Genomic DNA, 57,671 nt, shown 5'->3' on the forward strand with positions numbered 1-57,671 from the left:
GTCTCCTCGATGACGTGATGGACGTCCTTCTCCTTTCCGACATCGCATTTGAAGGCCGCCCCACCGATCGGGGTGGCGACGGCTCGCGCGCCATCGGGATCGATATCGGCGACAACAACCTTGGCTGCGCCTGCGCGATGGAAGGCCTCGCACATCGCCTTGCCGATGCCGTTGCCGCCACCGGTGACAACCACGACTTTGCCGGTCACCTGCATGGCCGCTCCTCCCGTTATTATGATTTACGTCAGGACCATCATATCGAGAATAGCCGTATAATGGCAGGCTGCGCCGAGCAAGACGAAGCCGTGCCAGATCGCATTCTGGAAGCGCAGCCGCTGCCAGGCATGGAAGATCACGCCCAGGCTATAGAGCACGCCGCCCGCCACCACGAAGCCCAGCGCCAGCGGCGGCACCGCCTTCACCACCGAATCGTAAATCATGACGCCGCTCCAGCCCAACGCAAGATAGAGTCCCACGGCCAAACGATCGTAGCGCCCCGGGCGTGCCAGCTTCAGCACCACGCCGGCGATCGCGGCGCACCACACCCCACCCAGCAGCGCAAGCGCCAGATAGCTCTCCTTCAGCGCCACGATGAACGGGGTATAGGTGGCGGCGATCAGGAGATAGATCGCGGAATGATCGAAGCGGCGCAGCACCCATTTGGCGCGCGACACCGGCCAGAGATTATAGATCGCCGACAGCGTCAGCATCGCCAGTAGGCCCGCGACGTAGACCGATACCACCGCAATTTCGAACGCGCTGGCATAGACCGCGGTCAGCACGATCAGGGCGGTAGCGGCGATAAGCCCCAGACAGACGCCTGCGATATGCACGACGCCATCGGCGATCAGTTCGGCGCGGTCGTAGTTCCACTGCATGGCATCAGCCGCCGCATGGAAGGATGTCGAGGCGAGTTGTTTCAGTCTGAAGATGGTCATGCGGGTCCGTGGAAGCTGTTGAGGGAGCAATCAGGACAATGGTCTTCCGAGTACTCCACGGCCGTGGCATTTTCGTGCTGACGGTGACAAGCCGATATCCGTAGAAGCCCGTGCCCAGCCGATCACGGACGCTTGATTTTGGCCGGCCAATCGCCACTTTTCCGGTAATCGCCCACCACGCCCCTCCGACATCGAGCCTTCCACGCCCGCATGGCCCCCAGTTTTTCAGATATCGTCGAGGAAGCGCGCCTGTCGGCGCGGGCGCTTCTGGACTACGGCGACAGCTTCTTCAATCCCACCGTGCGGCTCGGCGTCACCGGCCTGTCGCGCGCCGGCAAGACCGTGTTCATCACCGCGCTGATCCACGGCCTGACCCGCGGCGGCAGGTTTCCGATCTTCGAGCCGTATGCCACGGGCCGGATCGCCCGCGCGCGGCTGGCGCCGCAACCGGACGACGCCGTGCCACGCTTCGCCTACGAGAACCACGTCCGCACCCTGATCGAGGAGCGGCGCTGGCCGAGTTCCACCGTCGACATCAGCGAACTGCGCCTCGTCATCGATTACCAGCGGCAGAACGGCGCCGACCGCGCGCTCACCGTCGACATCGTCGACTACCCCGGCGAATGGCTGCTGGATCTGCCGCTGCTCAACAAGAGTTTTGAGCAATGGTCGACCGAGAGTCTTGCGTTGTCGCGCGAGGGCCCGCGCGCAAAGCTGGCCGCGCCCTGGCACGAGCATCTGAAGACGCTTCATCCCGAAGGCAGCGAGGACGAACAGCAGGCTCTCACCGCGGCCAAACTGTTCACCGGTTATTTGCGCGTCTGCCGCGACGAACGGTTTGCGATGAGCCTGCTGCCGCCCGGGCGTTTCCTGATGCCGGGCAATCTGGCTGACACACCGGCGCTGACCTTTGCGCCGCTCGATGTCGCTGCCGACGGCAGCGCGCCCGACGGTTCGCTATGGGCGATGATGCGGCGGCGGTACGAGGCCTACAAGGACGTCGTGGTGCGCCCGTTCTTCCGCGATCATTTTGCCCGGCTCGACCGCCAGATCGTGCTGGTCGATGCGCTCGCCGCCTTCAATGCCGGGCCGGAAGCGCTGCACGACCTCGAAGCCGCGTTGTCGGGCATTCTCGACTGCTTCCGGATCGGCCGCAGCACGATCCTGAGCAGTCTCTTTCGTCCCCGGATCGATCGCATTCTGTTTGCCGCCACCAAGGCCGATCATCTGCACCATCAGAGCCATGACCGGCTGGAAGCCGTGCTGCGGCGAGCGGTTGCCAAGGCGGCCGGCCGCGCCGAATATGCCGGTGCTGCCATCGACGTGGTCGCGCTATCGGCGGTGCGCGCCACGCGCGAGGCGCAGGTCGCGCGCGGCCGGGAGAAGCTGCCGTCCATTATCGGCACGCCCGCGCCCGGCGAGACCGCCAATGGCGAGGCCTTCGATGGCGAGACCGAAGTGGCCACCTTTCCGGGCGACCTGCCCGCGGACCCTGAGGAACTGTTCAATGGCGGCTTTCGCGGCCTTTCCAGCACGGCGTCCGAACAGGCCGATTTCCGCTTCCTGCGCTTCCGGCCGCCGCTGCTGGAACGCACGGCCAACGACGAGCCCGCGCTGCCTCACATCCGCCTCGACCGCGCCCTCCAGTTCCTGATCGGAGACCGACTGCAATGAGCGAGAAAACGCCGCATCGGCGGCCGGCGACGTTCAAGCTCGGCGATCCCGGCGTGGTCGTGATGGGTCCGGATGAAACCGGCCGCCCCGCCCGCGGCACCGTGCACATCACGCCCGAAGCCGATCCCGCCACCCTGCCCGTACCGATCGATGCGCCGCTGGTCCCGGCACGCCGCGGCTTTCGCTGGGGCACGCTGTTCTGGTCCGCCGTCGGTGGCCTGGTGCTGCTGGCCTCAGGCCTCGGCGTCGTCAATCTGATCGAGGACCTGTTCGCGCGCAGCGAAACCCTGGGCTATGTCGCGCTGGCATTCGCCGCCGCCGCAGCGCTGGCGCTGGCGGTTGTCATCGGGCGTGAAGCCTTCGGGCTGGCGCGGCTGGCGGCGATCGAAAAGCTGCATCAGCGCGCAACGGAAGTGCTGCGCAGCGACGACCGCGCCGAGAGCCGCGCCGTCGTCAACGACCTGCTCAAGCTCGCGCATCAGAACCCGCAACTGGCCCGCGCCCGCGCCACGCTGGTGAGCCATGCCGGCGACATCATCGACGGCGCCGACATGATCAAGCTGGCCGAGCGCGAATTGTTGGCGCCGCTGGACGAGGAAGCGCGCAGGCTCGTTTCCACGGCCGCGCAACGCGTCTCGGTGGTCACGGCGGTGTCTCCGCGTGCGCTGATCGACGTGCTGTTCGTGTTCGTCGCCGCGATGCGGCTGATCCGGCAATTGGCGCGGCTCTATGGCGGCAGGCCCGGCACGCTCGGCACGATCAGCCTGCTCCGCCACGTCATCGGCCATCTCGCCATCACCGGCGGCATGGCGGTGGGCGACAGCCTGGTGCAGCAGATGCTCGGCCACGGCATCGCGGCAAAACTCTCGCAGCGGCTCGGCGAAGGCGTGCTGAACGGGCTGCTCACGGCGCGGCTGGGGTTAGCCGCGATCGACGTCACCCGCCCGCTGCCGTTCACCGCGCTGCCGCGGCCTGCGCTGGCCGATCTCGCCAAGGATCTCTTGCGCAAGCGCGACGATGAGGCGTGAGGTTTGATTCCGCTGGGGGCGTTGGGGAGGGTGGGCAAAGGCGCGAAAGCACCGGGCCCACCATCAAGCATTGCGCGCATGATGGTGGGCACGCTTTCGCTTTGCCTACCCTACGGCCTGCGAACTGATTTGCTTTGCGCGCAAGCGCAATCTCGGCACGCAACTGCGACAAAACAACACGACGGGCAAATCAGTGAATACCTGTCCAGCCCTTCGCGCAAAAATATTCTGCTTTCGTTCTCACCCAAATCAGCGGCATAACTCCGCGCGTCTCACGGCAGATGAGGGGCGCTCGCGATCGTCACGAACGTGCGGTGAGATGCGATGGACGCAGATGGCGCGATAGACGTTGCGCGCCGGAAGCGTACGGCGAAGTCGTGTGGTTCGGGCGCCGCGGTGCTGGCGTTAAGTCCTTAAGAAGCGAAGCTTCTGGGGGGCGACGGAGGCAAGAAAGCCGTTCTCCGGGGAGATCACGAAGTAAGCCGTAAAGCCATTGCGCAGGGAAGGCCGGAATGCTCCCGCTGCCCTGTATGCTCGTGTGCACTTTTGTTTGCGCAAATCGCACGCGAGACCGCGGGTGCAGCAAGCACCCGGTCTTCCCTGCGCCCTCTGACAGGAGGGCGGGAAGTTTCAGGCAAAACTCGGGCAGCTCCTGTCGCGAGATCGCGAACGCATATTCCGCTGTCGTCCCCGCGAAGGCGGGGTGACCCAGTATTCCAGAGACGCCAGTGATAGAACCGAAAAGCCGCGGCGTACTGGATCCCCGCCTTCGCGGGGACGACGACCTTTTGAATGGATGGTGCTTTGAATCTGATGCGCAATCGGGGTGCGCTACGACGCTACCGCATCGAACCTCACAATCCCCGCCAGCACGCGCCAGCGGAACAGCGGCGACTCCGGCGGCGGCGACAGTTCCGGCGTCCAGCCCGTCAATTCTTCCAGCGCGTAGGTATCCATCACCACCCCGCGCCAGACGCGCTCGACCCGCGCCAGCGGCTGCCGCTTGGCGGTGGTGAGATCCCACAGCGGCAGGCGATGGTCCGGCTCGCGCGCGACATAGAGGCCGGGATGATCCTTGATCGCCTTCATGCCGGGATCGCCAAATCCCTGAAATCTTCCGCGCTCGTTGATCTGGATGACCGGCACTTCCCCGTTGAAATGCCAGCGCAGCATCGCGTAGGTGCGATAATCCGACGTCGCGATCCAGGTCGCCCCGGTCGCTCGCAACTGCTCGCGCGCGCGCGCCGCGACCTGTTCATAGCCGGCCTCGCCGCCGACGGGATCGGTCTTGCCGATCAGATTCCAGGGCGCCGCCACGTAATAGAAGAACACGCCGACCACGAAGGCGATGCCGGAGATCACAGCGACCCTCGCCCACCAGAATGTCGACTTCACGATCCATTCCGGAAAACCTTCGCGCGGCAGCATCACGAGATTGATTGCGGTTGCGGCAAAGCCGGCGGGCCACAGGAACATCGGCCAGGTGTCGCCGACGCGGAGCGTCAGCGACTTCCAGAGAAAATAAAGGAAGGGCACCAGTACGGCGGTCGACAGCAGGATCGCGACCGGCTCGCGGCTGCGATAGCCGCGCCAGGCGGTCAGCGTCACGCCGGACAGCACCACCGGCAGCAGCACGAAGCCGACCAGGCCGAATTGAAGCCCGATGAATTCACCGACAGTGCGGAACGACAGTTGATGCGTCGCGACCGCGCGCACGAACTGGAAGCGGAACGACGCCCAATCGTGCTGCGCGTTCCAGATCAACACCGGCAGAAACACAATCACCGCAATCAGCACCGCCAGCCATGGCCAGGGGCTGAGCAGCCAGCGCCGCCGCCAGTCCGGCACCAGCACGAACGCCGCGACCGCCGGCAACAGCATGATCGCGGTGAATTTCGACAGCAGCGCGAGCCCTGCGAACAGCCCCGCGGCCAGCCACCAGCGCGGATTGCCGCTCTCATGCAGCCGCACCAGCGACCACAGCATCGCGACCGCACAGGGGATCATCGCGGTGTCGGGCGCGACCTTCGCCATCAGCAGCCCGTAATACAGCGCGGCTTCCGGCAACAGCACCGCGAGGATGACGGCGCGCGCATCATGCGTCACGCGCCGGACGATGTTGGCGAGCAAAAGCTGCGTCACCAGCATCGCGACGATGCCGCCGAACCGCACGCCGAGCCTGGTGTCGCCGAAGATCGCGGTGCCGAACCGGATCAGCCAGGCGATGCCGGGCGGATGATCGAGAAAGGAAAGCGCGCTCTCCTTCGACCAGGTCCAGTAATAGGCCTCGTCGGTACGCAGATCGAGCACACCGGCATAGACCAGCCGCATCACCGTCAGCGCCGCGATCAGCAACGCAACGGCAAGCCAGGGCGCTGCAAGCCATGGCGGCGCGGCGGGACTGGCTTGGCTTTTATGGGGCTGGGTAATCGGCACGGCGCTTTCTCCTCGACTGCCCCTGAGGTGTCAACGTGCCGCGACGGAAAAACTTCATCGTCGTCCCTGCGAACGCAGGGACCCATACCGCGTGATCTATCGATGGCGCGCGGTCGCAGACGCTCTGCCGACTACAGCCGCAGCTCGCTGAAACAACGCCGTCTCGCGCTGTGCCCATTGCGCCGGCCGCGGCGTATGGGTCCCTGCGTCCGCACATCGGCGCTAAAATAGTGTTGCGGGTCGGAATCGTTTGTGATTCCAGCGTGTCATGAGGCACGAATCACTGGTGAATGAGGACTGGGCGAACGTTGTCGCCCGGCTTGGCGGGGTGGAAACGCTTGAAGTTACGGCGCGTAAGACGAGAGCGTTTTTGCGTCCGCGTGAGATCACCAATGCGGTGGATTTGCTGAGATTGATCTTGGCTTACTGTCTGGGCGAGCGCGGATTGCGCTCGACCGTTGCATGGGCGACATCGGTAGGTCTTGTCGATATTTCCAACGTGGCTCTGCTATATCGACTGCGTCAGTGCGGGGACTGGTTCGCAATGCTGGTGGGTCAGGTACTTGCGGCCACTGCCCCGTCAGCGAGCCGGGGACGAATGATCCGCATCATCGATGCCACTTCGGTGCCGAAGAAAGGATCGGAGGCCAGGAAGAAGAACAAGGTGTGGCGCATCCACAGCGCGTTCGATCTGCCGCAGGAACGCTTTGGCCACTTCGAACTGACCGATCAGCGGGCGGGCGAGACGCTCGACCGGATACCGGCGGTGGCTGGAGAGATCCGCCTTGCCGATCGCGCCTATTTGCAACCGGACCGCATGGCGACCCTGCTCGAAGCCGGAGCGGACCTCGTGATCCGGGCCGGCTGGAAGAGCGCGCGCTGGCTCGATGCCGAAGGTGAGGTGTTCGATCTCCTCGCCGCGTTGCGCAAGGCGGCAGTCCGCGGGCTGATCGATCGGCCGATCTGGGTAAAACGCAAGCGCGGCGCACCTCTCGCCTTGCGTCTGGTCGCCATCAAGAAGCCGGTGCAGGCGGCTGCCGACGCGCGACGCAAGGCGCGCCGCGACGCACAGCGAGGCGGTCACCAACTCTCGAAGCAAACGCTCGAGGCCGCCGAATGGGTGATCCTGATCACCTCACTCAAGCCCAAGGACTTCGCAACCGCCGATGTCCTGGCCCTATATCGCCTTCGATGGCGGATCGAACTCGGCTTCAAACGATTGAAGAGTCTGATCGGCCTGAAGGGACCGCCAGGAACCGATGAAGGCTCCGCCAGACCCCACGTTCTGGCTCATCTATTGGCCATTCTGCTGCTCGAGCCGTTCATCGACGAACTCGAGGTCTCTCCCCGCTTGGCCGAAGCCGCCTGACGCCGCCTGGCGCTTGGCGTCTGCTTCAGAATCTCGTCGCCTCGCTGCTTCAGGCGATTATCCCACAGCCCACAATCGCCTGCCTGCGCCGGTCAAAGTCGGCGCTCCAGCGCCATCTTCGCGAACCCCCAAGAAAACGCACGTATCAAACAATGATCCAACTACCTTAGCGCCTATGTGCGTCCGCAGGGACGACCAAGCTGATAGGTTCTCGCACCTCTCCCCACGGTCGTCCCTGCGTTCGCAAGGACGAGGTAGATGGTATTCATCGCTGGAATTAGGCATTAGTATCGCCCAATATTGACCCTATGGATCGCATGGCCGCTCTTTCCCGAGAACAACTGACGGCATCCGTCCGCGGCATCAGCCTCCGGCAGGTCCGCCTCGTCAGCGGCATGGTGCTGTTCGCCTATCTGGTCAGCCATTTTCTCAACCACGCGCTCGGCAATGTCTCGATGGAAGCGCTGGCGGGCGGAGTCTACCTCCACACCTTGTTCTGGCAGTTCCTCCCGGTCGCAATCCTGTTCTACGTCGCGTGCCTGGTGCATACCGCGCTCGGCATCTGGGCGCTCTACGAACGCCGCCAATTCCGCTGGAAGGCGATCGAGCCGCTGCAGCTGGTGCTCGGCCTGAGCGTGCCGATGCTGGTGATCGCCCATATCATCGGCGTGCGGCTCGGCCAGACGCTGTACGGGCATGAGAAGCTCTATCCGCAGGTGCTTTTTCTGCACTGGGTTTCGGCGCCGTACCGGATCTGGCTGATGCTCGCGGTCATGACCATCGCCTGGGTGCACGGCTGCATCGGCCTCTATCTCTGGCTCCGGATGAAGGCGTTCTTCAAACGCGCCGCGCCGTTTCTGCTCGCAGCCGCCGTGCTGATTCCGACGCTGGCCATGCTCGGCTTCTATCAGGGCGGCCGCAACGTCGTCGACAATGACAGCCGCGAATGGCGGGCGGAAAACCTGACGCAGCGCCAGGTCGGGACGCGCGAGCAGCAGGCGGTGCTCGATCGCATCACCGACTACGCCCTGATCTTCTATCTCGGATTGCTCGGCATCGCGCTGCTGGCCAAGGGCGCCCGCGCCGTCAATGAGCGCCGCCGCGGCATGGTCAGCCTGTCCTATGGCAACGGCCGAACGGTCCGCGTGCCCAAGGGCCTCAGCGTGCTGGAAGCGAGCCTGCGCAACAACGTGCCGCATGCCAGCGTATGCGGCGGCCGCGCGCGCTGCTCGACCTGCCGCATCCGCATCATCGGCGACTGCAGCGCGTTGCCCGAGCCCTCGCAGCGCGAAGCGTTCGTGCTCGGCCGGGTCGGCACGTCGGATCCGTCGATCAGGCTCGCCTGCCAGTTGCGGCCGGCCACCGATCTGTCGTTCTTCCAGCTCTTCCTGCCGCACACGGCCGCCGACGGCCACGGCTCGAACCCGACGCGGATCGGACAGGAACGCTATCTCGTCAACATGTTCGTCGATATGCGCGGCTCGACCAAGCTTGCGGAAAAGCGCCTGCCGTTCGACACCGTCTTCATCGTCAACCGCTTCCTCGGCGCGGTGTCGCAGGCGGTGCTGGCGAGCGGCGGCATGCCGAACCAGTTCGTCGGTGACGGCATGCTGGCGCTGTTCGGGCTTTCGACCTCCAGGCAGGAAGCCTGCCGCCAGGCGTTGCGCGCGGCGGCGATGATCGCGGCCAATGTCGACGAGTTGAATAAATTTCTCGAGCATGATCTGCGCGAGCCGATCCGCTTCGGCATCGGCATCAATGGCGGCGAAGTGATCGTCGGCGATATCGGGTACCGCGACCACATGGTGTTCACTGCGCTCGGCGACGCCGTCAATGTTGCGGCGCGGCTGCAGGACATGACCAAGAGCCTTACATGCGAGGTCGTCGTGTCGGACGAAGTTCGCGCAACCGCCGGCCTCGCCGCCGATGCATTGCCGCAGCATGACGTCGAGATCCGCGGACGCAACGAGCCGATGATCGTGCGCACGATTACCGATGCGCGAACGTTGCCGGCGCTGGTTAACGAAGAGCAAAGCGCCGCGGCCTGAAACCCCTGCAGTGATAGCGTTTCGGGCCTGTGTGATGTTTTTCACACCTGAATAATCGTTCAGAAAATTGTCGGCGAGCGCGGCGCAGATTCCTCGAACCCGCATCTCGGGGCGCACGACAGATTGGCGATGGGTAAGACTGAAACTGAAACCCGCGCCAAGACCAAACGTCGACCGCGCACATTTTGGAGAACGACCATGCTTCGCAAAGTGACTCTCGCTCTTGTTGCCGCCGCTTCCCTCAGCGCCATGGCGCTGGCGCCGACCTCCGCTTCGGCGGGTGGCTTCATCTGGCCGAAGTATCCGCACCATCATCATCACCACTGGGGCCATGGCTTCGGCGTCGGTTTCGTCGGTGGCGGCTATGACGGCTGCTACGTGACCCGCCGCGTGCTGACGCCCTATGGCTTTCGCTGGCGGACGGTGAACGTCTGCTACTGATCCAAGTCGCAGACGCATCCGTTCGGAAGCCCCGGTCGCTCGCGCGGCCGGGGTTTTCGGTTCGCGATCGGCCATGCCGGAGGCCCGCCGCCACCGCCCTGCAAGCGGACAAATGACCTCAACGCGCCGCGGGGCGGACCATTTGTCTAATTTGCGAATCACCTCAACCCGGCCGCGTCAAATGAGCGCAAAACCCGCAAAACGGCGGAAATCGGGCGCGAATGGGCGCTTTTTTGCCGAAACTGCCGTTTCGTTTGCGCTACCCAGCCCGCCCCAACCCGCGTATCCTTATAGCTCGGGCATGCCGGTTAGTGCGGGGACCGGCGGCTCGTTTTCGTTTTTTGATTCCGCGGAGACGACGTGAATGGCTAAAGGTACGGTGAAGTGGTTCAATCCAACCAAGGGTTACGGATTCATCCAACCCTCGAGCGGCGGCAAGGACGTGTTCGTTCATATTTCGGCAGTTGAGAAAGCTGGTCTTTCGACACTCAATGAAGGGCAGACCGTCGAATACGAAGAGATCGCCAACCGGGGCAAGACTTCGGCCGAGAACCTCAAGGTTTAGCGCTAACGCGCGATCGGCAACGGCGCGCTCTCGGACTAAAAATCCGGGAGTTGAGCTAAAAAAAATTTCAAAAACTGTGAGCGTTCGGCGGAGCGGGCACCGCTTCTGCACGTGCGATGGCTAAATCGTGCGCGAGAACCGGCCGCTCAATCTTCCGTAACCCATCTCTCGACCGTCATCACGTCGGGTGGCTGCAGATAGCCGCGCGGCCAGAGATCGACGACCCACTCAACCTTGGTGGCGCGATCGACAAGCACCGCGGTGTTGTGCGGCGTCTGCAGCACCAGCGTATTGCCGCGATATTTCGGATCGCCGATCGCGTGATGTTTCAGCAGGCCCCACTCCTGCAGCACCAGCAACAGGCTGGTGGTATTCCGCGTCGTGTCCCAGCAATCGTAATTGTGCTTGTCGTCGAAGTAGCGGAAATCCGCCTTCGCCACGCGCTTGTCGGTGCCGAGGATCGGCCCCATGCGGCGGTCGAACCACACCACCACCTTCTGCACCGCGGCGCGTTCGGCTGCGGCCGACGCGCGCCCTGCCGCCATGATTTGTGTAATCGCGTTGCGGTCGCGTGCCGTGAAATCGAGGATCTCGCGGCGTCGGCAGACGAAGCCGTAGCAGACGGTCATGGCATTGGCGGAGGGTGGGTAGATCGAAACCGAGCTGTAGAGGTAAGCGATCGCAGCGCTGATCTCGGCGGCCTTCGCCGCGGGGGTACCAAACAACACGGCAAGGAGAACGCCAAGCGCGGCGGCGAAGCTGTTCCGCGCGCGGCTTCTCCATATCGGCAGAGCGGCGTCTCTCATGATCCCTGCTGTTCCCAAGCGACGGCGTGCCTGACGATTAGCGCGGCTGTCCTACGCTGCCAACCAGCAAGCCCGCGATCTGCGGGTCAAGCCGCGGAAATTCCGGCCGCTGTGTTTTCCATGCGCCAGTGGGTTCCGGTCGCACGCCATTCCGGCCCTGGCGATCCGGCCATCCCGTTGGAAATTGGGAGGATTTTGAGCCCTGTTCTGTCAATCCCGGGCCCGCTAAGCTGGCTGGAGCCAAGAGAATCCTATGCTGATTCCTCAGTCGCCTCTTCCGCCCTTCAGCGCGCCCTACGCGCCCGACGACCGTGCACTAGCCACCCGCCTGCTTCGGGCCGCCCGGCTGGATGCGGCGCAGGAAGAGCGCGTCGATCGCACGGCGGCCCGGCTGATCGAGGCCATCAGGGCCAATGACGATCCGCTCGGCGGCGTCGAGGACATGCTGCGCGAGTTTGCGCTGTCGACCAAGGAAGGGCTGGCGCTAATGGTGCTGGCGGAAGCGCTGCTGCGGGTGCCGGACGCCCGCACCGCCGACCAGTTCATCGAGGACAAGCTCGCCCAGGGCGACTTCATCCATCACGAAACCAGGTCGAGCGCGTTCCTGGTCAATGCCTCGGCGTGGGCGCTCGGCATGTCGGCCCGCGTGATCCAGCCGGGCGAGACACCGCAGGGGACCATCGGGCGCCTCACCAAGCGGCTGGGCGCGCCTGCGGTGCGGGCGGCGACGCGACAGGCGATGCGGCTGATGGGCAATCATTTCGTGCTCGGCGAGACCATCGAGGCGGCGCTGTCGCGGGCGCAGCCGCATTCCTCGCGCCATCAACGCTACTCCTTCGACATGCTCGGCGAAGGCGCGCGCACCGCCGATGATGCCGCGCGCTATTTCAATTCCTATTCAAGCGCGATCGAGGCGATCGGACGCACAGCCGATGACCGCCCCCTCCCCGACCGGCCCGGTATCTCGGTCAAGCTCTCCGCATTGCATCCGCGCTTCGAGGCTGTGAGCCGCGCGCGGGTGATGAGCGAACTGGTCCCGCGCCTGATCGATCTCGCCCGGCAGGCCAAATCCCATGATCTCAACTTCACTGTTGATGCCGAGGAAGCGGACCGGCTGGAATTGTCGCTCGACGTGATAGCGGCAGCGCTCGGCGATTCATCGCTTGCAGGCTGGGACGGCTTTGGGCTGGCGATCCAGGCCTATCAGAAGCGCGCCTCCGACGTGATCGACTACGTCGATGGCCTCGCACGCAGCCTCGACCGCAAAATGATGGTGCGGCTGGTGAAGGGCGCCTATTGGGACACCGAGATCAAGCGCGCGCAGGAACGCGGGCTCGATGGCTATCCCGTGTTCACCCGCAAGGCGATGACGGATCTGAACTACGTCGCCTGCGCGCAGCAATTGCTGGCGCTGCGGCCGCGGATTTTTCCGCAGTTCGCCACGCATAATGCGCTGACGGTCGCGACCATCCTCGAACTGGCAACGGACCAGAGCGGATTCGAATTCCAGCGCCTGCACGGCATGGGCGAGGCGCTCTATGCGAAGCTCGGCGAAGACCGCCCCGACATCGCCCATCGCACCTACGCGCCTGTCGGCAGCTACCGCGATCTCCTGGCCTATCTGGTGCGGCGATTGCTGGAGAATGGCGCCAACTCATCCTTTGTCGCGCTCGCCGCCGACGAGGCGGTGCCGGTGTCGCAATTGCTGCGGCGTCCGGCCGATATCATCGGTAGTGCCGAAAACGCCGCGCATCCCAAAATCCCGCTGCCCCGCGGTCTCTACGGACCCAAACGAAAAAATTCCCGCGGAATTGAATTCGGTGAGCGAACGGCGCTGGAGCAACTCGTTTCAACTGTCGCCGCCACACCAATACAAGGGCCGGGAAGCGTCGCCGATGCGACAGCGAGCGAAGCCAATGCGGCGATACTGGCTGCGCGCGACGGCTTCAAGCGCTGGACCCGAACGCTTGCCGAGACACGCGCGGCGGCGCTGGAGAAGGCCGCCGAGATGCTGGAGCGGCGCGCGGCGCATTTCATCGCGCTGCTGCAACGTGAAGGCGGCAAGACACTCGATGATTCGATCTCGGAAGTCCGCGAGGCCGTGGATTTCTGCCGCTACTATGCTGCGCAGGGGCGCGAGTTGTTCGGCGAGGGCAAGGCGATGCCGGGCCCGACGGGCGAGAGCAACATGCTCTGCCTGCGCGGCCGTGGCGTCTTCGTCGCGATCTCGCCGTGGAATTTTCCGCTAGCGATCTTCCTGGGCCAGGTCGCGGCGGCCTTGATGGCGGGCAACGCGGTTGTTGCGAAGCCCGCCGAGCAGACGCCGCTGATCGCGGCCGAAGCCATCCGCCTGTTGCATGAAGCCGGCGTGCCGGCACCCGCGCTGCATATCGTGGTGGGTGACGGCCGGATCGGCGGCGCGCTGGTGGCGCATCCCGATATCGCCGGCGTCGTTTTCACCGGCTCGACCGAAGTCGCCCGCACGATCAACCGTACGCTCGCCGCCAAGGATGGACCAATCGTGCCGCTGATCGCCGAGACCGGCGGCATCAATGCGATGATCGTCGATGCCACCGCCCTGCCCGAGCAAGTTGCCGACGATGTCGTGACCTCGGCGTTCCGTTCGGCCGGTCAACGCTGCTCGGCGCTGCGATTGTTGTTCCTGCAGGACGATGTCGCCGACCGCATGATCGAGATGATTGCGGGCGCGGCGCGCGAACTCGTCATCGGCGATCCCTCCGATCCCGCCACCCATATCGGCCCGGTGATCGACACTGAGGCCAAGCAGCGGCTGGACGCGCATATCGAACGCATGAAGCAGGAAGCCCGGATGCACTTCGCGGGCAGCGCACCCCAAGGCAACTACGTCGCGCCGCATATCTTCGAATTGTCCGACGCCGGCCAGCTCACGGAGGAAATATTCGGCCCGGTGCTGCATGTGGTGCGCTACCGCGCCGACCGCTTCGACCAGGTGCTGCAATCGGTCGAGCGTTCGGGCTACGGGCTCACCCTCGGCATCCATTCCCGGATCGACGATACGGTGGAGGACGCGATCGATCGGCTCCAGGTCGGCAACATCTATGTCAACCGCAACATGATCGGCGCGGTCGTCGGCGTGCAGCCGTTCGGCGGCCATGGTTTGTCAGGGACGGGGCCCAAGGCCGGCGGGCCGCATTACCTCGCGCGCTTTGCAACCGAACAGACGGTGACCGTCAACACGGCGGCAGCCGGCGGAAATGCAGCGCTGATGTCCGGCGAGGAGTAGTTGCATCGCCCCTCCAAGATGGGCCAAATGGCGTTTGAACGGGTCGCCCATGCGCGATATCTCGACAAGAGCAACAAACGTCACGGAGCGGCGCTACGATGGATAAGGGTATTTTCGACGGCCTCAAGGTTCTGGACTGCGCGAGTTTCATCGCAGCGCCTGCAGCCGCCACGGTGCTGTCGGATTTCGGCGCCGACGTGATCAAGATCGAGCCGCCCGGCGCCGGCGACCCCTATCGCAATCTGCCGAATTTGCCGGGCTACCCGCATAGCGAGCATAATTTCGCGTGGATGCTGGAAGCCCGCAACAAGAGGAGCCTCGCACTCGATCTCTCGAAGCCCGAGGGCCAGGCGGTGCTGCATCACCTCGCCGCGCTGGCCGACGTCTTCATCACCAACTATCCGCCGCAGGTGCGCCAGCGGCTCGGCATCACCCACGAGCACCTGGCGCCCCACAACGAACGCCTGATCTACGCCTCCTTCACCGGTTATGGCGAAAAGGGCGAGGAAGCCAACAAGCCGGGCTTCGATAGCAACGCCTATTGGGCGCGCTCGGGCCTGATGGACCTGGTGCGCGCGGATGAGCACACGACGCCCGCGCGATCGATCGCCGGCATGGGCGACCACCCCTGCGCGATGGCATTTTACGGCGCGATCGTGACCGCGCTCTACAAGCGCGAGCGCACCGGCAAGGGCTCGCATGTCAGCTCCAACCTGATGGCCAACGGCGTGTGGGCCGCTTCGGTGCTGGCGCAGGCAAAACTGGTCGGCGCGAAATTCGGCGAGCGCCGCCCGCGCGAGCGTGCGCTGAACGCGGTCACCAACCACTATCAGTGCAAGGACGGACGCTGGCTGATCCTCTCCCTGCTCAATGAGGACCGGCAATGGCCGACGCTGGCGCGCTGCCTCGGCCGCGAGGACCTCGTCACCGATCCCAGATTCGAGACAAGGAAGGAGCGCCATGCGCGGTCGCTCGAACTGATCAAGATCTTCGACGAGACGTTTGCAACCAGGGACCTTGCCGAGTGGCGCAAGATCCTCGATGGCAACGGCCTGGTGTTCGGCGTGGTCGGCATCCTTGACGATATTCCGAACGACAAGCAGATGATCGAGAACGAGGTGCTGGTGCCGTTCGAGAATGACACCATGCTGACGATCTCCAGCCCGATCTGGGTGGATGGCAGCAGGAAGGTCCAGCCGCGCAAGCCGCCCGCGATCGGCGAGCACAGCGACGAGATCTTGCGCAACGCGGGCTATGACGAAGCCGCGATCGGCAAGCTGCGCGCCTCCGGCGCGGTGGCGTGAGGTAACGAGCCATGCCCAGCTATCGCCTGCATTACTTCCCGGAGTCGGGAAACAGCTACAAGCTCGCGCTGATGCTGACCCTGTGCGGCCAGACCTTTGAGCCGGTCTGGACCGATTTCGGCGGCGGCGTCACGCGGACGCCGGAATGGCGGCGCGACGTCAACGAGATGGGAGAAATCCCGGTGCTCGAGATCGACGGCGAGCGCCTCACCCAGACCGCGCCGATCCTGCTCATGCTGGCAAAGCAATTCGGCCGGTTCGGCGGTGAGACCGAGCAGGAGCAGTTCGAACTGCTGCGTTGGCTGTTCTGGGACAACCACAAGCTCACCGGCTACATGGCGACCTACCGCTATTTCCGCACGTTCACGCCGTCGCCGGACGAACATGTGCTGAAGCACTTTCGCAGGCGTCTCGATGATTTCCTGTCGATCCTCGAACAGCACATGCAGAAGAATGCATTCGCCATCGGCGAACGGCCGACGGTGGCTGATATCTCGATGATGGCCTATCTGCATTATCCCGCCGACGAGACCGGCTATGATCTGGCAACGAGCCATCCCGCGATCAACGCCTGGCTTAAGCGCATGGCGCAATTGCCGGGCTGGAAATCGGCCTACGATCTGCTGCCCGGCAAGCGCTTGACGCACTACGCCAAGTAGCCGTCGGTCAGGTGCCCGCGCATACGCTAGCGGCTTTTGACGAAGCACATGCCGATGCGCGAGATTTTGCCGGCGGCCTGACAGGTCAGGCCCTCGGCGCAGGTCCAATCGCGAAAACTTCCGTCATTGCTGGCGGCTTGCTTGCCCTGCACATAGCAATGCGCGCCCCAGCCGTCGTAATAGTTGGTGCCGGCGAGTTCGATGCTGCCGCGCAATTGCGGACGGCTGGCGAACCCACGCGAGTAATCCGGCGCCTTGCCGTCACGCAGGCTCGCGAGAATATCGCGGCGGCGGATCTGGTCGCCGAAGAAATGCGGCGACGCCGGCACGACGGTCGTATTCGACGGCTTGTCCGCCATCCAGTCGACGCCGGGGAAGTGAAAGCCACCGATGCCGCGCGTCTGGTGGCAGCCGGAACAGGTCACGTCGTTGAGCCGCCGCTCGAACCCGGCGGGCGAGCGGATGTTCTGCAGCTTCACGCCACCTTCCGCAGCCTTCCTTAGCGCAGCCACGACGTCGGCCTCGCCGAACACCGCGCCCTCGCCTTGCATCAGCCCGAATTCCGGCTCCAGGTCAGATGGATCGACGCCGACCGGCGTTGGCGCAATCGCACCGGTGGCGAGGAATTTTTCCGGGATCAGCACGGTGCCGCGATCGAACGCGACGAGATTGGCGGGGTCGAGCAGCCATGCCCTGAACTCGCGCTTGAGGCCATCGTCCGCCAGAAGGCGCGCACGGTCGATCTGGTTTTCCATCGGCGCTTCCGCGAAGACGCGCGCTTGCCCGTCGTAGCGAAACACCTTCAGCAGATAGTCGGTGCGGAAATCGCGAACCGAGGATTTCGGCGCGTGCGCAATCTGGAGATTGGTCTCGATGCGGTCGATATTTTCATGACCGATCAGGTCGAGCCGGCCATCCCTTCCTGACAGTGTCCCGCCACGCGGCGTGGCGAGCCAGCGGTTGGCGATGTCGGAACAGGTGATCGCGGAGCCTTCGCCTCTCGCTTTCAGCACCAGGTTCAGCGTCATCGGCAGCCGCGAAGCGTCATCGCCGGCCGCCTTGTTCATCCGCGTCAGGCGGTAGATCAGGCGGATCTCGCCGCAGCTTGCTTCCGCAGCGTAAGTGCGGTCCATGCGATTGACGATGCCGGCCAGCACGAACCGCGTCTCTGCCGAATAAAGCAGCGTGCGGTCGAACAATTGGAAATCAAAGCCCTCGCCGACGCCGATCGTCTCCTTTGGCAGGTTCGCTCGGTGCCGCGCGATATAGCGATCGAACTCGCCATCGATGGCCTGCCGGACCGGCGCCATCGACGGCAAGGCGAACAACCCACTGTTGGCGAGCGGGATATCCGCCGACCGCTCCGGCAGCAGCATGCGATCGAGGCGGAATTTTCCGCCATCGAGTTCGCGCAGCGTCGCGGGATCAGTGATGGCGGTGCCGCGCTCCAGCGCCGCATCTTGCGCCGCACGCGCCGGCAAAGCGCCGCACAGCAGGGCAAGTACGATAGCAAGAGTTCCTGGCGCGCGGCTCATGCCCCAACTAACCCCGCGCAATGAGACCTATTCAAGAAAAAAGGCGCTTCACATCGCCGTGAAGCGCCTTCCTGTTCGTATGTCGGCGCGCTAGCGCGCGACGATCAGACCCTTGCTGGTCACGACCACCCAGCGGCCGTCCTGCTTGCGAATGGCATCGACACGGCCGAGTCCGGGAATGGGATCGCCGGCATAGACCTCGTACATGCCGCGACGGCTTTCGATCAGGGCGCTGCCGTTGGCGACGTCCCGCAACACCCAGCCTTCGACGGTCGGCAGCCGGGCGACCTCGGGCTTGGGCGGAGCCGCAGACGCTGGCGGAGCCGCGGGCGGCGCTGCGGCCGCAGCCTGCTGCGGTATCGTCCCTGTGACTTCCTTCGCGGGAGCCGACGCAGCGGCAGCCGTCGTCGTGGACGCCTGGGCGGCGCGCAGCTTGTCGACGGTCTCGCTGAGCTTGGCGAGTTTCGCGGCGGGCTCGGCCTGCGCCTTCTCGACCTTGTCGAGGCGGTCGCTGGCCTTGTTGAGCTGGCCCGTCGTCGTCCTGGAAGTATGCTCCAGGCTTGATTTCAGCGCGACGATCTCGGCATCGATCCGCGCCACCGAGGCTTCGAGCGCGCTGTCCTTTGCTGGCGCCTGAACTGATGCTTGAGCTGATTCCTGGGCCGGTTCTCCGGCCATCAGCTTTCCAATCCCCGCGGTTGCCAGCGCGCCACTCAGCGCACCTGCCACCGTCGCCAGCGCGACCACGGCGGCCATCGCCCCGATTCTTCGTTTGCCGGACGATCCTTCCGCCGGCGCAGCCTTCGCATCGGCTCCGACGCGGTCGCCGGGCGACATGATCGTCACGTTGCCGGGGAAGCGCGGCGCCTCCGGCTTTACGGCGTCGATCTTCGGGGCGTCGATCTTGGGAGGCTCAGCCTTTGACGCCTCGACCTTCGGCGCTTCCATCTTGACGGCATCCACCTTGGGAGCGTCCACCTTGGGGGCGTCCTTGGCCGCATCGGGCTTCGGCGAGGTCTCTTCCTGCTCGGGCGCGAGTTTTGCCGCCTCGACCTCCGCCGCGGCCGTTACCGGCTCGCCCGGCGCAGGCATGTCAGGCGCGGCCGGCCCGGCGCCAAGAGTTCCGGTTTCACCGCTGGCGGGCTGGGGGTGCTGATCGCTCACGTTGGATTCTCCAGAATTGATTGACCATTTGGTAACTTTTAATGCTTGCCAAATCCTTACCGGCGGCGGCCTTACCGAAATTTTAGGAACTCATCGGGCCCGGTTTGGGCCGCAAATGTCGGCTGGCCCGGTCCCGAGCCCCCTAATGCTGCCCTGCGGCATCCTTGCTGGTTCCGTTTGCGCCGGTCTGTTTCCCGATTAACATGGACCGACCAGCCAGAAAGGCAGGTGGGCACCATGACCATCGAGAAATGCATCAACGAGTTTGATGTAGATGACGTCATTTTTGAGGAAGGCTCGACCGGGCGGGAACTGTTCGTGGTGCTCGACGGCAAGGTCGAAATCGCCAAGATGAACGGCCCAAGCAAGACGGTGATCGTCACGCTCGGCAAGGGTGAGTTCTTCGGCGAGATGGCTGTCATCGACGGCTCGTCCCGTTCGGCAACCGCCATTGCGGCCGCGCCAAACACCCGCGTGATGCGGATCAACCACGCCCGCTTCGTCTACCTGGTCAGTCAGCAGCCGGCCTTTGCGCTGATGATCATGGATGCGCTCAGCAAACGCTTGCGGGCCTCCAACACGGTCGCCTTCAGAACTGCGGGCGGTTCATGAGCGAGCGCAAACCGAGCCCTTTCAAGACGCTGCTCGACAGCGACGTCTGTACGCTGATCGAGGCGGCCGAAGACGTCTATCAGATCCGTTTCAAGAACCGCGCGGCGAACGCCTATCTGGTGCGCGGCAGCTCGCGCACCATCATGATCGATGTCGGGCTATCCTCGAACTATCCGCATCTATTGACGTGTCTCAACCACCTCGGCTGTCCACCCGAGAAGATCGACATGGTGGTGCTGAGCCACGAGCATCTCGACCATATCGGCGCGGCCTATCATTTCCACGGCCGCGCCCTCATCGCCGCGCATCGGCTGGCCGCCAACAAGATCATGCTGCGCGACGATTTCTCGATGTTGCGCAAGATGTTCAACGAGCCGAACGTGCCGATCAACATCGACCTCTGGCTGGAGGACGGCAACCTGATCGACCTCGGCAATTTCCGCCTCAGCGTGATGTACACGCCCGGCCATACCTCGGCCTGCATTACCCTGTTCGAGCCGGACAAGGGATTGTTGTTCGCCTCCGATACCCTGATGCCCGGCGGCGTGATGGGCGGCGTGTTCGGCTCCGGCAGCATCGCCGACTACATCCAGTCGCTGGAGCGGCTGAAGGGCCTGAACTCGAAGATCCTGCTGTCGGGCCACGGGCGGCTATCCGACACCCCGCAGGACGATGTGCGGATCGCGATACAGCGCTCGCACGGATTGTTGTCGGACACCGCACAATTGTTCGACGCGCTGGATGCGCGCGCGAATTTCGAGCCGATCATGCAGTCGGTGCGCGACCTCAACAAGCTCGACGACAGCTAGCCCCGCCGGCCCGCACCATATTCCACAACGCCGAATGTGTGATCCGCCCATTTGACAAATGTCGCGGCGGGCTGTTCAACAGTTTCCAACAACACTGCTCAAAAAATATCGGGAGAGACAGCTTCATGAAGTTCTACGACTCGGTCGGGCCTAACCCTCGCATTGTCCGCATGTTCATGGCGGAGAAGGGCATCGAGATGCCGAAGCAGACGGTCGATCTGCGCAAGGGCGAGAACCGCGAGGCCGAGCATTTGAAGCGCAATCCGCACGGCCAGATGCCGACGCTCGAACTCGACAATGGCAGCTATCTCTCCGAAATCACCGCGATCTGCGAGTATCTCGAAGAGAAGCACCCGGCGCCTGCGATGATCGGGACGACGCCGGAAGAGCGCGCCGAATGCCGGATGTGGACGCGCCGCGTCGATCTCAACATCTGCGAGCATTTGGGGAACGGCTTCCGCTTCGGCGAAGGCCTGAAGTTCTTCGAGAAGCGAATTCCCTGCGCGCCTGAAGCCTCGCCTGGCCTCAAGATGATCGCTGCCAACCGCCTGCAATGGCTCAACGCCCAGATGGCCGACGGCCGCGACTATCTCTGCGGCAAACGCTTCACGCTGGCCGACATCCTGCTCTACGGCTGGCTCGATTTCGCCGGCCAGGTCGGCCAGCCGCTCGATACGGCCAACACTAACATCGCGGCCTGGATGGCGCGCGTGGGCGAGCGGCCTTCGGCCAAGGCGTGATCCCGTTAGATGCCGTGTGGTGCTACTTGATCGCGCGGGGTGACGTCACGAGTCGCAAAATATCGAGAAGTTCAGCTGGCCGCTCGATCAAGAAAAAGGCCGGCGGGCGTTACGCCGCCGACCTTGTCTTGCAACTGCCGGCTCGTGGGTCCGGTTCCGTTGCTTTGCATTCCGGTTGGTAGAACTATTTTGATCAGTAGCACCCGGTGCCGGCTGACACCATTGCGCATAGGTATTGCCGAAACGTACCGAGGTAGGCTCACACTATCGAAACGGATGGAGCCGACTATCCATTGGTTTAGGGCGGTGGTGAGCTACATCACAACCGGCGTATCCGGCAATTCGTTCCGCCCTGCCCCCTGCGCCGGAAAGTGCGTCGCCAACTCGCGCGACACCGCCTCGATTCCCTTGATCACGCCGCCTTCAAAATTTCCGGCCCTGAACTGCGTCTCCATCTCGACGCAGATTTTTTCCCAGCCGGCGCGGCCGACCCTGGCGTCTATGCCACGGTCGGCAACGATCTCGAAATCGCGGTCGGCCAGCAGCAGATAGATCAAGACGCCGTTGTTGTGGACGGTGTCCCAGATCCGCAACTGCGAAAAAATATCCAGCGCCCGTTCCCGCGCCGACTGATTGCGAAACAGCGGCGCGCCGTCGAGCGCACCTTCGACCACGAAACGCACCTGTCCGGAATGGGTGGCTTCGCCTGACCTGATCGCCTGCTCGATCCTCGCCAGCGCTTGCGGCGGAAAGATGCGCCGCAGCCGCCAACGGTGTTCGAGGAGATGCCTGCCGATGCGCCTGATGCTCATGCTACCAGCTCCCCGATGCGCCGCCGCCGCCAAAGCTGCCGCCGCCGCCACTGAAGCCGCCGCTCGAACTGCCACTGCTGCTACTGCTGCTCCAATCTCTGCTGCCGCCACTCGACCAGCCGCCACGTGTGCCGCGGCTACCACCGGAGGGTATCAGATCGATGAACGCAGAAATGAGGAAAACGAGCACGCCGATAGCCGCAGCCGCCCCGAGGCTGCCGACGAAGAGCCACGCCAAAACTCCGACGAGACCGCCAGTCGCGGCCGAACCGGTCAGCCGGCCAAGCGACGCCCTTAGCGCGCCGCCGACAATGAACACGAAGGCGAGGACGAAGGGATTGAACGGGTCGATAGTGTTGAACAGGCCGGGACTTTGCCAATGGGGCGGCTCCGGCTCGGGCAGCTTCTCGCCCTCGGCGACCCGGACCATCCGTTCGACGCCCGCGGAGACGCCGCCGGTGAAATCGCCGGCCTTGAACTTCGGCGTGATGTCTTCATCGATGATACGCTTGGTGGTAGCGTCGGTCAGCGCGCCTTCGAGGCCATAGCCAACCTCGATCCGCAGGCGGCGATCGTTCTTGGCGATGACGAGCAACGCGCCGTCGTCGACCTTCTTGCGGCCGATCTTCCAGGCTTCTGCGACCCGGAGCGAGAATTGCTCGATCGCCTCGCCGTCCGTCGTCGGCACGATCAACACCGCGATCTGGCTGCCCTTTCGCGTCTCGAGATTCTTCAGCGTCTCGGTCAGCGACGCGATGTCATTGCTACCCAGTGTGCCGGTCTGATCGACCACCCGGCCGCTCAACGGCGGCACCGCAACGAGCGCCAGCGCCGAACAGGCCCAGCACAACAGTAGCGCAAGAAGGGGGGCTCTTGCAGCGTTCATCGCGGTCTCTTTTCAGCCGCTACTTTGCGGGCGCCGGCGTCGGGTTGAAATCCACCTTCGGCGCCGTCGAGATCGCCTTCTCGTTGTCGACCGTGAAGTTCGGCTTCTCCTTGTAGCCGAAGGCCATCGCCGTCAGATTGTTCGGGAAGGTGCGGATGCCGACATTATAGTCCTGCACCGCCTTGATGTAGCGGTTGCGCGCCACCGTGATACGGTTTTCGGTCCCTTCGAGCTGCGCCATCAAATCGCGAAACAGTGCGTCCGATTTGAGCTGCGGATAGTTTTCGGTGACGACCAACAGCCGCGACAGCGCGCTCGACAATTCGCCCTGGGCGGCCTGGAATTTCTGGAACGCCGCGGGATCATTGAGCACTTCCGGCGTGGCCTGGATGCTGCCGACCTTGGCGCGCGCATTGGTGACCCCGAGCAGCACGTCCTTTTCCTGCTGCGCAAAACCTTTCACCGAATTGACGAGGTTGGGCACCAGGTCGGCGCGGCGCTGATACTGGTTGACCACTTCCGACCAGCCCGACTTGACCTGCTCGTCATTGGTCTGGATCGCGTTGTAGCCGCAACTGGTCAGGCTCAGTGTCGCCAGCGCCGCCAGCACGGTCCATAATCTGCGCATCGTACTCTCCCAAAAGAAATCAAACGCCAACCTATCAGATTGGTTGCGTCAGGTATGCAGGCGTGAGCCTCCCTCAGGTCCATTTCGCAGCCGATGGGCCCTTGCCTATCGTTCGCTTAGATAACAACATGGCGCGATAAAATTAGAGGGAGAGCCCATGACCACGTTCGAGACCATCGTCGTGGAGCGGCCGGAGCCGCGCATCGCGCGGATCGTGATGAACCGGCCCGAGGCGCGCAACGCGCAGAACCTGCAGATGACCTACGACCTCAACGCCGCGTTCGACCAGGCGGTGCAGGACGATGCGGTCAAGGTCATCATTCTCGCAGGCCACGGCCCGCATTTTTCGGCAGGCCATGACCTGCGTCCCGGGGCCAAGAACAACGCTGGCGTTGATTTTCCGCCGGTCGGAAATTGGGGCGGGTTCACCGAGCCCAACGCCCACGGCCGCTTCGCGCGCGAACAGGAAATCTATCTGCAGATCACGCGACGCTGGCGCAACCTTGCCAAGCCGACGATCGCCGAAGTGCACGGCAAGTGCATCGCCGGCGGCCTGATGCTGGCCTGGGCCTGCGACCTGATTGTCGCGAGCCAAGATGCCGAGTTCTGCGATCCCGTGGTGACCATGGGCGTCTGCGGCGTCGAATGGTTCGTGCATCCTTGGGAGCTCGGTCCGCGCAAGGCCAAGGAATTGCTGTTCACCGCCGACGTCTGGAGCGCGGAGGAAGCGCACCGGCTTGGCATGGTCAATCACGTGGTGCCGCGTGGCGAACTTTCCTCCTTCGTCATGAAGCTTGCCGAACGGATCGCGGCGAAGCCGTCGTTCGCGCTGAAGCTGACAAAGGAAGCCGTCAATCGCTCGGTCGACGTGATGGGACAGCCGGCGGCGATCGAGCAGGCGTTCGCGCTGCATCAGCTCTGCCACGCGCATAATCTGCAGGAGTTCGGAATGATCGTGGATCCCGCGGGCCTGCATCCTTCCGTCAGAAAATCGGCACAAGCAAAATAGAACAAGCAAAGAAGATCAGATGGACCTTACCCCAAGTGACGAGCAGCGGTTGCTGCGCGAAAGTGCCGATCGCTTCGTCAGCGAGACCTGTACCGCCGATCACCGCCGCAAGGTCGCCAGCGATCCGCTCGGCTTCAGCGCCGACATCTGGAAGCAGTTCGCCGATCTCGGCTGGCTGGCGCTGCCGATTTCGGAGACCCATGGCGGGCTCGGCGGCGGCGCCATCGAGATCGGCATCCTGATGGAAGCGTTCGGGCGCGGCTTGGTCTCCGAGCCGTATCTTTCCACCGTCGTGATCGGCGCGTCGCTGATTTCAGATTGCGGCACTGAAGCGCAGAAGCAGGCGCTGCTGCCAAAAATCGCCGACGGTTCGCTCTATCTGGCGTTCGCGCATTCGGAACGTCAGGCGCGCTTCGATCTCGCCGACGTCAAGACCACGGCGAAGAAGACGCCGGACGGCTGGCGTCTCGACGGACGCAAGACTGCCGTGCTCGACGGCAGCGCCGCCGGGCAGATCATCGTCTCGGCCCGCGTCGATGACGGCAATGGCAAGCCGGGCAGGCTTTGCCTGTTCCTGGTGCCGCAAGCCACGCGCGGCCTCACCTTGCGCGACTTCCCGCGGCTTGGCGGCGGCCGGGCCAGCAACCTCGAACTCAGGGATGTGCATCTCTCCGCCGACGCGCTGCTCGGCGATGGCCGCGACGCGTTGCCCGCGATCGAAGCCGCGGTTGACCGCGCTATGGCCGCGCTTGGGGCTGAGGCCGTCGGCATCATGCAGACCCTGCTCGACCAGACGCTGGAATACAGCAAGATACGAAAACAGTTCGGACGGCCGCTGTCCGCCAACCAGGTGATCCGGCATCGCCTCGCCGACATGGCGATGCAATGCGACGAGGCGCGTTCGATGGCGTTGCGCGCCGCGCTGATGGCCGACGCCGAACCGGTCGCACGTAGTCGCGCGGCCTCGGGCGCGAAAGCCAAGATCGGCAAATGCGCGCGCATTGTCGCCGAACAGTCCGTTCAGCTTCATGGCGCCATGGGCGTCACCGAGGAGCTCGACATCGGGGCTTACTTCAAACGGCTGCTTGCCTTCGACACGCTGTTCGGCGGCAGCGCCCATCACTATCGCCGTCACGCCGCATTGGGTGGCCGTGCCGTCCAGGCCTGAAAAGGAAGCGCACCATGGATCTTGCTTTCAACGCCGAAGAGCGCGCCTTCGAGAAGGAAGTTCGCGACTTCATCGCGGCAAACCTGACGCCGGAAATGAAACGCGCCACCGCGCTGACGCCATCGGTGTTCTCGGATCCAGATATCGGCATGGCCTGGCAGCGCGCGCTGCACAGGAAGGGCTGGGGCGCGCCGGGCTGGCCGGTTGACCATGGCGGGCCGGACTGGACCCCGGCACAGCGCTGGATTTTCGAGTCCGAATGCGCGCGCGCCGGCGTGCCGAATGTGAACGTGATGGGTGTCAAAATGGTCGGACCCGTCATCATCGGCTTCGGCTCGCCCGAGCAGAAGAACTTTTATCTGCCGCGGATTCTTTCCGGCGAGGACTACTGGTGCCAGGGCTATTCCGAACCCGGCTCCGGCTCCGACCTCTCCTCCCTGAAAACCCGCGCGGTGCGCGACGGCGACGACTACATCATCAACGGCACCAAGATCTGGACCACGCATGCGCATCACGCCAACCGGATGTTCGCGCTGGTGCGCACCAACGAGACCGAGCGGCAGCAGGACGGCATCTCCTTTATCCTGATCGAAATGAAGAGCCCGGGCATCACGACGCGGCCGATCCTCACCATTGGCGGCGACCACGAGGTCAACCAGGTGTTCTTCGACGACGTGCGCGTGCCCGTCGCCAATCGCGTCGGCGAGGAGGGCAAGGGCTGGACCTACGGCAAATATCTGCTCGAATTCGAGCGCGGCGCGGGCATCGCTTCGGCCAAACTGCGCGACGCGCTGAAGACGGTTTCCGACCTCGCCGAATCCGACGCCACCGGCCGCGCCATCGACGATCCCGATATCGCGGTGCGCATGTCCGAGATCGAGGTCGATATCGATACGCTTGAAATGACCGAACTGCGCGTGCTGTCTGCGCTGCAGACCGGGCAGAATCCCGGCGCGGTGTCGTCGCTATTAAAACTGCGCGTCAGCGAAATCCGCCAGGCGGTGACGCGGCTCGGCGTCGAGGTGATCGGCAATGACGGTCTCTATGTCGAGCCGGTGCGGCCGCTCTACCGGCTGAACGAGGCGCCGGGAATCCCGGAGGAGATGCTCCCCGTCGTGCCGGAATATCTCAACGGCCGGGCGTATACGATCTTCGGTGGCTCGTCGGAGATCCAGCGCGATATCGTCGCGAAGATGGTGTTGGGGTTGTAACCGCCTGCGATGGCCTCGCGATTTTCACCGTCATGGCCGGGCTTGTCCCGGCCATCCACGTCTTCCTCGCCGCAAGACCGCCAAGACGTGGATGCCCGGGACAAGCCCGGGCATGACGAGCTTCCTGTTGCTGCGTCTACCTACGCCCCTGCCGCCTTCGTATCCCTTATCGCCTGCCAGATCTTCGCCGGCGTCAGCGGGGTGTTGAGCTGCTTGATGCCGAGTTCGCTCAAGGCATCCATCACGCCATTGGCGACACAGGGCGGGCCGCCGATGGCGCCGGATTCGCCGCAGCCCTTGGCGCCGAGCGGATTGGTGCGGCAAGGTGCGGAATCATCCAGCGTCACGACGATCGGCGGAACGTCGTCGGCGCGCGGCACGCAGTAATCCTGATAGCTCGCGGTCAGTAGCTGGCCTTCCTCGCTGTAGGCGACGCCCTCATAGAGCGCCTGCCCGATGCCTTGCGCGACGCCGCCATGCACCTGGCCGGTCACCAGCATGGGGTTCACGGCGATGCCGACGTCGTCGACCGTAGTGTAGCGTACCACCTTGCTCACGCCGGTTTCCGGATCGATCTCGACCTCGCAGATATGCGTGCCGTTCGGCCAGCTCGGCCCGTCGACCTCGCCTTCACTGTCGACCGAGAGCCGCGCGCCGTCTTCGTTCTTCGCGATCTCGAACAGGCTGATGCGCTTGTCGGTGCCGACCACACTGAGCCAGCCGTCGCGATACTCGATATCCTCGACGGAAGTCTCCAGCACGTTCGAGGCCTTCTCGCGCGCCTTCTGGATCATGTCATTGCTCGAGACCGCGACCGCCGTGCCGCCGACGAACAGCGAGCGCGAGCCGACACTGCCGAAGCCGGTGGCCAGATCGGTGTCGCCCTGCACGACGTCGATCTTGTCCATGCCAATGCCGAGCGTATCGGATACCATTTGCGTGTATGTGGTCTGCAACCCCTGCCCCATCGCCATGGTGCCGGAATGCAGGATGATGCGGCCTTCTGCAGTGGCATGCAGGCTGACCTTTTCGGTGTGCGCGCGCCCGCCGGTCCATTCGATATAGCTGGTGAGGCCGCGGCCGTAGAGCAGGCCCTTCTTCTTCGCCGCTTTCTTGCGCGCGGCGAAGCCATCCCAGTCCGAAAGCTCGGAGGCGCGCGACAGCATGTGCGCGAAGGCGCCGGAATCGTACACCTGGCCGACCGCATTGGTGTAGGGCAGTTGCGCGGGCTTGATGTAGTTCACCTTGCGGATGGCGCGCGAGTCGATGCCGATCTGCCGCGCGGCGGCATCCATCAGCCGCTCGACGATGAACACAGCCTCGGGCCGACCGGCGCCGCGATAGGCGCCGACCGGCGCGGTGTTGGTCATCACCGACTTCACTTCGAAATGCACGAGCGGCAGATCGTAGACGCCGGTCTGCACGAACGGGCCAAGCACCAGTGGAATGATGTTCGCCGTCCCTGACGAGTACGCTCCGGTGCCGCCGATCGAGCGCACGCGATAGGCGAGCACGCGGCCCTTGGCATCGAGTGCGAATTCGCCGGTCGAAGTGAGATCGCGGCCATGGGTGCCGCCGACGAATTCGTCGGTGCGGTCGCCGCGCCAGCGGATCTTCCTGTTCAGTTTGGTCGCGGCGTAAGCGACGATGCCGTCTTCGGGATAGAGGCTCGTCTTCTGGCCAAAGCCGCCGCCGATATCGCCGACCAGCACGCGTACGCTGTCCTTCGGCCGCTTCAGAATGGATTCCGCGAGCAGGTCGCGGGTCGAGCCGGGGGTTTGCGACTGCACGTGCAGGATCAACCGGCCGGTCTTCTTCTCGATCTCGGCGATCGTCGAGCGCGGCTCCATCGCCGACGGCACCAACCGCTGGCTGACCAAGTCGAGCGAAACTTTATGCGCCGCGTTTGCAAAGGCTTCCTCGACCTTGGCCGCATCGCCATAGTTCATGGCAGCAACAACGTTGTCGGGTGCCTCGGGCCACACCACCGGTGCGCCCGGCTTGATCGCTTCGAGCGGATCGACCACCGAGGGCAGCACCTCGTAATCGACCGCGATCGCTTCGGCCGCGGTCTGCGCCAGCACCCGCGATGTCGCGACCACGGCGGCTACGGCCTCGCCGGCATACCGCACGATTTCATGAGCCAGCAGCCGCCGCGGCGGCACCGTCATCGGCTTGCCGTCGGGCCGCTTGAAGATCGCGAGCGTGGGGATAGTGCCGATGTCGTCCTTGATCAGGTCGGCACCAGTATAGACGGCCTCGACGCCCGGCATTTCGGCGGCTGCGGCGGTGTCAATCGAGACGATCCTGGCGTGGGCATGGGGCGAGCGCAGCACATGAAGCCACAGCGCGCCTTCCTCGGGCTTGTCGTCGATGAACTGCCCCTTCCCGGTGAGCAGTCTCTGGTCTTCCAAACGCTTGACCGGCTGGCCCGCACCGAAACGCATATTGCCGGGAAGAATGTTCATCAGTTTGTCCTTCGAGCTTCCTGTCGGATTGGGCGGGGTTTTAGCGGTTTTTCCGCCTGAGACAACTCATTCAATTCACTGCAATAAATGCGCCAAGGCCCGCGGCGGGCTACCGCCACGCTCGGGCATGATCCTGCCGTTAAAAAGGGAGGATCAGCTGCGGCCGATGTCCACGATGTCAATGTTGATATCGCGCGTCTGCGAACCGCGTTTCAGGCTAATGCGGATGCTCTTGCCGGCGCCAACCTGCTCGATCTGGTCGGTCAGGTCGGAAAGCCGGTGCACCGGCTTCCCCTCGGCCTGGACAATGACGTCGCCGAGTGCGCCCGAGCCGAAATCGACGCCGCGAATGCCGGCACGCTCGGCAGGGCTTCCGGGCGCGGTGCGCACGATGATCACCCCTTCGATGCCGAGCCTGGTTGAAACGGCCTCGCTGGCGGCGACAATGCCGATCCCGGGCGTCGGCACGCGACCGTTCTTGATGAGTTCGGGGACCACGCGATTGACGATGTCGACGGGGATCGCAAAGCCGATGCCGGCGCTGGAGCCCGAAGGCGAGATGATGGCCGTGTTGACGCCGATCAACCGTCCCGCCGAATCCAGAAGCGGCCCACCCGAATTGCCGGGATTGATCGCGGTGTCGGTCTGGATCACGTTGGCGATTTCGCGGCCGCTGCTGGTCGGCAGCCGGCGCTTGAGCGCGCTGATGATGCCGCTGGTCAACGACTGGTCGAGCCCGAACGGATTACCGATCGCGAACGCCGATTGACCGACCTTGAGTTCGGTCGAACTGCCCAGCGCCACCGGCGGCGGCAACTGACGGGCATTCTTGATCCGCAACACCGCAAGGTCATAGTTGGGCGCGACGCCAATGACTTCGGCCTTCGCCACCTCCCCTGACGCGAAGCGAACCGCAACCTCGCTGCCGTTCTGTACAACGTGATTGTTGGTGACCACGTGGCCGGCATTGTCCCAGACGAAGCCGGTGCCGGAAGCCGCCCCAGCCGCGGCTTCTCCACCTTCGTCTTCGGCCAGAGGATTGCCGGCGGCAGATCGCGCCGCCACCTGCACCACCGACGGCGACACCCGCTCGAACAGTTCGATATTGGCACGCTCGGCCTCGGACAGTGGCCCGCGCTGGTCGACGGTCCGCGCGACCGTGTTGGTCCACGGGCTGTAGCGGATATTGGAGACGGTAAGCGCCACCAGGACGCCTGCGACAATGGCGGCGAAAAGCACGAAACGACGGTTCATCGATCACTCATCCGGCAATGCCGCTCGCTCGCGAGGGCGAGCGGGAGGCAGGCCCTTCGGCCCGTTGGGGTGTCCCGCGTGACCAAACGCCCCGGCTGGCCAAAAGTTTCTGGTCTTTCAGAGACTTGTTGGCGCACTAAAGTTGCAATCATGCACGATCCAGGGAGCGCGATTTGTCGCGCAAGCAGCCCCGCCATTGAAACCAAACCTCCCTGTTCCCATTGTCAGGGTATGCGCCCGGAGTTCAACCATGAACAACAAGACGCGTTTCAACGTGGGCTACGCGATCGCTGCAATCCTTGCCGTCTTCGTGATCCAGTACTTCGTCTCCACGGCCAGCCAGATTGCCATCATCCCCTACAGCGAATACCAGCAATTGCTGAAGCAGGGGAAGGTTGCGACCGTCGGCATATCAGACCGTACGCTGCAGGGCACGTTGAAGGAGCCGCTGGCCGGCGGACAGAAGCAGTTCGTCACCACGCGCGTCGATCAGGAGACCGCGCAAGAACTCGAGAAATACAACGTCCGCTTCACCGGCCAGATCGAGAGCACCTTCCTGCGCGACTTGCTGTCGTGGACAATGCCGGTGCTCTTGTTCTTCGGCCTGTGGTGGTACATCGCCAAACGCACCGCAGAAGGCGGCGGCTTAGGCGGCGGCCTGATGGCGATCGGCAAGAGTAAAGCCAAGATCTATGTTGAGTCCGATACCGGCGTGAACTTTTCCGATGTCGCCGGCGTCGACGAAGCCAAGGACGAGTTGCGCGAGGTCGTCGACTTCCTGAAAAACCCGACCGACTACGGGCGGCTCGGAGGACGCATGCCCAAGGGGGTGTTGCTGGTCGGTCCGCCCGGCACCGGTAAGACGCTGCTGGCGAAGGCCGTCGCCGGCGAAGCCAAGGTGCCGTTCTTCTCGATTTCAGGTTCGGAGTTTGTTGAAATGTTCGTTGGCGTCGGCGCGGCGCGGGTGCGCGACCTGTTTCAGCAAGCGCACCAGAAGGCGCCGGCGATCATCTTTATCGACGAGCTCGATGCGCTGGGCCGCGCCCGCGGCATCGGGCCTTTTGCCGGCGGGCATGACGAAAAGGAGCAGACGCTCAATCAGCTCCTGGTCGAACTCGACGGCTTCGACTCGCGGTCGGGGCTCGTCATTCTGGCCGCGACCAACCGGCCGGAAATCCTCGATCCTGCACTGCTGCGTGCCGGCCGTTTCGATCGTCAGGTGCTGGTCGACCGCCCCGACAAGAAAGGCCGCGTTGAAATCCTCAAGGTGCATATGAAAAAAGTGCAGCTTGATCCGGGCGTCGATGCCGAGGCGGTTGCGGCGTTAACGCCGGGCTTCACGGGCGCGGATCTCGCCAACCTCGTCAACGAAGCTGCCCTGCTTGCGACACGTCGCGGCGCCAGCGCCGTCGCGATGACCGACTTCAACAATGCCGTCGAGCGCATGGTCGCGGGGCTGGAGAAGCGAAATCGGCTTCTCAATCCGAAGGAGCGCGAGATCGTCGCCTATCACGAGATGGGCCACGCGCTGATCGCGCTGTCGCTGCCCGGCGTCGACCCCGTGCACAAGGTGTCGATCATTCCCCGGGGCGTCGGCGCACTCGGCTACACCATCCAGCGCCCGATCGAAGACCGCTTCCTGATGACCCGGGAGGAGCTGGAGAACAAGATGGCGGTGCTGCTCGGCGGGCGCGCGGCGGAATTGATCGTGTTCAATCATCTGTCCACCGGCGCCGCCGATGACCTCCGCCGTGTCACCGACATCGCCCGCAGCATGGTGACGCGCTACGGCATGTCGGAGAAACTGGGCGGCGTCGCCTATGAACGTGATCCCGGCAATTTCCTCGCAGGCGCCGACCGGCCCTACCCCGTGCGCGAGCGCGAATATGCCGACGAGACCGCCGCTTCCGTCGACGAAGAGGTCCGCGCCATCATCGATCGGGTGTTCGAGCGCGCGCAAGGCATCCTGAAAGCGCGACGCGCGATCCTGGATCGGGCGGCGAAAAAGCTGTTGGAAAAGGAGACCCTGGAGCAGAGCGATCTCGAGGCGTTGATCCGCGAAACGCCGAAAGAGGCGCTCCGGGCCGTTTAGGGCTTATGCGAGATCGCGTAGCGCCGCCTCGACGACCTTGCGCTGCTCGGCCGTCAGCGCCGCTTGCGGCGGGACCGGGTCGCCGACCGCATAGCCCTGAATGTCGAGCCCTGCCTTGATGCAGGCGGCCAGGTTAAAACGCGCAAAGGCTTCATTGATGCGCCACAGCTTGCGTTGCAGCGCCATTGCGTCATCCCAGCGCGCCGCCCTGCAGAGATTGTAGAGCTCGACGCTTTGCCGCGGGATGATGCAGGCCGGGCCGGCCATCCATCCCAATCCGCCGATCAGCATCACCGCCGCCGGGATGTGGGCGGACGCGGAGAAAACTTTGATGCTGTCGCCGCAGCGATTCATGATCGACAGCAGCCGGCCGGTGTTGGTCGAGGCATCCTTGATGTAGCCGATGCGCGGATGGGTCGCGAGCCGCGCGATCACATCGAGCGTGAGATCGGAGCGCTGGAATTGCGGGTTGGTGTAGATCACGACGGGAATGTCGACGGCGTCGGCAATGGCGCGGAAGTAAGACTCGACCTGCGCGTCGGCGACCGGGAAATACGCCTCCATGATCGCGAGAATGCCGTCGGCGCCGAGCTTTTGGTGCGCCTTTGCCTGCGCCACCGCGTCCGCTGTCGACGTCGAGGCGACGCCGGCGATCACGGGCACGCGCCCCTTTGCGGCTTCGATCGTGGCTTGCACAACGGCCGCGCGCTGCGCCTGGTCGAGATAAGCGAACTCGCCGGTCGATCCGAGCGGCGTCAGCCCATGCACGCCCGCTTTGATGAGGTCGTCGCAGAGCCGGCGCAGCACCTCCGTGCGGATCTGACCTGATGCATCGATTGGCGAGGCCAGATAGGGAAAGACGCCGTGGAAATCAGCCATGGAAGGAAAATACCTCGAGCGGGATAGTCTTGACCACCCATGGCTATCCGGAATGCCGATGCAAGGCAACGCTTCGCAGGAATCGTGCGAACGGCTTAATCATTTGCGCTCCCTGATCCAGGCCTCGACCGCCGGCAGCGCGCGGGCTTTGAGGTCGGCAGAGATCGCAATCACTTCCTGCGCCCGGCCCGCCATCACGCGGCCGCCTGAAGTCGCCTGAACCGGCGCGAACGCGGCGAGTTCGGCGGCATGGCCCTCGTCGCTGAAATTCGTCATGAAGTTGGCGATAAACTGATCGCGGAATTGCGGCCCCTGCTTTGCGAACAAGGCATCGTAGTTCTTCTGCAGAAAATCCCAGGCCAGATCAGGCTGCTCCCCGGAGGAAGCGACCGAACCGATCAGGCCGGTGACGATCGTTCCCGGCACTTCGTCGCTCAGCGTCAGCGCCAGCGTGGCATGCGCCAGCGCCGGATCGCGCGCGGCGGCCGCTGCATAGTAATAGCGCAATCGCTCATTGGTGACGGTGCTCTTGCGCGCCAGCGTCAGCAGCGTGTCGTAGGTCGCTCGGTCGGCCGCGATACCGACGACATGGGTAACGGAATCGCGCAACGCCCCCGGCAGCGATTGCGGGTCGCGGAGGAATCCGGCGAACCGCCGCCTCGCCTCCGCAATGATCTCTTCGTCGCCGAGTTCGCCGAGTGTCCAGATCAAGCTGCCGCGCAGCAAGGTATTGTCGTCGTCACCGGAGCCGTCACCGTCCCAGCCGAGCCGGTCGAACACTGGACGCAATTTGGCGCTGATATAGCGCTGCAGCGCCGGACGCTCGGGCCGATCGCGCGACAGACGGTTGAGCGCGGAGAAGACCGTGATGATCTGATCCCATATCGGGCGGCGCTCATCGACGGCGACATTCTCGACCAAGGCGAGATAGGATGACGGATTGGCGCGGCCAGCCTGCACCATCGCCCAGCCGTCGGCGAGGAAATTGACGCGGTCTGCCGGCGACATCCGCGGCAGCGCCTTCGCCAGCGCGGCCATGCTCGCCGGCCCGTACTCGACCCGGTAATAACCGATGTCGCCGAGATTGACCTTGTTCGCCTCTCCACACGAGCCGGCCGGGATTTCGGTCGAGCCCTGCAGCAGCAAGACATCGGCCGATCGCGCCGTGCCCACCGGCCCGACCGCAACCGGTATTTGCCAGTTGCGCGGCGGCAAGGCAGCCGTCCGCGCCGGCGCGACCACGAAGCGGCTCTGTCGCAGCGTCAGCCGCTGCGCATCGCCGTGGCAGGCGGTTTCGGCAGATATCAGCGGCACACCGTCCTGTTCGGTAAAGGACGCCGCGATTTCGGTCACCGGCTTGTGGCCCGCGCGTTCCAGCGCCCGCCAGAGATCGGACGTGGTGGTGTTGCCATAGGCATGCGCAGCCATGTAGGCGCGTATGCCGTCGCGGAACTCCGCTTCGCCGAGATAATTTTCCAGCATGCGGATCAGCGCCTGCCCCTTGTTGTAGGTAATGGCGTCGAACGCGACCATGGCCTCGCTCTCGTTGGCGATCGGCTGCTGGATCGGGTGCGATGTGCGCCGGGCGTCTAGCGCCATGGCGAACTGCTTTTGGCCGTAACCGTTCAGCCAGCTTTGCCATTGCGGGAAAAATTGCTCCGCGGCTTTCGTCGCCATCCAGGTCGCAAAACCCTCGTTGAGCCAGAGATTGTCCCACCACGCCATGGTGACGAGATCGCCGAACCATTGATGCGCCATCTCATGCGCGATAATCGAAAAGATGCCGCGCCGCGCGCTGTCCGGATTGGTTGCGGGATCGAACAGCAGCCGGCTCTCGAAGAAGGTAATGCCGCCCCAGTTCTCCATCGCGCCCCCGAAGCCGCCGGGCACCGCGATCAGGTCGAGCTTGGGCAGCGGATATTTCACGCCGAAATAGTCGTTGAACCAGGCGAGCAGTTTTGCCGCGCTATCGAGCGCGAATTGCCCTTTCGCGGCCTTGCCCGTGGTGGCGACGACGCCGATCGTCACGCCCTCCGCCTCCGCCGTGATGCGCTCCAGTTCGCCCACCGTCAGCACGAACAGGTAGGTCGACATTTTCGGCGTCGGCGCGAAGGCGACGTTCTTCAGGTTCGGCTCAAGCGGCTCTTCGCGCACGACCGGCATGTTGCCGACCGCGAGGAAATGGCGCGGCACCGTCACGGTGAGAGCGAAACTCGCCTTGAAGGCCGGCTCGTCCCAGCACGGAAATATCCGCCGCGCGTCCGCCGGCTCGAGTTTGCTCGTCAACAGCCGCTTCACGCCGCCGTCGGTCGGATAATCGACAAAGAAGAAACCGCGGTCGAACTTGTTGATCCGCGCCGTAAACTCGATGCGCAGCCGATGCGCGCCCACTGCGAGCGGCTGTGCGAACGTGAAGGTCGCCGTCTCGGGAGCGGCATCGAGCGCGATTTCCGCGCGCTCTGCGCCGTCGTCGGCGGTAACGGAAGCGAACGTCGTGTTGACGGCATTGAGCGTCAGCCGCGCCGTCGGTTCGCGCACCTCGATGTCGATCACTTCGACGCCAGGAAGCGCGAGGCTCTCGGCGTCAGGTCTCAGCTCGATTGAGTAGCTGATCGGAACGACTGTCTTCGGCAACTTGCCCGACGTCGCGTCGAAAGAGAAAACCGGCTCGGCGCGCACGGCGCCTGAAACAACAAACATCAGCGCGAGCATTGCGCCGACATATCGCGCCAAGGGTGCCGTCTCTTTAAGCTTCACGCCAAGCTCCTATGTCAGCCGGCACAACGAGGTGCCGGACCATATAGCTGCATCCCTTGCCGGGAAACAGCCGGGAGACGCGGCGTTTCGCAACATCCGTTTGCCGCACATTGGCCAAAAGATGTCCACAGTTGTTCACAGGTTCTAACAATTTAACTCACGATAATTTCACGACTTTCTTCGCAGTCTCGCTGCCCCCGACCAAGCGCGAGAGTAATTTTTATGGCTCTGCAGAACGTCGCTGACGCATCCTCTTTCCGAACTTCCGAGCTCGATACGCGCGACTCTGCTCAAGCGGCAGCAACTCCCGGCTTTCGTCACTTCCTCGGCACGCCGGCTCCATCGCAGCGCTTCCGCGCCTTCGGTGTCGATCCGCTCGCTTCGCCTTCACACCATGCAGAACTCCGCGGACTGATGCATCGCCTGTCGCGGCGAATGGATGCTGCAATCAAATGGCCGCCGCACCAGGTTCGATCGGCGGAATACTGGGAAAATCCCTTCATCCCGTCGGGCTATACCTATCTGCTGCAGTTCGTTGCGCACGACCTCGTGCATTCGGCGATTCCGCTTTCGGTCGCGGGCGGTCTCGGCGGAGGGACCACAAACGCGCGCCGCACGCCGCTTCGGCTGGACACGCTGTATGGCAGCGGTCCTGTCGGATCGCCGCACATCTTCGCGCTCGATGCGCCGAATGATGACCGCCGCACCAAGCTGCGGCTTGGGCGAATGCGCTGGAAAGAGAACGAGCCCGCGACCGGGTGCCCGTTCCGCGACATCGCGCGGACCCCGGCCGAGAACGTGACGGGGATCGACCGCAGCATTGCAGGTGTCCGCGTTGCGCTCACCGAGGCGCTGGTCGCCGATCCGCGCAATGACGATCACGCCGTCATGTCGCAGCTCACCGCGCTGTTCGCGCTGCTGCACAACGGGCTCATCGATATCATTCGTCGCCATGAAGGCAACGCGGGGCCAAACGGTCAGTTCGGTGCTGCCTACAAGCGCTTCCTGTGTGCCCGCGGCGCACTGACGGCCATCTATCACAATATCATCCGCAACGACCTGATGCCGCGGGTGATCCATCCAGCGATCTACGCTGTATATAATGGACAGAGCCCCGACTTCATCGATCGCCCCCATTTCGCGGAAGGCCTTCCAACCGGCGACTGGGAAATTCCGCTCGAGTTCTCGCACGGCGCATTCCGCTTCGGCCATGCTATGGTGCGACCCGAATACCAGATCAATGACCTGTCCCTCCACGACCTCAACAACGCGCTCGAAAAGAGCTCCGTAAACGACCCCGCGAATATGCCGCTCGACGAGACGTGGATGGTGCAGTGGTCGCGTTTTTTCGAGATCAACGGGTCGACGCCGAATTTCAGCCGCCGCATCGGACCACATCTCAGCGATGGGCTGGGCAATGATCAGATCTTTCCGGCGTTCGACGAAACGGAACGGGTCGGCCTGCTCTATCGCGACCTGCTCGGCGCAGGGCTGGCCGGCATGTGGTCGGTTGATGCGCTGATTGCGGAGATCGGCAATCGCAGACCGCAGTTCATTGCAATGTCGCGCCTGCTGACCGACCGCGCCTACCGTGTGAATCAGCTTCGCGAATGGCTGGCGGCCGCGCCTGCCTATGGCGCGTTGACGACCCAGGACATTGAAACCCTTTCGAACGAGCCGCCGCTGCCCTTCTTCATCCTGTTCGAGGCGATGCGCCAACCACAGGCTCCGGGCCTGCATCTCGGCCCGCTCGGCTCAATCATCGTCTCTGAAGTCATTCTCGGCGCGCTCGCCGGCGACCCGCGTTGCATGGACGGCGGCTCGCTTGCCGGCCAATTGGCGGCAACTTCCCGCGAATTTTACCCGGCAGACGTACTTCAGGACATTCCCGATATCTCAAGTATGGCGCAGCTAGTGGAATTCACCACGGAAATTGCCGAGCTGCAGCAAGCCGTGCCTGCATTTTTGTGAAGCGGAATCCTCCGCTTCACGCAACCCGGAGAGTGAAGCTATGGCAATCGAAAGAATGCAAGTGACCAACCATGAGCGGTGGGGCAACCTGGTGAAGACCTGGTCCACCGGCAAGAACTATCTCGACGACGACAACGAATATCCCATCCCGACCACCGTCGACGAATTCAAGGAGCAACTTGCCAAGGCGCAGGTGTTCATGACGGTTCCGGAACGCTTCAAGAAGGTAAAGTTCGTCGAGCAGGAAATGGACACGATCGTGGTGCGTCTACCGCCCGCCGTGATGATCGCAGATTCCGAAGAAAGTCTCAAAAAGCCCGGCGCGACCTATCCGCTTCCGCCGTTCTACAAGCGCCTGTTCAACGGCCTGGATCCGGTAATTCCGGAGAGCGACAAGTTCCGCGTGCATGCCGAACGTGTCGGCGACTACACCATCAGCTACTGTGCTTGATGATCTAGCTCCGCGTTAGGTAAGTGATGCCATCGACAGGAAGCCCTCCGCCACGCAAACTTTGGCGCAGGGCTTCCCACCGCTCCTTCACGCTGATTGGATGCGCTTGCATGACCCAGCGCGCCGCCGCCTCGTCCGTCGGCGTGGACGATCCAACCCAGAATGAACGCAGACCGTTCACAAAGCGCTGGATTTCCTGCTGCGCCTGCACACGCTCCCCAAGCTGGAACAGCGCAGCCGCGCGCCATGCCGGCAGGACCTTGTTGATGCCCTGCGCGCGATCGCACGCCTCGATGGTGCCTTCATAGTCTCCGCAAAAGAACCGCACACTGCCGTGATACGCCCATTCGAGATAGGAGGGCGCAGGTGAGAGTGCGAGAGACCTTTCGGCGCGAACGCGGGCATCCTCGATCGATCCGCATATTGCCGAGTAGTGAGCGCTGGACAGCAGCGTCCAGGGGTCATTGTCGTTAAGCTCACATGCCAACTCCATGTGCGGCGCTGCTTCTGTCTCGCGAAGCGCCATCACATAGGACCAGCCGCAGCAAAGATGCGCCCTGGAATCGACGGGGTCCAGTTGAACGGCGGTCTTCGCCAGTTCGAGGGTGGCCTTGGCCTTGTCGAGATCACGAAAGATCCCGGGATGCACCAGATGCTCGATGTTGTTCATCTGCACGAGGCTGCTGTAGCAGGGCGAGAAACCCGGATTGTCGCGGATCGCATCGCGGAAGATGGCGACCGCCCGCCGCCAGCTTTCCGGATCGAATTTCGACATGAGATTCTGTCCGCGCAGCCAGCGGTCGTGCAGTTCGAGCGATACGTCAGGCTCGCCCGCCAGCCGCATCAGCCGCTCGGTCGACAATTGAACGTTGAGCGAGGTCGCGATCCGGCGGATGATGCGCTGCTGGGTTTCGAACCAGTTGCCGAGGCCGAGCCGGAAGCTTTCGCTCCAGACGTAAATCCCGGAGGTATCGTCCCGCAGCACCATCACGATATTGATTTCGGCGCCCGCCTGGTAGGCGGTGGTTTCGATGCAGTATTGCGACGCCGTGCCCGAGGCGGGAAGCACGACGGCCGCGGGCGGACGATCGACCACGCTCCATTCACGGAAGCGGACGAGACAGGCGGCGAGATGTTGGGAGAACCCCTGCACCAGATGGCTGTGATCCTCGTCGACGCCATGCATCGCAAAGGGCCGCAGCACCAGGCGCGTCCTGGCCGATGCATTGACCGATGGCGAGATCGGGGCCACCGGCTGGAGCGCGGTCCCCCTGACCACCCTGACGGCGAATTCGTCATTCGCCGCCGAGGCGGCACGGTCCGCCGGCGTGCGCTCCAGTATACCGAGCTTGATGTTCGCGACGAGCTCTTCCGTGGCCGACGACGGCTCCATCGCATAGTCGCGGTCCAGGAGATCCCACAGCGCCTTGTAAATGCGCAGCGCGCCGGCGACATCGCCCTCTTCCGCATGCGCCCGCATCAGATAGCGGCAGGCATATTCATGGGTCGGATCGAGATTGACGATCGCGGCCGCGATCCTCTTTTTGGCGTCGGCGGGAACGTGCGCGGAGGTCAAGCCTTCGTCGAGATTTCGCATCAGCCGTTCATGGATGGTCTGCCGCTTGGCCAGCACCCAGACCCGGAACGACGGGTCGAGATCGTCCATTCCTTCGAGCAGCCGCCCGTCAAGCTGTGGCGTATCGAGCAGCAGCGGGTGGACGCGCCCGCCTTCGGCGAGTTGGATCACGCTTTCGATGTCGACTTCGATTCGTCCGACATCGATGCCGATCATCAGCCGCTCCGCGACGAAGCCGTCATATCCGGCCTCCTCGAGCATCGACCGCAGTTCGCGAACGACCTGGCGCAGCGAGGCGCGCGCCTTTTCCTCGTCTGAACGACTCCAGAGCAGGCCAACGAGCCGCTCGCGACTTTCTTGCTTCGCCTCCAACAGCGCAAGGTAACCAAGGACCGCGCCGGCCTTGCGCGTTCGAAGTTCGATTGCCCGGCCGTTGAACCGCACGCCGAGCCGTCCGACCAACGACACCGAAAGGCGCGGAGCGCTTTCGGGCGCCGCCGCGGCCTGGTCTGCTGTCATGACGTTTGTGCTGGCCGGCATGCAAGGTTTCCGGAACCGGTTGGTTAATTCCAGCCAGTCTATATCAAAGGGACACCCCCGGTATAGGTTGTGCCCCCTCCGGTTCGCGTGATCGCTTCCCTTAGCCTGGCCGTGACGATTTCGGATGGCTCGAGTTGCAGGCCTGGGGCAATCACGCGGACCACCGGAACGGCGAAGCGCTGGCGCGTGAGATCAAGGCAAAATGTCTCGATTCCCAGTTTCTCCAAACGCTGTACGATTAGTCCAAATATGACGCTCGCTTCAGTTGCGCGAAGAGGCAGATGGGCCGCGTAGTCTGCGACCGGCTGCAACAGTCTGCACTGATCGGCATCGATCGCCGCGCGCTGCAGATGGATGCGGTCCTGGGCGTTGAGCGCGTCATCGCCGCGCTCGCTGCGTTTGGTTGCGACGACGGCGTCAGCCAGTTCGAGCTGACACATTTCGAGTGTAGCCGAGCGAACCGCGGCCTCAAGCGCCGGCCGCGCGGCGAGGCCGAAGGCAAAACCGGAACCGTCCGCCCGGCACGAGACGGCCGCGACGCAGGGCACGCCGATATCCGTCGTGATATCGAGCAGCCATGTCCGGCGCCGCACCGACGCGCCATGCCGGAGCTGCCGCAACAAGCCTTCCACCACGATGCCGGCTTCATGCTGCGGCGGAATCGATCGGGCCAGTTGACCGCCCCGCCACCACAGGCCGGCCGCATCGCGCTCGATCAATTCCAGCAAGCCGTGCAGTGCTGCGGCATCCCGAGACGGACCTGCGGCCGATCCGATGCTCAAGGGGAATGGCGGCGCGAAGTCGCGCTGCGGCGGCGGACGCCGCAGGCAGATGTCGGCCGGAAGCCACACTTCGCCGCCGTCGGTCAGCCGCGTTGTACGACACCAGGAAAGCACCCGCTCTGGTTGCATACGGCGTTCCGAAACGGCAGCGACCAGCGCCAGCGCGTTCGGACCGAGTTTTCCGGCCCAGTCGTCGAGGCCGGGTTTGAGCAACAGGTCGGTCCCGGCCTGCAATTGAGACAGATACTCGATTCCTTCGCCGACGCAGCCCTGAAATGCATCCCGCAACGTCAGACCGACGCCGGAAACGCCGACCATCGGGCTTCCGTCATGCAAGGCATCGGCAAGCGCTGGATCAAATTGCGCGCCAAAGCTGAACAGGCCGGGCGCATCGGGTGAGGCCAGCTCGAACACCCGCGCAAATCGGGAAGCCGCGATGAGCAAATGGGCACGATTTGCGGTCTCCGGATCAATTTGGTTGCTGGATTCCGAGGCATATTCCAGCGCCTGCAGGATACGTCTGGCATCGTGATCGCCGGCGGCGTCCACTTCGTTGCCGAGAAGCAACGATGCCGCGCGTGCAAACAATTCCTGTATCGAATTTTCGGTACCGCTCACGGTGACCTCACGAATCGACGCGCAGACTCCGGACGAGTGGCCAGCCCCGCCCTCGCCCTGGAGGAACTTATGCTCGCGAAAGCCTTAGTCATAGCCATGGCAGCCGATATTGCCCGTTCGGACTATGCCAAGCCGACCTTGATTCGTAGCCGCAGCCGCGAGTGGCTGATCGCCTGCCGCTGGGGAGCGGAGGGCGAATATCTCTCGATCGCGACGGCCGGCCCGATCACCGAGCCTCTCGCACTGGTTGCACCGCAGGTGATCGCGCCGATCCACAGCCTGGTCGGCGTACTGGTTTCCGAATCGGAATCGCAATCCACCAGCACATTCCTGTTGGTGCGGCAGTTGCCTGGTGCGATCGAGCTCGCCGGTACATTTTTTCCGGCCGATGGCTACGTGCTGCTGCAGGACCACGGCGATATCGATCTCGTCTGCAAGGCGCGCTACTCGCACAGTTGCGGCTGGCTCGACGGCAAGGAGATCCGCAAGGACATTCCCGATCCGGCACCCTATTCGGCCGAGGCAATGTCCTGGCATATCGAAGCGACGCGCCGTGACTGGATCGGCGAGTTCATTCCCGGCAGCAGACCACCGGAGCGGCTTGCGATTCGCGCGACCGGCTGACGCCTCCAACCGGGTTTTCGGGGCGGCACGAGATGCCGCTCGTCTTCCTGCGGAAGCTATCCTCGCGAGGGAAACTTCCGCCGCTCACCAAGATCGACAGTATTCAGACGCGCAACCGTGGCCTTGGCCCCCGAAGTTCGATCGGCGATGCTTTCAACCAGCTTGGCGATGCAAGACTGGACGCGCGGCCTGCGCGTTCGCGCATAGGCCTTGAGAACGGGCAAGGCGCCCGGCTCGCCGAGCAAGCGAACCGGTGAATTCAAGCCGGGAGGTCCAGCCCGGGAAGACTCGAAAAACTCACCAACCGAAACGTCCAGCACGGAAGCGATTCGCGACAACCGGCTGGCGCCAGCCCGGCTGGCGCCCCGCTCGTATTTCTGCACCTGTTGAAAGGTAACGCCGATCCGTTCCGCGAGCGTGGTTTGGCTCATGCCGCGGTTGACCCGCAACATGCGAATCCTGGCGCCCACCATCGCATCGAGCGGGCCAGACTTCCTTGTCACCATGGGCAGGCTCCCAATTGTTCAAGCTGGGACCCTAGCACAACCTCAATGACTTGCGGCTGCTAATTTGCGATCACAGGAAGTACTTTTACGCGCTGCTCGACATCGACGTGGTCAATCGTCAACCGGCCTTTCGGGTCGATCGCCGCCTTCATGGCCGGCGGGCAACCGGTTTCGAGGAACTGCTGCAGGACGGCACGGCTCTCGTCCGAGAGCGCAAACAGCCCGCGCATCAATTCAAAGAATCCCGGCTCTTCCGCCACATAGAGCAGTTCACGCAGTTCCGCGCCGGTATAATGCCCCAATGCCGTCAAAAGCCATTCGGTTTGGTCATTCGGATCGCTCTCAGGCACGCGATTCAGATAGTAGACGACCGATTCCGCACTCATTTCATCTCATCCCCCGGTACCTCGTGATAGCTTACAGGCCCCCCGTTCCCGGACGGCTTTCTGGCAGCTAGCTCCCGATCCTAACACTGCGTGGAGCTTCGTGATTTCAGCGTGATCGCAAGCGCGGCGCCCAAATTCGATTCCGCAGTTCCCGTCTGGTCAGGAGTGTGCCGAACTGATGCAACTGGGCGCAGCCTGGCGCAACATTTCTTCTATCGCGCGACGAGCAGTCTGGGATTTCCCGTTGCACCAAACGCCTCACCGCGAAATTAGAAGGCCTTCGCGATGGCGCGCTGGGCGTCCTGCTGAATCGTCTTCAGATGGTTCTGGTCCCGGAAACTCTCGGCGTAGATCTTGTAGACGTCTTCGGTGCCCGACGGCCGCGCGGCGAACCATCCCGCTTCGGATTCGACCTTGATGCCGCCGAAGGATTGATTGTTACCCGGCGCCCGGGTCCGGATCGCGCTGACCGGTTCACCGGCAAGCTGGCGCATATCGAGCTGCTCCGGCCCGAGCGCCTTCAGCGCGCTCTTTTGTTTCGGCGTCGCCGGCACATCGATTCGCTCGTAATACGGCACGCCGAGTTCGGCCGTGAGGGTGGCAAACAACTGGCTTGGGTCGCGGCCGGTGCGCCCGAGGATTTCGGCGGCGAGCAGTCCCATCACCATGCCGTCCTTGTCGGTCGTCCAGACCGAGCCGTCGCGCTTGAGGAACGATGCGCCGGCGCTTTCCTCGCCGGCGAATCCGAACCCACCGCTGCCGAGGCCTTCGACGAACCATTTGAAGCCGACCGGGGTTTCGACCAGCTTGCGCTTCAACTTCTTTGCGACACGGTCGATGATCGAGCTGGAGACGATGGTCTTGCCGATCGCCGCTTCCCTGCCCCATTGCGGCCGATGCTCGAACAGATAGGCGATCGCGGCGGCGAGAAAATGGTTCGGGTTCATCAGGCCGCCCGTGCGCGTCACGATACCGTGCCGGTCGGCGTCGGTGTCGTTGGCAAAGGCGACGTCAAACCTGTCGCGCATCGCAATCAGGCTCGCCATCGCGTACGGCGAGGAACAATCCATGCGGATTTTTCCATCCCAGTCCGCCGTCATGAACCGGAACGTCGGATCGACGGTGTCGTTCACAACTGTCGCATTGATTCCGTAATGCTCGATCAGCGGCTGCCAGTAATGAACGGCGGCGCCGCCCAGCGGATCGATCCCGATCTTCACGCCCGATGATTTGATCAGCGCCATGTCCACGGCGTTGCCGAGATCGGCGACGTAAGGACCGACATAGTCGTGCAGATGCGTCGAGGGCGCCTTGCGGGCGCGATCATACGGCATCCGCGCAACGCCCTTCATGCCGGCTTCCATGTAGGCGTTGGCGGCCTTTTCGACCTTTCCCGTTACATCGGTATCGGCGGGGCCGCCGTGCGGCGGGTTATATTTGTAGCCGCCATCCTCCGGCGGATTGTGCGAGGGTGAGATGACAACGCCATCGGCGAGTCCGCTCGTTCGGCCTTTATTGTAGCTCAGGATCGCGTGCGAGATCACGGGCGTCGGCGTGTAGCCGCCGCGCGCGTCGATCATGATGTCGACGCCGTTGGCGGCAAACACTTCCACCGCACTCACCAGCGCCGGCTCGGCGAGCGCATGGGTATCGATGCCGACGAACAGCGGGCCGGTCAGCCCGGTTTCGCGGCGGTGGTCGCAGATCGCCTGCGTCGTCGCCAGGATATGGTTTTCGTTGAACGAATTCTTCAGCGAGGTCCCGCGATGGCCCGAGGTTCCGAAGGCAACGCGCTGGGTCGGATCGGAGGGATCCGGTTTCGACGCAAAATAGGCCGTTACCAACTGCGGCACGTTGACAAGGGAGGCGGAATCGACCGGTTTGCCGGCAGCGGGATTGGGGGCAGTCACATGACCTCACGGAATAGGTGGTTTCACCTGATTATACGTAGAAGCGATGGCATGGGCAAAATTGGGCATAACGCCTCCGAACCAAGCCGATGCGTCACCTCTAGTAAACGCCGCGTTGCCGAGGCGGTTTCCTGTCGCCCTGCGCGAAATACGGATTGTTCAGGCACTGCGCCGAGCGGCCCGATGCGGACGCTGCGCACTGCGCCAGCGAAGTAAAGCTGCAGTCGATATAGCCGCCGCCGGTGGCGTAGGTTTGCAGGCAAACCGGGTAGCTTGGATCGTAGGCCTGGGCGCGCGCGGGCGCGGCGACCAGCATCGTTCCGGTCGTCAGAATCGTGCAAGCCCATACGCGCATTGGGGGCTCCTTCGGGACTGGTGGACAAGCCAATGGAGCTTGATTACTTCCAACCCCGGAAGAGAGCCTAGTGCGGTCCGCCGGAGGGAAGCGCTCAGCGGCCTGCGACCAGATCGGCGCATTCCGGCCGCCGCCTGGCCGCGTTGCTCTCACCTGCTTGCACACGCGCCTCCTGGGGGTTTCGCCGGGCTGGTCTGCGATAGATCGCACTTGGCCGACGAGATAGTTTAGGCTTAAAGTATTCACGAAAGCTGCCGCCGCGGCAAGGGCTGCGCGCGGGTTCCGGCCGCCCTTGGTGGTAGCCGCAGCCCACGAACAGGAGCGACGTCCGCAATGAGCCTCGACACGCCCTATCGATCGCCATCCGATGCCTTCGCGGCCACGGCCGCGAGGCGGCCGGACGCGCCATTCCTGCTGGCGCCTGCAAGCGCAGGACTGCCCTACGCGTCGGAAGGATTCAAGATCGAATACGGCGCGTTCAAGACCGAGGTCGATCGGCTTCGCGCCGAATACGCCACCGCCGGTTATGGACGCAGCGCGCGGGTTGCGTTGTTGCTTGAAAATCGCCCGGTCTTCTTCCTGCACTGGCTCGCGCTTAATGCGCTCGGGGTTTCGATCGTTCCGATCAACCCGGACGTCCGGCCCGACGAACTGTCCTTCCAGCTTGAGCTGTCGCAGGCCGATCTGCTGGTGGCGACGCCGGATCATATGCAGGTGACGAAGGGGGCGGCGCTCGGACGCGCCCGCTTGATCGACACCGACAGCCCGATTCCGCTGTGTCAGATGGACGTCGTCGCGCAGGATGCCGAGTACAATGACGAGTGCGCGCTGCTGTTCACTTCTGGCAGCACCGGCAAGCCCAAGGGCTGCATGCTCTCGAACCGCTATTTTCTGCAGGTCGCCGACTGGTATCTCGCGCAGGGTGGCGTGGCCGCGCTCCAAGGGGACCGCGAGATCAACCTGACGCCGCTGCCGATGTTTCACATGAACGCGCTCGGCTGCAGCACCGTCGGCATGATGGTGCTCGGCGGCGCCGTGGTACCGCTCGACCGCTTTCACGCCAACCGCTGGTGGCAGTGCGTGGCCGATAGCGGCGCAACCGTCGTGCATTGTCTCGGCGTCATCCCCGCCATTCTGCTCCAACTGCCCGTGACCAAGGTCGAGCGGCAACATCGCGTGCGTTTCGCCTTTGCGCCCGGCGTCGATGTCCGCCACCGCGCAACCTTTGAGGAGCGCTACCGCATCCCGATTGTCGAGGCCTGGGCCATGACCGAAACCGGCGGCGCGGCGGCCACCACCACCGCATGCGAGCCGGCGGGCTTTGGCGCGCGCTGCGTCGGCCGGCCATCTGATGGCATGGAGTATCGCCTCGTTGACGATCACGGCGCCGACGTCGCGCTTGGAAAACCCGGCGAATTACTGGTCCGCGCCAAGGGCGATGATATCAGAGCCGGTTTCTTCAGCGGCTATTTGAAGGACGAGGAAGCTACCGAAGCTGCCTGGCAGGACGGCTGGTTTCACACCGGAGACCTCGTCTTCGCCGACGAAGACGGGCTGATGTATTTCTTCGATCGCAAGAAGACCATCGTGCGGCGCAGTGGCGAAAACATCGGCGTGCTCGAGGTCGAAAGCGCGCTTTACATGGACGCACGCATCGGCGGCTGCGCGGTGACGCCCGTTCCCGACGACATCCGCGGCGAGGAGGTCTTTGCGTTCATCGTGCCGAACGAGAAGATCGACAACACCGATGCGCTCGCGGCCTCGATCGTCAAGACCTGCGCCGAACGGCTCGCCTATCACAAGGTGCCCGGCTACGTCGCCCTCGTCGACGAACTTCCCTTGTCCTCAACGCGCAAGCTTGCCCGGGGCGAGATCAAGACGCTTGCGGCTGCCTCCGTCCGCGCCAACCAAGCGATCGACATGCGTGCGCTCAAGGCCAAGCTGCGCCACGCCTGAGCAACGGGCTGCTGCCGTTATGGCAGCAGCTTGTATTTCCCGTTTTCGATCTGGACCAGGATCCGCGCGCGGCCGTCGACGCCGTGGCGGTCGGCCGGCGTGTAAGTGTAGATGCCGTGCGCGCCGACGACATCCTTGGTCGTGAACAGCGCTTCGCGTAGCGCGTTGCGGAATGCAGGCGTGCCGGGCGCCGCGCCTGATGCCTTTGCGCGTTTGGCGGCATCCATGAACACCAGCCAGCCATCGAAGGCATAGGGCGAGAACGCATCGGCCGGCGCCTCGCCATTGGCCTTCTCGTAAGCCGCACGGAATGCGAGAGCGACCTTGCGGATCGGATTGCTCTCGGGAAGCTGTTCGCCCGCCGTCACCGGCCCGGTCGGGCAGATGATGCCCTCGGCCGATTTGCCGGCGAGCCGCAGAAAATCCGCGCTGATCATGCCGTGATTGCCGTAGAGCGGGCCCTTGTAGCCGCGCTCGGCCAGCGCAATCACGGGCAGCGCGCCGGGCGTTCCGGTGCCGCCCAGCATGATCGCATCGGGCCGCAAAGAAACCGCACGCAGCACCTGCGCGGTGACCGAGTTGTCGGAGCGCGCATAGCGTTCGTTCGCGATCACCTTGATCTCGGCCTTCTCGGCGCTCTGCAGTAGCGAATTGTACATCAGGTCACCGAAGGCGTCGGAGAAGCCGACGAAAGCCACCGTCTTCACGTTCCGGCTCTTCATGTGATCGACGATGCCTTGAACGAGCAGCGGCGTCGGCTGTGGCGTTTGCACCACCCATGGCCCGCCCTCTCCGGCCGGCACCGGCGCGATCGGCGAGACCGCCACCATCGGCACCTTCATTTCGATCGCAGCCGTAGCCATCGCCAGCGTCTGCGGCGCGCCTGACGTGCCGATCAGGAAATCAACCTTTTCCTGCTCGACCAGCTTGCGCGCGTTGCGCGTCGACGCGGCCGGATCCGAGCCGTCGTCGAGCTGGATGACACGGACTTTCTCGCCATCGATTTCTCCGACATACGCCTGGCCCGCAGCCAATCCCTTGGCGTTCGGCACGCCGATCGAGGACACCGGCCCGCTCAGGCCGGTGACGAAACCAACGATGATTTCGGCGCGCATCGGCGCGACCGCGCCGAGCAGGAGCGCGGCGCCGATCAACAGAGTCTTCTTGTTTTTCATGATGTCACTCGATGTGGAAGAAGAGGCTCAACCCTGCCCGGGTACCAGCGCAAGCACGCGCAGCGGACTGCCGGAGCCGTTCTGGATCTTGAGCGGCGCAGCCACGATCACCGCGCCGGTCGGCGGAAGCTGATCGAGATTGCACAGGCATTGCAGGCCGTAACGTCCGCCACCGTGCAGGAAATGGTGCGCCGGATAGGGCGGGTCGAGATGACCGGCCTGGCCGGCATCCGTCCCGATCGTCTCGGTGCCGAGGCCGATGATGCCGCGCTCCTCGACGAGCCAGCGCATCACGGCGGCATCCGGCCCGGGCGTGTGCGCGCCGTCGTCCTTCAAATTGGCGTAGTCGCGCCAGCCTTTCTTCGACCAGTCGGTGCGCAGCAATACCCAATGCCGTTCCGGGATCCGCCCGTGGCTTTTTTCCCAGGCCTCAATGACCGGTATCGTCAAAAAGAAATCCGCATCCTTTGCGGCTTGCGCCGAGCAATCGATCACACAGGCCGGCGCGATCATGTCGCGCACCGGCAGCGTATCGACCGAATTGTTCGGCAGGTCCTTGCCGGTGAACCAGTGGATCGGCGCGTCGAAATGCGTGCCGGTGTGCTCGCCGAAGGTCAGGTTGTTCCAGTACCAGGCAGGACCGCTCGCGTCATAGCGCGAAATCTGCTGGATGCGCACGGGCGCGGCTTGGCCGAATTCCGGCGGCAGAACGATGACGGGGAAGTCCGGGCTGAGCGTAAACGTCAGATCGACGACGCGCACCGCGCCGGACGCGACCGCGCCGGCAAATTGCATGAGACCATGGCTGTCCATTGCGCTTCTCCCGTTTCTAGCAAACCCGCCTACGCCCCTAGCTCACGCTCGACCGCCTTGGGATTGGCCGCAAGGCGCTGGCGAATGTCCTCGGCGACATCGCCCACGAACACATCTTCCAGTCCGCGCTTGAGCGCCGATATGATCGCGCTCGCAACTGCGCGCGGCGCGACCTTCGGCGGCGGCACGGTCTGGAACCACTCGATATCGAGCGGGCCGGTGAACACGTTCACCACCTTGACGCCGCCGGGCCGAAGCTCCGCGCGCAGGCAGTGCGACAGCGAGAGACAGGCCGCCTGCGACGCGGAATACGCGCCGAACACCGGCCAATTCTCCAGCGCATAGACCGAGAGGATATTGACCCAGGCGGCGGCGCTGTTGACGCCATCGGAGCCCCGCATCCGGATCGCCGGCCCGAACGCCTGCGCCAGATGCACGAAACCGAGATAGCTCTGGTCGATCTCGTCGCGCACGACGCTGGTGCCTTGCCGATCGAGCAGCCCGCCGGCACGGACATGTTCGGAGGTGTTGACGAGGATATCGACCTTGCCGCCGATATCGGCCGCGAGATCCGCGACCGACTTCTCGTCGCCGATGTCGAGCGGCACGATCTCGACGCCCTCCAGCGCCCGCAACGTATCCTCGCCGCGGAACGGCTTCCATGGTTCGGCGACGCCGACGAACACGATCGATGCGCCGGCCGCCTTCAGTGCGGCCACCACTTCCTGACCGACGATGCTCCGCCCGTTCGTTACCAGAACGCGCCGGAATTTCGGATCGGCGGTCATCTCACGCCACTGCCTGTCGTCCGTCATGTTGAGGGTCTCACGTTCGGGGTGCGCGAAGGCCACGGCCTGCCCGCTCTTGTCCAGTTGAAACGACATCACGACCGGACCGCCCTCTTCGCAATCGGCATGCAGGTGCGTCACCAGTTTCGGCCCGCATTCCATCGCGACCAGCCCGACGCGCCATGGCGCGCGCTCGCGGAAGTGCACGTCGGCCGGGACGTGCAGCGTGGTTTCGCTCAAGAGCGTTCCGCGCCGCGGCGCATCCGTGAAGACGAGATCGGCGGAAAGGCACGCAGGGCACGCATCGCGCGCCGGATAGCAGAACGTCCCGCAACCGCCGCAGCGCTGCAGCATGAAACGGCCTTCGGCGGCGGCCCGCGTAAAACCGTGCGAGGCGCGGCTGCGCGCGCGTGGCGGCGACGTCGGCAGCCGCGTCCGCTTTAGCGGATTCTTCCGGCGCGGCTTTGCGATCGGTTCGATCATGCGCCTGGTCCTGCGAGGATCGCCGCGCCCGAGGCGAGGCCGCGATCATAGTTGATCATTCCAAAGCCCGACGCCAACCCGATCCGCGCATCCCTAACCTGCGTCGGACCGGCCTGCCCGAGCACCTGGCGCATCGCCTCGACTACCCCGAGATAGGCGCCGCCCGCACCGGCCTGCCCGACCGAGAGCTGCCCGCCAGAGGTGTTGTGCGGGAAGCTGCCGTCGATCGTGAGATCATGCTGCCGCACGAAGTCCGGCCCCTCGCCCTTCCGGCAGAAGCCGAGATCCTCGAACTGCATCATCGAGATGACAGGGTAATCGTCATAGGTCTGGACGAAGTCGAGATCATCCGGCTTGACGCCGGCCATCGCGTAGAGCTCATCGATATCCATCGCCCAGCCGCCCCGCACCTGAACGGGGTCGTCGCCGAACGCATTGTGGCGCTCGATCGTAGACAGAATTTTGGCGGCGGGCAGCTTCAGCGAAGCCGCGGTCTCCTCTCCCATCACGAAGAAAGCCTCTGCGCCGGCGCACGGCATCACGCAGTCGAACAGATGGATCGGATCGGCGATCGGCCGGGCCGACATGTACTGCTCGATGGTCAGCGGCGCTTTCATCAGGGCATGGGGATTGCGCAACGCGTTGCTGCGCTGGGCGACGGCGATCTTGCCGAAATCCTCACGCCGCGCGCCAAACGTGCGCATGTAATTGCGCGCGATCAGCGCAAAGCTCGCATTGGCGCCACCGGCGCCATAGGGATAGACGGCATCCTGGTTGAATCGCGAAAAGTTTTCGAGCGTATAGCGGAAGGAGTCGACGTGGTTGGTATCGCCCGCCACGCAGGCCACGATGCGGGCGTCGCCCGCCTGCACCGCCCGCGCGGCTTTGCGCAGCGCCGCAATCGCGCTCGCGCCCCCGAGCGGAATGGTGTCGATCCATCGCACGCACAGGCCGAAATGCTGGGTGAGGCTGATCCCGCTATCGAGCCCCGCCGTAAAACTCGAAACACAGAACCCGTCGATATCGCGCGGCGTGATCCCGGCGCCATCGACCAGCGACTTCAGCGCGCGGCCGATCCACCACTGTGCGCTCTCGATCGAGTAACGCACATAAGGAATCGTCACCGGAACCGCCATCACGACCCGATCATAAGGTGTTCGGATGGAGCTCTGCATCGGACTGCGGATTCCTGCGAGCGGTTCAGAGCACGGACAACTTGACGTCGATATTGCCGCGCGTTGCGTTGGAATAAGGGCAGCGCTCATGGGCGCCGGCAACGACTTCTTCGGCGACGGATTTCTCCAGCCCGGGCAGCAGCACCTTGAGCTCGACGGTGAGCGCGTAGCCGACCGCGACCGGCCCCATGCCGACCTTGGCGGTGACGGTCGGTTCAGCCGACGGTGTGATCTTGCGGGTGCGCGCGACGAGTTTTACCGCGCCGAGGAAGCACGCCGCATAACCGGCGGCAAAAAGCTGCTCGGGATTGGTTCCCGGTCCGCCCGGCCCGCCCAGTGATTTCGGCAACGACAGCGCCACCGACAGAAGGCCGTCCTCGCTCGCGGCCTTGCCGTCGCGCCCGCCGGTCGCCGTCACTTCGGCTTCATACAGAATTTTGTCTGGCAGCAGCATGTCTTGTCCTCAAGAGCTCTTTGGTTTCTCTTGCGTGCGCGCCACGGTGGCACGGAAATCCTGGCGAGCGCGGTCCTTGGCCAGCGCGAAGCTCGGGCCCCGGCTCGGCTCGGTGCCGTTGAGGTGCCGCAGCTGCACCCACATCTCGGCGCTCTTCAGCGCCACTGCCGCACAGTTGACCACGGGCGCATGACCGATCTTGAAGCCATGCTCGCTCGCAATGAGGAGGCCCGGCAACACGCCGGCCGGAATGATGACGTCGGCGCCGCGATCGACGAGCGGCTGCGCGCAGGCCGCGAAGTCGGCCAGCATGCGCGCCTTTGCCGCCGCGTCGCCCGCGAACGCGGCGCTGAAATCCTCCGGACGGCAACCCATCCCGGTGACATGCGCCACGCGGCCGGACAACCCGTAGCGATCGGCCTGCTCGTAATGCCAGACCTCGAAGGCGGCATCGAGCGTGACAAGACCGAGGCGGCGCCCAAGCTGCGAGGCCGCGAGCAGCGTGGCCTCACCCGTCCCGACCACCGGGATCGTGAGCGCCGAGCGCAGTTCGTACAATCCCGGATCCTGGAAGTGGCCCATGACGTAGGCGTCGAAGCCGTTCTCCTGCGCCGTGAGCCCGTTGTCGACCGCCTGGATCGCGCAACGAAATTCGCTCAGGCGGCCGAAGTCGCGATCGGCAGGCGTGATGCCCTCGACATGGACACTGGTGCCGGGCGCCGCGATCTCGTTCAGATAGGCCGCAAGCCGCGCCATGTAGGGCGCGCTGGTAGCCTGGTCGACGAAGCTCTGCCAGAAGATGCGCACAGCATTATCCTGTTTCACAGTTGTAGAGTGACGCCATCTCATCGACCGAAATATTTCAATCACAAAATAATTTTGGCGTCAATTGAACCGCGCGCCGGCGCGCGCTGCGCACGACAGGATCGGTTTGCCGAAAGGACAGGCAGATAGCGCCTTACCCTTTTGCACAAGCGAATTCAGCGCTCGCGGCCGCATGCGCCGCCGCAAACTTTTTCCGCGGAGCGCGAATCTGGCGTATTGACCTGCGGCCGAGAGATACTTTAGGCTTTAAACAATTGACAGGGAGTGAGCGCCGTGCAGACGCACGTCGCCTTGATAGTTGCGTTGATAAAGGCACTTCAATCGTGGCTGAGATCATCAACCTCGGGACGACGCGTACTATGGGCGGGTTCGCATTCGCCGCGGCAGGTCCCGCCGTTTCAGATCTTGGCTGTCTGAGTTTTGGCCATCTGAATCTTGGCGGTCTGGGCGTCAACGAAATCGCGGACGAGGCCGGCGAAAGCCTCCGGCATCTGATCGGGAAGCGGCACCATGCCTCCTGAGAGCTCGCGCAAGATGCTGCCCTCGATAGCTCCAGCGACCTTCGGAGCCACCGGATGAACGTGCGGATCGCCTGTCGGAGCAATGATCAGCGTGGGGCAGTGGATCTGCCCGATACGGTCTTCCATCCGATAGCGGTTCACCACCCGATGCCCCTCCGCCGCCATCTCGCCGGCACGCAGCGCGTCGATCATGAAGCGCTGCAGCAGATCGATATCATCAGCAGGATAGAACGGCTGCCGGCGCGCCCAGAGCTCGGCGAGATGGGCGCCATCGCTACGTGCTTCCACATCGTCGATAACGCGCATGCCCTGATGTTTGGCGCGGCGCGCCGCATCGACGAAGGGACAGGCCGACAGCACCAGCACGCTCACGCGCGCAGGCGCCGAAGCGGCCATTTCGACTGCGATCACCGCGCCGGTGTGATGACCGACGATCGCGGCGCGCGGTTCTTCCAGCGCATCGAGCAGCGCGAACGCGCCCTCGGCCCACAGTTCAATCGAAGGATCGCCGGCAGGGGAATCGGAATCGCCGAAACCAGGCGTATCCATCGCGATCGCGCGGAAATCGCGGCCAAGCGGCGGCAGCACATCGCGGTATTCGTCCCACGAGCGTGGCGTCTGATGCAGCAGGAGAACGGGAAAACCGGTTCCCGCCATGGCGACGTGGATGCGGCCAAGAGGCGTCGTGACGAAGCGGCGCTCGACGTTGGAACCGGTTCTGGTGACGCCCATTTCATAACTCCATGCGGACGCGGGGATCACGCCTGCGCCGGGTTTCGACGACAACTGCGGCATCGATCGTGCTGGTCCGACCTCGATCCATGCTGACATCTCGCTCAGGTCGCGGCTGATTTCAACCAAGGGGAATGCAATGCGCAAGATGTTGAGTTTGACTGCACTCATCGGCGGCCTCGTCGCGGCCTCGACCGCACAGGCGGACATCACGATCGGATTCGTGACGTCGCTCAGTGGACCCGGCGCCTCGATCGGCATCCCGTACGGCCGCGGCATCCAGGCCGCCATGGAATACAAGAGCGAGGTCAACGGCGAGAAGATCAAGCTGATCCAGCTCGACGACGGCTCCGACCCCTCCGCCGCGACCCGCAACGCGCGCAAGCTCATTGAAGAAGAGAAGGTCGATCTTCTGATTGGCACCGCGACCACCCCGTCGACCATCGCAATGATGGGGGTCGCGACAGAGTTGAAGGTGCCGATGATCGCCGTCTCCCCTCTGTCCGGCCAGCCAAATCCGGCCGATCAATGGGCCATCTCCGTTCCGCAACCCGCCTCGCTGCTGGTCAAGGTCGTCGCCGACCGCATGAAGCGCGATGCCATGAAGAACATCGGCTATATCGGCTTTTCCGACGCCTGGGGCGACCTCGTCTACAGCGGCGCCAAGGCGGCCGAAGCCGACGACGGCATCAAGGTGCTGACCAACGAGCGTTACGCGCGCGTCGATACGTCGGTCACCGGCCAGATCCTTAAAGTTCTTGCGGTGCGCCCGGATGCCGTGCTGATCGGCGGATCGGGCACGCAAGGCGCGCTGCCGCTGCTTGCGCTTGGCGAGCGCGGCTTCAAGGGCAAGACCTACGGCACCGTCGCGTTGGTCAATCCCGATTTCGTGCGCGTCGGCGGCAAGGCTGCGGATGGCATCCAGGTCTCCGCCGGCCCGGTCATCGTGGCCGAGCAGCTTCCCGACAGCCATTTCGCCAAGAAGCTCGCGCTCGAATTCCGCGCCGCCTTCCTGAAGGCCAACAACGTCCCGACCACGGACGGGTTCTCGGCCTACTCCTTCGACGGCTGGAGGATCTTCACCTCTGCTGCCGAGCGTGCACTGAAGACCGCGAAACCCGGCACCGTCGAATTCCGCAAGGCTCTGCGCGACGAGATCCTCAACACCAGGGAGCTCTCGGGCGTGCACGCGGTCTACAACTTCAAGCCCGGCGCCTACTACGGCGTGGACGAGCGCGCGCTGGTGATCGTCCGCCTGTTCAACGGCGCCTGGACCTACCAGCCCTGAGCGATACTGACTGATAACAGGGAAGGACGGCCGACGGCATGACGGCAGACATCGCAGCGATCCTTGCGATCGACGGAATAGCCACCGGGGCGGTCTACGCCCTGGTGGCGATCGGGACCGTGCTGATCTTCACCGTAACGCGGGTGATCTTCATTCCGTTCGGCGACATCGCCGCCTTCACAGCGCTGACGCTGGCGGCGCTCGATGCCAAGCAGCTTCCCGGAACGATCGGGCTGGTTGTCGTGCTGGCGTGCATGGCCTGCGCGATGGAAGTCGTCTCGCTGGCGCTCGCCGGCGAGTTTCGCGCGGTGCCGAAAGCCGTCCTCGGCTATCTCGTGTTGCCCATGATCGTCGTCGGGATCGTCTGGCTGACGATGCGCTTCAATCCGCCGATGCCGGTCCGGATCGTGCTGGCGCTGCTCTTGATCATGCCGATCTCGCCGCTGCTGGACCGGATCGTGTTCCGCCCGATCGCGGACGCCTCGGTTCTCCTGCTGCTGACGGTCTCGGTCGCGCTTCACTTCGCGCTGGTCGGACTTGGCCTGCTGTTCTTCGGCCCCGAAGGCGTCAGGACCGAGCCGCTGACGTCGATGGCGATCGAGATCGCCGGTGTTCACGTTTCCGGCCAGACCGTGCTGATCCTGGCGGCGGCGCTGGTGTTCAGCGGCCTGCTGTTTCTGTTCTTCGACTTCACGCTGGTCGGCAAGGCGCTGCGCGCGACCGCACTCAACCGAACCGGCGCCCGGCTGATGGGCATCCGCCCGGCACGCGCCGGAACCATCGCCTACCTGCTGGGGTCGCTGATGGCCGGCGTCTCCGGCATCCTGATCGCGCCGGTCAACACCATCTTCTACGATTCCGGATTCCTGCTCGGCCTGAAAGCCTTTGTCGGCGCCATCATCGGCGGCATGGCCAGCTATCCAGGCGCCGCGCTCGGCGCGTTCGGCGTCGGCATTATCGAGAGCTTCGCCTCGTTCCAGAGCAGCACCTTGAAGGACGTCATCGTCTTCTCGCTGCTGATCCCCGTCCTGCTCTGGCGCTCGCTCGCCTCGCAGCATTCCGAAGAGGAAGTCGAGGAATGACACTGCAGCAGATCCGTCTCATCATCGCCGCGGCGATCGCCTGCCTGGTGGCGGCACCCTTCGTGCTCAATCCGTTCAGCATCACCTTGCTGAACTACATCGG

49 protein-coding genes (2 of these 49 running past the window's edge) are annotated in these 57,671 nt (G+C 63.9%); 23 read left to right on the plus strand and 26 right to left on the minus strand.

Features of this window, described 5'->3' with window-relative positions:
• On the minus strand, positions 1–215 hold the 5' portion of the coding sequence (locus tag V1293_RS17035) for an SDR family oxidoreductase (protein WP_334511047.1). 580 nt of this gene lie to the left of the window's left edge; only the first 215 of its 795 coding nucleotides appear in the window; the start codon lies at positions 213–215; its stop codon lies beyond the left edge, outside the window.
• A 24-nt stretch (positions 216–239) separates the two neighbouring features.
• Positions 240–938 carry a PAQR family membrane homeostasis protein TrhA gene (gene trhA / locus V1293_RS17040; protein WP_334511048.1) on the minus strand — a complete coding sequence of 233 codons (699 nt, stop codon included), beginning with the start codon at positions 936–938 and terminating at the stop codon, positions 240–242.
• Between the two features lie 210 nt (positions 939–1,148).
• Here trhA and V1293_RS17045 point away from each other — a divergent pair, with 210 nt between their 5' ends.
• Together V1293_RS17045 and V1293_RS17050 are read left to right on the plus strand one after the other, a co-directional pair.
• The gene (locus V1293_RS17045; RefSeq protein ID WP_334511049.1) at positions 1,149–2,612 is read left to right on the plus strand and encodes a YcjX family protein; all 1,464 of its coding nucleotides are present in this window, start codon (positions 1,149–1,151) and stop codon (positions 2,610–2,612) included.
• Positions 2,609–3,640 carry a YcjF family protein gene (locus tag V1293_RS17050; RefSeq protein WP_334511050.1) on the plus strand — a complete coding sequence of 344 codons (1,032 nt, stop codon included), beginning with the start codon at positions 2,609–2,611 and terminating at the stop codon, positions 3,638–3,640. The genes V1293_RS17045 and V1293_RS17050 overlap by 4 nt, the downstream gene beginning before the upstream one ends.
• An 831-nt stretch (positions 3,641–4,471) precedes the next feature.
• Here V1293_RS17050 and V1293_RS17055 read toward each other — a convergent pair.
• A complete protein-coding gene (locus V1293_RS17055; RefSeq protein ID WP_334516761.1) occupies positions 4,472–5,971 on the minus strand; it encodes a glycosyltransferase family 39 protein in 1,500 nt (499 codons plus the stop codon).
• Between the two features lie 523 nt (positions 5,972–6,494).
• On the opposite strand from V1293_RS17055, the gene V1293_RS17060 reads away from it, so the two are divergent.
• The 4 genes from V1293_RS17060 (at position 6,495) to V1293_RS17075 (ending at position 10,499) form a co-directional block, all read left to right on the plus strand.
• Complete coding sequence (locus V1293_RS17060) at positions 6,495–7,445, plus strand: transposase (RefSeq protein ID WP_334507587.1); 951 nt, start codon at positions 6,495–6,497, stop codon at positions 7,443–7,445.
• 317 nt (positions 7,446–7,762) lie between these two features.
• On the plus strand, positions 7,763–9,493 hold the full coding sequence (locus V1293_RS17065) for an adenylate/guanylate cyclase domain-containing protein (protein WP_334511051.1): 1,731 nt from the start codon (positions 7,763–7,765) through the stop codon (positions 9,491–9,493).
• 198 nt (positions 9,494–9,691) lie between these two features.
• Positions 9,692–9,934: a hypothetical protein gene (locus tag V1293_RS17070; RefSeq protein WP_334511052.1), complete on the plus strand. Its 243-nt coding sequence runs from the start codon at positions 9,692–9,694 to the stop codon at positions 9,932–9,934.
• Between the two features lie 364 nt (positions 9,935–10,298).
• Complete coding sequence (locus V1293_RS17075; RefSeq protein ID WP_028351035.1) at positions 10,299–10,499, plus strand: cold-shock protein; 201 nt, start codon at positions 10,299–10,301, stop codon at positions 10,497–10,499.
• A gap of 146 nt (positions 10,500–10,645) precedes the next feature.
• Here the strand turns inward: V1293_RS17075 and V1293_RS17080 are convergent, their stop codons facing one another.
• A complete protein-coding gene (locus V1293_RS17080) occupies positions 10,646–11,305 on the minus strand; it encodes a hypothetical protein (protein WP_334511053.1) in 660 nt (219 codons plus the stop codon).
• A gap of 259 nt (positions 11,306–11,564) precedes the next feature.
• On the opposite strand from V1293_RS17080, the gene putA reads away from it, so the two are divergent.
• From putA to V1293_RS17095, 3 genes are all read left to right on the plus strand, one after another.
• The gene (gene putA, locus V1293_RS17085) at positions 11,565–14,570 is read left to right on the plus strand and encodes a bifunctional proline dehydrogenase/L-glutamate gamma-semialdehyde dehydrogenase PutA (RefSeq protein WP_334516762.1); all 3,006 of its coding nucleotides are present in this window, start codon (positions 11,565–11,567) and stop codon (positions 14,568–14,570) included.
• 98 nt (positions 14,571–14,668) lie between these two features.
• Positions 14,669–15,874, plus strand: coding sequence for a CaiB/BaiF CoA transferase family protein (locus tag V1293_RS17090; protein ID WP_334511054.1), 1,206 nt, complete (start codon positions 14,669–14,671; stop codon positions 15,872–15,874).
• 11 nt (positions 15,875–15,885) lie between these two features.
• Positions 15,886–16,533, plus strand: a complete 648-nt coding sequence (locus V1293_RS17095) for a glutathione S-transferase family protein (RefSeq protein ID WP_334511055.1) — start codon at positions 15,886–15,888, stop codon at positions 16,531–16,533.
• 26 nt (positions 16,534–16,559) lie between these two features.
• Here V1293_RS17095 and V1293_RS17100 read toward each other — a convergent pair whose 3' ends face one another.
• Together V1293_RS17100 and V1293_RS17105 are read right to left on the minus strand one after the other, a co-directional pair.
• On the minus strand, positions 16,560–18,068 hold the full coding sequence (locus V1293_RS17100; protein ID WP_334511056.1) for a hypothetical protein: 1,509 nt from the start codon (positions 18,066–18,068) through the stop codon (positions 16,560–16,562).
• Between the two features lie 90 nt (positions 18,069–18,158).
• The gene (locus V1293_RS17105) at positions 18,159–19,232 is read right to left on the minus strand and encodes a hypothetical protein (protein WP_334511057.1); all 1,074 of its coding nucleotides are present in this window, start codon (positions 19,230–19,232) and stop codon (positions 18,159–18,161) included.
• 237 nt (positions 19,233–19,469) lie between these two features.
• Between V1293_RS17105 and V1293_RS17110 the strand changes: the two genes are divergently transcribed.
• The 3 genes from V1293_RS17110 (at position 19,470) to V1293_RS17120 (ending at position 21,393) form a co-directional block, all read left to right on the plus strand.
• Positions 19,470–19,844, plus strand: a complete 375-nt coding sequence (locus V1293_RS17110; RefSeq protein ID WP_334511058.1) for a Crp/Fnr family transcriptional regulator — start codon at positions 19,470–19,472, stop codon at positions 19,842–19,844.
• Entirely contained in the window at positions 19,841–20,653 is an 813-nt protein-coding gene (locus V1293_RS17115; protein WP_334511059.1) for an MBL fold metallo-hydrolase, read from the plus strand. Before V1293_RS17110 ends, V1293_RS17115 begins: the two co-directional genes overlap by 4 nt.
• A gap of 125 nt (positions 20,654–20,778) precedes the next feature.
• Positions 20,779–21,393: a glutathione S-transferase family protein gene (locus V1293_RS17120; protein WP_334511060.1), complete on the plus strand. Its 615-nt coding sequence runs from the start codon at positions 20,779–20,781 to the stop codon at positions 21,391–21,393.
• Between the two features lie 314 nt (positions 21,394–21,707).
• On the opposite strand, the gene V1293_RS17125 is transcribed toward V1293_RS17120, so the two are convergent.
• Genes V1293_RS17125 through V1293_RS17135 form a run of 3 tightly spaced genes read right to left on the minus strand, consistent with a single transcriptional unit; the run spans position 21,708 to position 23,719 of the window.
• Positions 21,708–22,205 carry a TPM domain-containing protein gene (locus V1293_RS17125; RefSeq protein WP_334511061.1) on the minus strand — a complete coding sequence of 166 codons (498 nt, stop codon included), beginning with the start codon at positions 22,203–22,205 and terminating at the stop codon, positions 21,708–21,710.
• Position 22,206: 1 nt separating this feature from the next.
• Positions 22,207–23,091: a TPM domain-containing protein gene (locus tag V1293_RS17130; RefSeq protein WP_334511062.1), complete on the minus strand. Its 885-nt coding sequence runs from the start codon at positions 23,089–23,091 to the stop codon at positions 22,207–22,209.
• A gap of 19 nt (positions 23,092–23,110) precedes the next feature.
• On the minus strand, positions 23,111–23,719 hold the full coding sequence (locus tag V1293_RS17135; protein WP_334511063.1) for a LemA family protein: 609 nt from the start codon (positions 23,717–23,719) through the stop codon (positions 23,111–23,113).
• 157 nt (positions 23,720–23,876) lie between these two features.
• On the opposite strand from V1293_RS17135, the gene V1293_RS17140 reads away from it, so the two are divergent.
• From V1293_RS17140 to V1293_RS17150, 3 genes are read left to right on the plus strand one after another with little or no spacing between them, the layout of a single operon-like run.
• Complete coding sequence (locus tag V1293_RS17140; protein WP_334511064.1) at positions 23,877–24,728, plus strand: enoyl-CoA hydratase; 852 nt, start codon at positions 23,877–23,879, stop codon at positions 24,726–24,728.
• Between the two features lie 19 nt (positions 24,729–24,747).
• The gene (locus V1293_RS17145; protein ID WP_334511065.1) at positions 24,748–25,896 is read left to right on the plus strand and encodes an acyl-CoA dehydrogenase family protein; all 1,149 of its coding nucleotides are present in this window, start codon (positions 24,748–24,750) and stop codon (positions 25,894–25,896) included.
• A 14-nt stretch (positions 25,897–25,910) separates the two neighbouring features.
• The gene (locus V1293_RS17150; protein WP_334511066.1) at positions 25,911–27,107 is read left to right on the plus strand and encodes an acyl-CoA dehydrogenase family protein; all 1,197 of its coding nucleotides are present in this window, start codon (positions 25,911–25,913) and stop codon (positions 27,105–27,107) included.
• Positions 27,108–27,247: 140 nt separating this feature from the next.
• On the opposite strand, the gene V1293_RS17155 is transcribed toward V1293_RS17150, so the two are convergent.
• Positions 27,248–29,575, minus strand: coding sequence for a xanthine dehydrogenase family protein molybdopterin-binding subunit (locus V1293_RS17155; RefSeq protein WP_334511067.1), 2,328 nt, complete (start codon positions 29,573–29,575; stop codon positions 27,248–27,250).
• A 153-nt stretch (positions 29,576–29,728) separates the two neighbouring features.
• Complete coding sequence (locus V1293_RS17160) at positions 29,729–30,829, minus strand: S1C family serine protease (protein WP_334511068.1); 1,101 nt, start codon at positions 30,827–30,829, stop codon at positions 29,729–29,731.
• Between the two features lie 250 nt (positions 30,830–31,079).
• Between V1293_RS17160 and ftsH the strand changes: the two genes are divergently transcribed.
• A complete protein-coding gene (gene ftsH, locus V1293_RS17165) occupies positions 31,080–32,921 on the plus strand; it encodes an ATP-dependent zinc metalloprotease FtsH (RefSeq protein WP_334511069.1) in 1,842 nt (613 codons plus the stop codon).
• A 3-nt stretch (positions 32,922–32,924) separates the two neighbouring features.
• Here ftsH and V1293_RS17170 read toward each other — a convergent pair whose 3' ends face one another.
• Together V1293_RS17170 and V1293_RS17175 are read right to left on the minus strand one after the other, a co-directional pair.
• Complete coding sequence (locus tag V1293_RS17170) at positions 32,925–33,800, minus strand: dihydrodipicolinate synthase family protein (RefSeq protein ID WP_334511070.1); 876 nt, start codon at positions 33,798–33,800, stop codon at positions 32,925–32,927.
• A 99-nt stretch (positions 33,801–33,899) separates the two neighbouring features.
• A complete protein-coding gene (locus tag V1293_RS17175; protein WP_334511071.1) occupies positions 33,900–36,557 on the minus strand; it encodes a M1 family metallopeptidase in 2,658 nt (885 codons plus the stop codon).
• Between the two features lie 798 nt (positions 36,558–37,355).
• On the opposite strand from V1293_RS17175, the gene V1293_RS17180 reads away from it, so the two are divergent.
• Positions 37,356–38,528, plus strand: a complete 1,173-nt coding sequence (locus V1293_RS17180) for a peroxidase family protein (protein WP_334511072.1) — start codon at positions 37,356–37,358, stop codon at positions 38,526–38,528.
• Between the two features lie 40 nt (positions 38,529–38,568).
• A complete protein-coding gene (locus tag V1293_RS17185; protein ID WP_057855314.1) occupies positions 38,569–38,979 on the plus strand; it encodes a hypothetical protein in 411 nt (136 codons plus the stop codon).
• Positions 38,980–38,983: 4 nt separating this feature from the next.
• Here V1293_RS17185 and V1293_RS17190 read toward each other — a convergent pair whose 3' ends face one another.
• Together V1293_RS17190 and V1293_RS17195 are read right to left on the minus strand one after the other, a co-directional pair.
• Entirely contained in the window at positions 38,984–41,095 is a 2,112-nt protein-coding gene (locus V1293_RS17190; protein ID WP_334511073.1) for a BTAD domain-containing putative transcriptional regulator, read from the minus strand.
• Positions 41,096–41,133: 38 nt separating this feature from the next.
• The gene (locus V1293_RS17195; protein WP_334511074.1) at positions 41,134–42,495 is read right to left on the minus strand and encodes a YcaO-like family protein; all 1,362 of its coding nucleotides are present in this window, start codon (positions 42,493–42,495) and stop codon (positions 41,134–41,136) included.
• 69 nt (positions 42,496–42,564) lie between these two features.
• Between V1293_RS17195 and V1293_RS17200 the strand changes: the two genes are divergently transcribed.
• The gene (locus V1293_RS17200; RefSeq protein ID WP_334511075.1) at positions 42,565–43,119 is read left to right on the plus strand and encodes a hypothetical protein; all 555 of its coding nucleotides are present in this window, start codon (positions 42,565–42,567) and stop codon (positions 43,117–43,119) included.
• A 56-nt stretch (positions 43,120–43,175) separates the two neighbouring features.
• Here the strand turns inward: V1293_RS17200 and V1293_RS17205 are convergent, their stop codons facing one another.
• The 4 genes from V1293_RS17205 to V1293_RS17220 all read right to left on the minus strand — a co-directional run bounded on the left by V1293_RS17205 (position 43,176) and on the right by V1293_RS17220 (position 46,276).
• Complete coding sequence (locus V1293_RS17205) at positions 43,176–43,625, minus strand: helix-turn-helix domain-containing protein (RefSeq protein WP_334511076.1); 450 nt, start codon at positions 43,623–43,625, stop codon at positions 43,176–43,178.
• A gap of 59 nt (positions 43,626–43,684) precedes the next feature.
• Positions 43,685–44,011 (minus strand): hypothetical protein, encoded by a 327-nt coding sequence (locus V1293_RS17210; RefSeq protein WP_334511077.1) that lies wholly within the window; start codon positions 44,009–44,011, stop codon positions 43,685–43,687.
• A 269-nt stretch (positions 44,012–44,280) separates the two neighbouring features.
• Entirely contained in the window at positions 44,281–45,921 is a 1,641-nt protein-coding gene (gene pgm / locus V1293_RS17215) for a phosphoglucomutase (alpha-D-glucose-1,6-bisphosphate-dependent) (protein ID WP_334511078.1), read from the minus strand.
• A 100-nt stretch (positions 45,922–46,021) separates the two neighbouring features.
• Positions 46,022–46,276: a DUF3551 domain-containing protein gene (locus V1293_RS17220; protein ID WP_334511079.1), complete on the minus strand. Its 255-nt coding sequence runs from the start codon at positions 46,274–46,276 to the stop codon at positions 46,022–46,024.
• A gap of 333 nt (positions 46,277–46,609) precedes the next feature.
• Here V1293_RS17220 and V1293_RS17225 point away from each other — a divergent pair, with 333 nt between their 5' ends.
• A complete protein-coding gene (locus V1293_RS17225) occupies positions 46,610–48,232 on the plus strand; it encodes an AMP-binding protein (protein ID WP_334511080.1) in 1,623 nt (540 codons plus the stop codon).
• A 17-nt stretch (positions 48,233–48,249) separates the two neighbouring features.
• Here the strand turns inward: V1293_RS17225 and V1293_RS17230 are convergent, their stop codons facing one another.
• The 7 genes from V1293_RS17230 to V1293_RS17260 form a co-directional block, all read right to left on the minus strand.
• Entirely contained in the window at positions 48,250–49,407 is a 1,158-nt protein-coding gene (locus V1293_RS17230; protein WP_334511081.1) for an ABC transporter substrate-binding protein, read from the minus strand.
• 27 nt (positions 49,408–49,434) lie between these two features.
• Entirely contained in the window at positions 49,435–50,220 is a 786-nt protein-coding gene (locus V1293_RS17235; RefSeq protein ID WP_334511082.1) for a cyclase family protein, read from the minus strand.
• Positions 50,221–50,249: 29 nt separating this feature from the next.
• On the minus strand, positions 50,250–51,491 hold the full coding sequence (locus V1293_RS17240) for an SDR family NAD(P)-dependent oxidoreductase (RefSeq protein WP_334511083.1): 1,242 nt from the start codon (positions 51,489–51,491) through the stop codon (positions 50,250–50,252).
• Positions 51,488–52,666 carry a thiolase family protein gene (locus V1293_RS17245; protein ID WP_334511084.1) on the minus strand — a complete coding sequence of 393 codons (1,179 nt, stop codon included), beginning with the start codon at positions 52,664–52,666 and terminating at the stop codon, positions 51,488–51,490. Before V1293_RS17245 ends, V1293_RS17240 begins: the two co-directional genes overlap by 4 nt.
• Before the next feature lie 25 nt (positions 52,667–52,691).
• Complete coding sequence (locus V1293_RS17250; RefSeq protein ID WP_442894250.1) at positions 52,692–53,120, minus strand: organic hydroperoxide resistance protein; 429 nt, start codon at positions 53,118–53,120, stop codon at positions 52,692–52,694.
• A gap of 9 nt (positions 53,121–53,129) precedes the next feature.
• Entirely contained in the window at positions 53,130–53,927 is a 798-nt protein-coding gene (locus V1293_RS17255) for an aspartate/glutamate racemase family protein (protein ID WP_334511085.1), read from the minus strand.
• Positions 53,928–54,343: 416 nt separating this feature from the next.
• Entirely contained in the window at positions 54,344–55,369 is a 1,026-nt protein-coding gene (locus tag V1293_RS17260) for an alpha/beta fold hydrolase (RefSeq protein WP_334511086.1), read from the minus strand.
• Here V1293_RS17260 and V1293_RS17265 point away from each other — a divergent pair.
• The 3 genes in view from V1293_RS17265 to V1293_RS17275 are tightly spaced (at most 38 nt apart) and all read left to right on the plus strand, a layout consistent with a single transcriptional unit that may run on beyond the window.
• Positions 55,338–56,486 carry an ABC transporter substrate-binding protein gene (locus V1293_RS17265; RefSeq protein WP_334511087.1) on the plus strand — a complete coding sequence of 383 codons (1,149 nt, stop codon included), beginning with the start codon at positions 55,338–55,340 and terminating at the stop codon, positions 56,484–56,486. The two genes, V1293_RS17260 and V1293_RS17265, sit on opposite strands and share 32 nt — an antisense overlap.
• Positions 56,487–56,524: 38 nt before the next feature.
• Positions 56,525–57,568, plus strand: a complete 1,044-nt coding sequence (locus V1293_RS17270) for a branched-chain amino acid ABC transporter permease (protein WP_334511088.1) — start codon at positions 56,525–56,527, stop codon at positions 57,566–57,568.
• Positions 57,565–57,671 carry the start of a branched-chain amino acid ABC transporter ATP-binding protein/permease gene (locus V1293_RS17275; protein WP_334511089.1) on the plus strand. The gene runs 1,663 nt beyond the window's last position, so 107 of the gene's 1,770 nt are visible here — the first part of the coding sequence; the start codon lies at positions 57,565–57,567; its stop codon lies off the right edge, out of view. The genes V1293_RS17270 and V1293_RS17275 overlap by 4 nt, the downstream gene beginning before the upstream one ends.

Source organism: Bradyrhizobium sp. AZCC 1693 (genome assembly GCF_036924745.1).
Taxonomy (GTDB): domain Bacteria; phylum Pseudomonadota; class Alphaproteobacteria; order Rhizobiales; family Xanthobacteraceae; genus Bradyrhizobium.

Coding starts and splice junctions, on each gene's coding strand:
- V1293_RS17230 (WP_334511081.1), bottom strand. CDS start 49,407: ATGAAAAACAAGAAGACTCTGTTGATCGGCGCCGCGCTCCTGCTCGGC.
- V1293_RS17160 (WP_334511068.1), bottom strand. CDS start 30,829: ATGAACCGTCGTTTCGTGCTTTTCGCCGCCATTGTCGCAGGCGTCCTG.
- V1293_RS17245 (WP_334511084.1), bottom strand. CDS start 52,666: ATGCAGAGCTCCATCCGAACACCTTATGATCGGGTCGTGATGGCGGTT.
- V1293_RS17190 (WP_334511073.1), bottom strand. CDS start 41,095: ATGCCGGCCAGCACAAACGTCATGACAGCAGACCAGGCCGCGGCGGCG.
- V1293_RS17130 (WP_334511062.1), bottom strand. CDS start 23,091: ATGAACGCTGCAAGAGCCCCCCTTCTTGCGCTACTGTTGTGCTGGGCC.
- V1293_RS17210 (WP_334511077.1), bottom strand. CDS start 44,011: ATGAGTGCGGAATCGGTCGTCTACTATCTGAATCGCGTGCCTGAGAGC.
- V1293_RS17090 (WP_334511054.1), top strand. CDS start 14,669: ATGGATAAGGGTATTTTCGACGGCCTCAAGGTTCTGGACTGCGCGAGT.
- V1293_RS17205 (WP_334511076.1), bottom strand. CDS start 43,625: ATGGTGACAAGGAAGTCTGGCCCGCTCGATGCGATGGTGGGCGCCAGG.
- V1293_RS17200 (WP_334511075.1), top strand. CDS start 42,565: ATGCTCGCGAAAGCCTTAGTCATAGCCATGGCAGCCGATATTGCCCGT.
- V1293_RS17100 (WP_334511056.1), bottom strand. CDS start 18,068: ATGAGCCGCGCGCCAGGAACTCTTGCTATCGTACTTGCCCTGCTGTGC.
- V1293_RS17045 (WP_334511049.1), top strand. CDS start 1,149: ATGGCCCCCAGTTTTTCAGATATCGTCGAGGAAGCGCGCCTGTCGGCG.
- V1293_RS17095 (WP_334511055.1), top strand. CDS start 15,886: ATGCCCAGCTATCGCCTGCATTACTTCCCGGAGTCGGGAAACAGCTAC.
- V1293_RS17155 (WP_334511067.1), bottom strand. CDS start 29,575: ATGAACATTCTTCCCGGCAATATGCGTTTCGGTGCGGGCCAGCCGGTC.
- V1293_RS17135 (WP_334511063.1), bottom strand. CDS start 23,719: ATGCGCAGATTATGGACCGTGCTGGCGGCGCTGGCGACACTGAGCCTG.
- V1293_RS17225 (WP_334511080.1), top strand. CDS start 46,610: ATGAGCCTCGACACGCCCTATCGATCGCCATCCGATGCCTTCGCGGCC.
- V1293_RS17065 (WP_334511051.1), top strand. CDS start 7,763: ATGGCCGCTCTTTCCCGAGAACAACTGACGGCATCCGTCCGCGGCATC.
- V1293_RS17050 (WP_334511050.1), top strand. CDS start 2,609: ATGAGCGAGAAAACGCCGCATCGGCGGCCGGCGACGTTCAAGCTCGGC.
- V1293_RS17080 (WP_334511053.1), bottom strand. CDS start 11,305: ATGAGAGACGCCGCTCTGCCGATATGGAGAAGCCGCGCGCGGAACAGC.
- V1293_RS17140 (WP_334511064.1), top strand. CDS start 23,877: ATGACCACGTTCGAGACCATCGTCGTGGAGCGGCCGGAGCCGCGCATC.
- V1293_RS17145 (WP_334511065.1), top strand. CDS start 24,748: ATGGACCTTACCCCAAGTGACGAGCAGCGGTTGCTGCGCGAAAGTGCC.
- V1293_RS17070 (WP_334511052.1), top strand. CDS start 9,692: ATGCTTCGCAAAGTGACTCTCGCTCTTGTTGCCGCCGCTTCCCTCAGC.
- V1293_RS17150 (WP_334511066.1), top strand. CDS start 25,911: ATGGATCTTGCTTTCAACGCCGAAGAGCGCGCCTTCGAGAAGGAAGTT.
- V1293_RS17220 (WP_334511079.1), bottom strand. CDS start 46,276: ATGCGCGTATGGGCTTGCACGATTCTGACGACCGGAACGATGCTGGTC.
- V1293_RS17170 (WP_334511070.1), bottom strand. CDS start 33,800: ATGGCTGATTTCCACGGCGTCTTTCCCTATCTGGCCTCGCCAATCGAT.
- V1293_RS17120 (WP_334511060.1), top strand. CDS start 20,779: ATGAAGTTCTACGACTCGGTCGGGCCTAACCCTCGCATTGTCCGCATG.
- V1293_RS17235 (WP_334511082.1), bottom strand. CDS start 50,220: ATGGACAGCCATGGTCTCATGCAATTTGCCGGCGCGGTCGCGTCCGGC.
- V1293_RS17115 (WP_334511059.1), top strand. CDS start 19,841: ATGAGCGAGCGCAAACCGAGCCCTTTCAAGACGCTGCTCGACAGCGAC.
- V1293_RS17260 (WP_334511086.1), bottom strand. CDS start 55,369: ATGAGTGCAGTCAAACTCAACATCTTGCGCATTGCATTCCCCTTGGTT.
- V1293_RS17250 (WP_442894250.1), bottom strand. CDS start 53,120: ATGCTGCTGCCAGACAAAATTCTGTATGAAGCCGAAGTGACGGCGACC.
- V1293_RS17185 (WP_057855314.1), top strand. CDS start 38,569: ATGGCAATCGAAAGAATGCAAGTGACCAACCATGAGCGGTGGGGCAAC.
- V1293_RS17055 (WP_334516761.1), bottom strand. CDS start 5,971: ATGCGGCTGGTCTATGCCGGTGTGCTCGATCTGCGTACCGACGAGGCC.
- V1293_RS17110 (WP_334511058.1), top strand. CDS start 19,470: ATGACCATCGAGAAATGCATCAACGAGTTTGATGTAGATGACGTCATT.
- V1293_RS17265 (WP_334511087.1), top strand. CDS start 55,338: ATGCGCAAGATGTTGAGTTTGACTGCACTCATCGGCGGCCTCGTCGCG.
- V1293_RS17075 (WP_028351035.1), top strand. CDS start 10,299: ATGGCTAAAGGTACGGTGAAGTGGTTCAATCCAACCAAGGGTTACGGA.
- ftsH (WP_334511069.1), top strand. CDS start 31,080: ATGAACAACAAGACGCGTTTCAACGTGGGCTACGCGATCGCTGCAATC.
- V1293_RS17125 (WP_334511061.1), bottom strand. CDS start 22,205: ATGAGCATCAGGCGCATCGGCAGGCATCTCCTCGAACACCGTTGGCGG.
- V1293_RS17240 (WP_334511083.1), bottom strand. CDS start 51,491: ATGATCGAACCGATCGCAAAGCCGCGCCGGAAGAATCCGCTAAAGCGG.
- trhA (WP_334511048.1), bottom strand. CDS start 938: ATGACCATCTTCAGACTGAAACAACTCGCCTCGACATCCTTCCATGCG.
- V1293_RS17270 (WP_334511088.1), top strand. CDS start 56,525: ATGACGGCAGACATCGCAGCGATCCTTGCGATCGACGGAATAGCCACC.